Annotated in this window: 59 protein-coding genes (2 of these 59 only partly in view); 40 read left to right on the forward strand and 19 right to left on the reverse strand. The window is 64.2% G+C overall.

Going from position 1 to position 55,445, the window contains the following annotated elements; genetic code table 11:
• The 3 genes from LB524_RS08270 to LB524_RS08280 all read right to left on the reverse strand — a co-directional run.
• Positions 1–83, reverse strand: partial view of a glutathione S-transferase family protein gene (locus LB524_RS08270; protein ID WP_140615337.1) — the 5' end (the start) only. 622 nt of this gene lie to the left of the window's left edge; only the first 83 of its 705 coding nucleotides appear in the window; it begins with the start codon at positions 81–83; the stop codon falls past the left edge of the window.
• A gap of 183 nt (positions 84–266) precedes the next feature.
• Positions 267–1,475 carry a beta-ketoacyl-[acyl-carrier-protein] synthase family protein gene (locus LB524_RS08275; protein WP_015314513.1) on the reverse strand — a complete coding sequence of 403 codons (1,209 nt, stop codon included), beginning with the start codon at positions 1,473–1,475 and terminating at the stop codon, positions 267–269.
• Between the two features lie 4 nt (positions 1,476–1,479).
• Positions 1,480–1,734, reverse strand: a complete 255-nt coding sequence (locus tag LB524_RS08280) for an acyl carrier protein (RefSeq protein ID WP_015314512.1) — start codon at positions 1,732–1,734, stop codon at positions 1,480–1,482.
• A 202-nt stretch (positions 1,735–1,936) separates the two neighbouring features.
• Here LB524_RS08280 and LB524_RS08285 point away from each other — a divergent pair, with 202 nt between their 5' ends.
• Genes LB524_RS08285 through LB524_RS08305 form a run of 5 tightly spaced genes read left to right on the forward strand, consistent with a single transcriptional unit; the run spans position 1,937 to position 4,300 of the window.
• On the forward strand, positions 1,937–2,779 hold the full coding sequence (locus tag LB524_RS08285; protein WP_224525188.1) for an urease accessory protein UreD: 843 nt from the start codon (positions 1,937–1,939) through the stop codon (positions 2,777–2,779).
• A gap of 28 nt (positions 2,780–2,807) precedes the next feature.
• Positions 2,808–3,110 (forward strand): urease subunit gamma, encoded by a 303-nt coding sequence (locus tag LB524_RS08290; RefSeq protein ID WP_015314510.1) that lies wholly within the window; start codon positions 2,808–2,810, stop codon positions 3,108–3,110.
• Positions 3,111–3,120: 10 nt separating this feature from the next.
• A complete protein-coding gene (locus LB524_RS08295; protein WP_224525190.1) occupies positions 3,121–3,375 on the forward strand; it encodes a DUF1272 domain-containing protein in 255 nt (84 codons plus the stop codon).
• Between the two features lie 25 nt (positions 3,376–3,400).
• On the forward strand, positions 3,401–3,988 hold the full coding sequence (locus LB524_RS08300; RefSeq protein WP_224525192.1) for a HupE/UreJ family protein: 588 nt from the start codon (positions 3,401–3,403) through the stop codon (positions 3,986–3,988).
• 6 nt (positions 3,989–3,994) lie between these two features.
• The gene (locus tag LB524_RS08305) at positions 3,995–4,300 is read left to right on the forward strand and encodes an urease subunit beta (protein WP_015314507.1); all 306 of its coding nucleotides are present in this window, start codon (positions 3,995–3,997) and stop codon (positions 4,298–4,300) included.
• A 53-nt stretch (positions 4,301–4,353) separates the two neighbouring features.
• Here the strand turns inward: LB524_RS08305 and LB524_RS08310 are convergent, their stop codons facing one another.
• Positions 4,354–4,860: a hypothetical protein gene (locus tag LB524_RS08310; protein WP_140660195.1), complete on the reverse strand. Its 507-nt coding sequence runs from the start codon at positions 4,858–4,860 to the stop codon at positions 4,354–4,356.
• A 114-nt stretch (positions 4,861–4,974) separates the two neighbouring features.
• Complete coding sequence (locus LB524_RS08315; RefSeq protein ID WP_140615327.1) at positions 4,975–5,352, reverse strand: hypothetical protein; 378 nt, start codon at positions 5,350–5,352, stop codon at positions 4,975–4,977.
• 167 nt (positions 5,353–5,519) lie between these two features.
• Here LB524_RS08315 and ureC point away from each other — a divergent pair, with 167 nt between their 5' ends.
• The 9 genes from ureC (at position 5,520) to LB524_RS08360 (ending at position 12,427) form a co-directional block, all read left to right on the forward strand.
• On the forward strand, positions 5,520–7,232 hold the full coding sequence (ureC, locus tag LB524_RS08320; protein WP_140719289.1) for an urease subunit alpha: 1,713 nt from the start codon (positions 5,520–5,522) through the stop codon (positions 7,230–7,232).
• A gap of 158 nt (positions 7,233–7,390) precedes the next feature.
• Positions 7,391–7,879: a DUF29 domain-containing protein gene (locus tag LB524_RS08325; protein WP_140719287.1), complete on the forward strand. Its 489-nt coding sequence runs from the start codon at positions 7,391–7,393 to the stop codon at positions 7,877–7,879.
• A 55-nt stretch (positions 7,880–7,934) separates the two neighbouring features.
• Complete coding sequence (locus LB524_RS08330; protein WP_224525194.1) at positions 7,935–8,528, forward strand: hypothetical protein; 594 nt, start codon at positions 7,935–7,937, stop codon at positions 8,526–8,528.
• A 45-nt stretch (positions 8,529–8,573) separates the two neighbouring features.
• The gene (locus LB524_RS08335; protein WP_224525196.1) at positions 8,574–9,209 is read left to right on the forward strand and encodes a glutathione S-transferase family protein; all 636 of its coding nucleotides are present in this window, start codon (positions 8,574–8,576) and stop codon (positions 9,207–9,209) included.
• A gap of 70 nt (positions 9,210–9,279) precedes the next feature.
• Positions 9,280–9,840 (forward strand): urease accessory protein UreE, encoded by a 561-nt coding sequence (ureE, locus tag LB524_RS08340; RefSeq protein WP_224525209.1) that lies wholly within the window; start codon positions 9,280–9,282, stop codon positions 9,838–9,840.
• Positions 9,791–10,504, forward strand: coding sequence for an urease accessory protein UreF (locus tag LB524_RS08345; protein ID WP_411909903.1), 714 nt, complete (start codon positions 9,791–9,793; stop codon positions 10,502–10,504). The genes ureE and LB524_RS08345 overlap by 50 nt, the downstream gene beginning before the upstream one ends.
• The gene (locus tag LB524_RS08350; protein ID WP_140615316.1) at positions 10,501–10,941 is read left to right on the forward strand and encodes a DUF3995 domain-containing protein; all 441 of its coding nucleotides are present in this window, start codon (positions 10,501–10,503) and stop codon (positions 10,939–10,941) included. The genes LB524_RS08345 and LB524_RS08350 overlap by 4 nt, the downstream gene beginning before the upstream one ends.
• A complete protein-coding gene (gene ureG, locus LB524_RS08355) occupies positions 10,938–11,579 on the forward strand; it encodes an urease accessory protein UreG (protein ID WP_015314497.1) in 642 nt (213 codons plus the stop codon). The genes LB524_RS08350 and ureG overlap by 4 nt, the downstream gene beginning before the upstream one ends.
• A gap of 80 nt (positions 11,580–11,659) precedes the next feature.
• Complete coding sequence (locus tag LB524_RS08360; RefSeq protein WP_224525211.1) at positions 11,660–12,427, forward strand: class II aldolase and adducin N-terminal domain-containing protein; 768 nt, start codon at positions 11,660–11,662, stop codon at positions 12,425–12,427.
• 3 nt (positions 12,428–12,430) lie between these two features.
• Here LB524_RS08360 and LB524_RS08365 read toward each other — a convergent pair whose 3' ends face one another.
• A complete protein-coding gene (locus LB524_RS08365; RefSeq protein ID WP_015314495.1) occupies positions 12,431–13,063 on the reverse strand; it encodes an HAD family hydrolase in 633 nt (210 codons plus the stop codon).
• 242 nt (positions 13,064–13,305) lie between these two features.
• On the opposite strand from LB524_RS08365, the gene LB524_RS08370 reads away from it, so the two are divergent.
• Positions 13,306–14,265 carry a sugar-binding transcriptional regulator gene (locus LB524_RS08370; protein ID WP_140615310.1) on the forward strand — a complete coding sequence of 320 codons (960 nt, stop codon included), beginning with the start codon at positions 13,306–13,308 and terminating at the stop codon, positions 14,263–14,265.
• 25 nt (positions 14,266–14,290) lie between these two features.
• Here the strand turns inward: LB524_RS08370 and LB524_RS08375 are convergent, their stop codons facing one another.
• Positions 14,291–14,476, reverse strand: coding sequence for a hypothetical protein (locus LB524_RS08375; RefSeq protein ID WP_015314493.1), 186 nt, complete (start codon positions 14,474–14,476; stop codon positions 14,291–14,293).
• 110 nt (positions 14,477–14,586) lie between these two features.
• Here LB524_RS08375 and gcvA (LB524_RS08380) point away from each other — a divergent pair, with 110 nt between their 5' ends.
• From gcvA (LB524_RS08380) to LB524_RS08420, 9 genes are all read left to right on the forward strand, one after another.
• Positions 14,587–15,492, forward strand: coding sequence for a transcriptional regulator GcvA (gene gcvA, locus LB524_RS08380; protein ID WP_015314492.1), 906 nt, complete (start codon positions 14,587–14,589; stop codon positions 15,490–15,492).
• 236 nt (positions 15,493–15,728) lie between these two features.
• Positions 15,729–17,039, forward strand: coding sequence for an ABC transporter substrate-binding protein (locus LB524_RS08385; protein WP_015314491.1), 1,311 nt, complete (start codon positions 15,729–15,731; stop codon positions 17,037–17,039).
• A gap of 124 nt (positions 17,040–17,163) precedes the next feature.
• Positions 17,164–18,036, forward strand: coding sequence for a carbohydrate ABC transporter permease (locus tag LB524_RS08390; protein ID WP_015314490.1), 873 nt, complete (start codon positions 17,164–17,166; stop codon positions 18,034–18,036).
• A gap of 11 nt (positions 18,037–18,047) precedes the next feature.
• A complete protein-coding gene (locus tag LB524_RS08395) occupies positions 18,048–18,872 on the forward strand; it encodes a carbohydrate ABC transporter permease (protein WP_015314489.1) in 825 nt (274 codons plus the stop codon).
• 50 nt (positions 18,873–18,922) lie between these two features.
• Positions 18,923–19,927 (forward strand): ABC transporter ATP-binding protein, encoded by a 1,005-nt coding sequence (locus LB524_RS08400; RefSeq protein ID WP_015314488.1) that lies wholly within the window; start codon positions 18,923–18,925, stop codon positions 19,925–19,927.
• Between the two features lie 38 nt (positions 19,928–19,965).
• On the forward strand, positions 19,966–20,736 hold the full coding sequence (locus LB524_RS08405) for an L-iditol 2-dehydrogenase (protein WP_140660188.1): 771 nt from the start codon (positions 19,966–19,968) through the stop codon (positions 20,734–20,736).
• A 164-nt stretch (positions 20,737–20,900) separates the two neighbouring features.
• Entirely contained in the window at positions 20,901–22,379 is a 1,479-nt protein-coding gene (locus tag LB524_RS08410; protein ID WP_224525212.1) for a mannitol dehydrogenase family protein, read from the forward strand.
• Positions 22,380–22,394: 15 nt separating this feature from the next.
• The gene (locus tag LB524_RS08415) at positions 22,395–23,078 is read left to right on the forward strand and encodes an HAD family hydrolase (protein ID WP_015314485.1); all 684 of its coding nucleotides are present in this window, start codon (positions 22,395–22,397) and stop codon (positions 23,076–23,078) included.
• Complete coding sequence (locus LB524_RS08420) at positions 23,075–24,661, forward strand: FGGY-family carbohydrate kinase (RefSeq protein ID WP_224525213.1); 1,587 nt, start codon at positions 23,075–23,077, stop codon at positions 24,659–24,661. The genes LB524_RS08415 and LB524_RS08420 overlap by 4 nt, the downstream gene beginning before the upstream one ends.
• Before the next feature lie 11 nt (positions 24,662–24,672).
• On the opposite strand, the gene LB524_RS08425 is transcribed toward LB524_RS08420, so the two are convergent.
• The 6 genes from LB524_RS08425 to LB524_RS08450 form a co-directional block, all read right to left on the reverse strand.
• Positions 24,673–25,758 (reverse strand): ABC transporter ATP-binding protein, encoded by a 1,086-nt coding sequence (locus LB524_RS08425; RefSeq protein WP_224525214.1) that lies wholly within the window; start codon positions 25,756–25,758, stop codon positions 24,673–24,675.
• 2 nt (positions 25,759–25,760) lie between these two features.
• Entirely contained in the window at positions 25,761–26,807 is a 1,047-nt protein-coding gene (locus LB524_RS08430) for an NAD(P)-dependent alcohol dehydrogenase (RefSeq protein WP_141905989.1), read from the reverse strand.
• Between the two features lie 15 nt (positions 26,808–26,822).
• A complete protein-coding gene (locus tag LB524_RS08435; RefSeq protein ID WP_224525215.1) occupies positions 26,823–27,635 on the reverse strand; it encodes a carbohydrate ABC transporter permease in 813 nt (270 codons plus the stop codon).
• A complete protein-coding gene (locus LB524_RS08440) occupies positions 27,632–28,498 on the reverse strand; it encodes a carbohydrate ABC transporter permease (RefSeq protein ID WP_224525217.1) in 867 nt (288 codons plus the stop codon). The genes LB524_RS08435 and LB524_RS08440 overlap by 4 nt, the downstream gene beginning before the upstream one ends.
• A 118-nt stretch (positions 28,499–28,616) precedes the next feature.
• Positions 28,617–29,888 (reverse strand): ABC transporter substrate-binding protein, encoded by a 1,272-nt coding sequence (locus LB524_RS08445; RefSeq protein WP_224525220.1) that lies wholly within the window; start codon positions 29,886–29,888, stop codon positions 28,617–28,619.
• Between the two features lie 242 nt (positions 29,889–30,130).
• The gene (locus tag LB524_RS08450) at positions 30,131–31,048 is read right to left on the reverse strand and encodes an AraC family transcriptional regulator (RefSeq protein ID WP_015314478.1); all 918 of its coding nucleotides are present in this window, start codon (positions 31,046–31,048) and stop codon (positions 30,131–30,133) included.
• Positions 31,049–31,288: 240 nt separating this feature from the next.
• On the opposite strand from LB524_RS08450, the gene LB524_RS08455 reads away from it, so the two are divergent.
• Together LB524_RS08455 and LB524_RS08460 are read left to right on the forward strand one after the other, a co-directional pair.
• Positions 31,289–32,692 (forward strand): MATE family efflux transporter, encoded by a 1,404-nt coding sequence (locus tag LB524_RS08455; protein WP_224525221.1) that lies wholly within the window; start codon positions 31,289–31,291, stop codon positions 32,690–32,692.
• 174 nt (positions 32,693–32,866) lie between these two features.
• The gene (locus tag LB524_RS08460) at positions 32,867–33,784 is read left to right on the forward strand and encodes an NADP-dependent oxidoreductase (protein WP_140719260.1); all 918 of its coding nucleotides are present in this window, start codon (positions 32,867–32,869) and stop codon (positions 33,782–33,784) included.
• A 147-nt stretch (positions 33,785–33,931) separates the two neighbouring features.
• Here LB524_RS08460 and LB524_RS08465 read toward each other — a convergent pair whose 3' ends face one another.
• The 4 genes from LB524_RS08465 to speB all read right to left on the reverse strand — a co-directional run bounded on the left by LB524_RS08465 (position 33,932) and on the right by speB (position 37,171).
• Positions 33,932–34,579 (reverse strand): amino acid ABC transporter permease, encoded by a 648-nt coding sequence (locus LB524_RS08465; RefSeq protein ID WP_224525224.1) that lies wholly within the window; start codon positions 34,577–34,579, stop codon positions 33,932–33,934.
• Positions 34,576–35,232, reverse strand: coding sequence for an amino acid ABC transporter permease (locus LB524_RS08470; protein ID WP_015314474.1), 657 nt, complete (start codon positions 35,230–35,232; stop codon positions 34,576–34,578). Before LB524_RS08470 ends, LB524_RS08465 begins: the two co-directional genes overlap by 4 nt.
• 6 nt (positions 35,233–35,238) lie before the next feature.
• Positions 35,239–36,042 carry a transporter substrate-binding domain-containing protein gene (locus tag LB524_RS08475; protein WP_224525227.1) on the reverse strand — a complete coding sequence of 268 codons (804 nt, stop codon included), beginning with the start codon at positions 36,040–36,042 and terminating at the stop codon, positions 35,239–35,241.
• Between the two features lie 67 nt (positions 36,043–36,109).
• A complete protein-coding gene (gene speB, locus LB524_RS08480) occupies positions 36,110–37,171 on the reverse strand; it encodes an agmatinase (RefSeq protein WP_015314472.1) in 1,062 nt (353 codons plus the stop codon).
• A 210-nt stretch (positions 37,172–37,381) separates the two neighbouring features.
• Here speB and gcvA (LB524_RS08485) point away from each other — a divergent pair, with 210 nt between their 5' ends.
• From gcvA (LB524_RS08485) to LB524_RS08520, 8 genes are all read left to right on the forward strand, one after another.
• Positions 37,382–38,353 (forward strand): transcriptional regulator GcvA, encoded by a 972-nt coding sequence (gene gcvA, locus LB524_RS08485; protein ID WP_140719254.1) that lies wholly within the window; start codon positions 37,382–37,384, stop codon positions 38,351–38,353.
• A 118-nt stretch (positions 38,354–38,471) separates the two neighbouring features.
• Positions 38,472–39,776, forward strand: a complete 1,305-nt coding sequence (gene pncB, locus LB524_RS08490; RefSeq protein WP_140824217.1) for a nicotinate phosphoribosyltransferase — start codon at positions 38,472–38,474, stop codon at positions 39,774–39,776.
• A 50-nt stretch (positions 39,777–39,826) separates the two neighbouring features.
• Positions 39,827–41,224: a hypothetical protein gene (locus LB524_RS08495; protein ID WP_263486552.1), complete on the forward strand. Its 1,398-nt coding sequence runs from the start codon at positions 39,827–39,829 to the stop codon at positions 41,222–41,224.
• A gap of 158 nt (positions 41,225–41,382) precedes the next feature.
• Positions 41,383–42,687 (forward strand): ABC transporter substrate-binding protein, encoded by a 1,305-nt coding sequence (locus LB524_RS08500; RefSeq protein ID WP_224525234.1) that lies wholly within the window; start codon positions 41,383–41,385, stop codon positions 42,685–42,687.
• 217 nt (positions 42,688–42,904) lie between these two features.
• The gene (locus LB524_RS08505; RefSeq protein ID WP_224525236.1) at positions 42,905–43,786 is read left to right on the forward strand and encodes a branched-chain amino acid ABC transporter permease; all 882 of its coding nucleotides are present in this window, start codon (positions 42,905–42,907) and stop codon (positions 43,784–43,786) included.
• Positions 43,783–44,745 carry a branched-chain amino acid ABC transporter permease gene (locus LB524_RS08510; protein WP_224525238.1) on the forward strand — a complete coding sequence of 321 codons (963 nt, stop codon included), beginning with the start codon at positions 43,783–43,785 and terminating at the stop codon, positions 44,743–44,745. Before LB524_RS08505 ends, LB524_RS08510 begins: the two co-directional genes overlap by 4 nt.
• Positions 44,742–45,467 (forward strand): ABC transporter ATP-binding protein, encoded by a 726-nt coding sequence (locus tag LB524_RS08515; RefSeq protein WP_224525241.1) that lies wholly within the window; start codon positions 44,742–44,744, stop codon positions 45,465–45,467. The genes LB524_RS08510 and LB524_RS08515 overlap by 4 nt, the downstream gene beginning before the upstream one ends.
• Positions 45,464–46,186: an ABC transporter ATP-binding protein gene (locus LB524_RS08520; protein ID WP_224525244.1), complete on the forward strand. Its 723-nt coding sequence runs from the start codon at positions 45,464–45,466 to the stop codon at positions 46,184–46,186. Before LB524_RS08515 ends, LB524_RS08520 begins: the two co-directional genes overlap by 4 nt.
• On the opposite strand, the gene LB524_RS08525 is transcribed toward LB524_RS08520, so the two are convergent.
• Together LB524_RS08525 and pncA are read right to left on the reverse strand one after the other, a co-directional pair.
• On the reverse strand, positions 46,187–47,569 hold the full coding sequence (locus LB524_RS08525; protein WP_224525465.1) for a sodium:proton antiporter: 1,383 nt from the start codon (positions 47,567–47,569) through the stop codon (positions 46,187–46,189).
• Positions 47,570–47,635: 66 nt separating this feature from the next.
• On the reverse strand, positions 47,636–48,250 hold the full coding sequence (gene pncA / locus LB524_RS08530; protein WP_224525247.1) for a bifunctional nicotinamidase/pyrazinamidase: 615 nt from the start codon (positions 48,248–48,250) through the stop codon (positions 47,636–47,638).
• Between the two features lie 363 nt (positions 48,251–48,613).
• Here pncA and LB524_RS08535 point away from each other — a divergent pair, with 363 nt between their 5' ends.
• The 6 genes in view from LB524_RS08535 to LB524_RS08560 are tightly spaced (each overlapping or abutting the next) and all read left to right on the forward strand, a layout consistent with a single transcriptional unit that may run on beyond the window.
• Positions 48,614–49,468 (forward strand): FAD binding domain-containing protein, encoded by an 855-nt coding sequence (locus LB524_RS08535; RefSeq protein WP_224525250.1) that lies wholly within the window; start codon positions 48,614–48,616, stop codon positions 49,466–49,468.
• Positions 49,465–52,218, forward strand: a complete 2,754-nt coding sequence (locus tag LB524_RS08540) for a molybdopterin-dependent oxidoreductase (RefSeq protein WP_224525264.1) — start codon at positions 49,465–49,467, stop codon at positions 52,216–52,218. Before LB524_RS08535 ends, LB524_RS08540 begins: the two co-directional genes overlap by 4 nt.
• The gene (locus LB524_RS08545; RefSeq protein ID WP_224525266.1) at positions 52,215–53,753 is read left to right on the forward strand and encodes a 6-hydroxynicotinate reductase; all 1,539 of its coding nucleotides are present in this window, start codon (positions 52,215–52,217) and stop codon (positions 53,751–53,753) included. Before LB524_RS08540 ends, LB524_RS08545 begins: the two co-directional genes overlap by 4 nt.
• Positions 53,753–54,637 (forward strand): UPF0280 family protein, encoded by an 885-nt coding sequence (locus LB524_RS08550; protein WP_224525269.1) that lies wholly within the window; start codon positions 53,753–53,755, stop codon positions 54,635–54,637. The genes LB524_RS08545 and LB524_RS08550 overlap by 1 nt, the downstream gene beginning before the upstream one ends.
• Entirely contained in the window at positions 54,630–55,214 is a 585-nt protein-coding gene (locus LB524_RS08555; RefSeq protein ID WP_015314457.1) for an amino acid synthesis family protein, read from the forward strand. The genes LB524_RS08550 and LB524_RS08555 overlap by 8 nt, the downstream gene beginning before the upstream one ends.
• A protein-coding gene (locus LB524_RS08560) for a MarR family winged helix-turn-helix transcriptional regulator (RefSeq protein ID WP_015314456.1) crosses the window boundary here: on the forward strand, positions 55,211–55,445 show its 5' portion. The gene runs 227 nt beyond the window's last position; the window shows 235 of its 462 coding nt (coding positions 1–235); the start codon lies at positions 55,211–55,213; the stop codon falls past the right edge of the window. Before LB524_RS08555 ends, LB524_RS08560 begins: the two co-directional genes overlap by 4 nt.

The following is a 55,445-nucleotide window of genomic DNA, read 5'->3' on the forward strand; positions in this document are numbered from 1 at the left end:
GTCGTTGCCGAATAGAGCTGGATCTGGTCCGGATGCTTGGCCGGCCAGCGGCTTGCGATCGGAAAGGCGGACAGGTCGGCCATCGGGAACTCCTGATCGGGGGGATGCGCACCAAGCGGTGCGATATTGGCGGGTCGGCCAAGAATTAGGGCTGCGGCGAGGCCGGATCAATATGGCGGCGCCGCTTTCACCCCGCACGGGCAGTCACCCAACTCGCACCGCGCGAACGGTGGGGACCGGCCCGGGCAGGTGGCAAACGCCCGGGGTCAGATTGCCTTGAAGGCCAGCACCGCGTTGGTGCCGCCAAAGGCAAAGCCATTGCTGATGGCGGCGCGCACCTTGCGCTCGCGCGCGACATTCGGCGTGACGTCGAGATCGCAGTCGGGATCGGCCTCGCGGTAATTCGCCGTTGGCGGCACAACGCCTTCGCGGATCGCCATGACGCAGGCGATCATCTCCAGCCCGCCCGAGGCGCCGAGGCAATGCGCGTGCATCGACTTGGTCGAGGAGACGGATAGCGCGCGCGCATGGTCGCCGAAGACGCGCTTGATCGCGAGAGTTTCGATCTGGTCGTTGGCCTTGGTGCCGGTGCCGTGCGCGTTAAGGTAGTCGATGTCTTCGGGATTGAGCCCGGCATCCGCCAGGCAGAAGCGCATCGCCGCTTCCGGCCCCTCGACGGTCGGCGCGACGATATCGGAGGCATCGGCCGAAAGGCCGGCGCCGGCGATTTCAGCCAAAATGGTGGCGCCGCGCGCCATCGCATGGTCGTAGCTTTCCAGAACCGCCATGCCGGCGCCTTCGCCCAGCACCAGCCCTTGGCGGTCGGCCGAGAACGGCCTGCATGTGTCGGGCGAAAGCACACGCAGCGCCTCCCAGCCCTTCAGCACGCCCCACACCAGCGGCGCATCGGTGCCCCCGGCCACCATCACGTCGGCGCGCCCGAGCCTGATCTGGTCGACCGCCGATGCGATGGCATGATTGGCAGACGAACAGGCCGAAGTGACGCCGAACACCGGTCCGCGCAAACCCAGATGCATGCTGACCTGACCGGCGGCGGCGCCCGGCATCACTCTTGGAACGGTGAAGATACCGGCGCGATTCTTGCCCTCGAGCAGGATGGCGCGATAATTCTCCTCGACGGTCTCGAAGCCGCAGACGCCAACACCGACAATGGTTCCCATCCGATAGGTGTTGTCCGCATGCGGGACCAATCCGGACTGCCGCATGGCTTCTTTCGCCGCTAGCACCGCCAGCAGGCTGAAGCGATCCATCGACACCAGTTGCTTGCGCTCGATGCCGTGATCCGGCAGGGCTTTGATCTCGCAGCCGGTCTTGACCTTCAGGTCGTGCAGGAAGGGGTTGTCGATCGGGCCAATCGCCGACCGGCCGGCCCGCATCTCGGCCCAGATTGCCTGCGCATCGGTGCCCAATCCGCACAGTCCACCGATGCCGGTAATGACGACGCGCTTCAGCATTCGGTCAGGCTTTTTTCGCGATCAGCGCGCGAACGGCCTCGACCATGTCGCCGACGTTCTTCAGGTTGCTCCAGGCGTCGACCGTGTTCATCTCGATCTCGATGCCATATTGCTCCTCGAGGTCGAAGATGATCTCGGTCAGCTCCAGCGAATGGATGCCGAGCGCCGTCAATTCGGTTGTGGTGGTGATTTCCTCGCCGCCCGGCTCGGCATGGGCCTTGATCTTCTCGATGATGTCCGCTGCCAGCTGGTCAGCCATTCGGTTTCTTCCCCACTGTGTCGTTTCCCGACGCCAACTGAACGGCGCCTTCTTGTCCTCGATATCAGGCCGCGATCTTCGCCTTATCCCTCCGCCAAGCGTCGCCTGACCGTACCAAGGTGGTTCCCTCTATAGAAACGGAAACGCCATCAAGCAACAAGCTATATGTCGACAAAAGCGCCACAGTGCTTAACCTGACGGCGTGGATACGATCGAAAATACGAAGTTTTCAGGTCAGCTGGCCCAGCGCGCGGCGGGCAAGGCGCGGCTAGGTTGCGCCAGCATTGACGGCCGCACGCGGCTGCGGCGCCTCTATCAGGACGGCTCCGCCAAGATAAGGCTGCCGTATGTTTCGGCCGGCCCGCTGGAGGCCGTCCTGATCAACACCGCCGGCGGGCTGACCGGCGGCGACCGCCTCGGCTGGGATGTCGATGTCGGCCCGCATGCCAGCGCGGGGATAACGACCCAGGCCTGCGAAAAAGTCTATCGCGCCGCATCGGACCATGCCGAAGTCCGGGTCAGGCTGACCGTCGGAGAGAACGGCAGCATCGCCTGGCTGCCGCAGGAAACCATCGTCTTCGATCGCGCCGCGTTTGTCCGTACGTTGGACGTCGAGCTTGCCGCGGGGGCCGAGGCGCTGGTGCTGGAAGCGGCCGTCTTCGGCCGCCTGGCCATGGGCGAACGTGCCACACAGGGCACTTTTCGCGACCGCTGGCGTATCCGCAGGGAAGGAACCCTCATCCACGCCGAGGATTTCCGCATCGGACCTGATATCGCCGACATCATGGCCCGTCCGGCGATAGCAAATGACGCGATCGCCGTGGCTACGCTGCTGCTGGTGTCGCCGCGCGCGGAAGCCCTGCTCGACCAGGCCAGGGAGATCATTGGCGACCGGGGTGGCGCCAGCGTCTGGACCGTGAAGACATCTGGCAAGCTTCTTGCGAGGCTTTACGCCGAGGACGGCTACCAGCTGCGCCAGCGGCTGGTCCCGCTCGTCGGATTGCTCAACGGAAAAGCGGGGCTGCCCAAATTATGGTCATTGTGACTGTGTCCGCATCACTTCAGGAAGACGCATGAACCTGACGCCAAGGGAAAAGGACAAGCTGCTGATCGCCATGGCGGCGATCGTGGCGCGCAAGCGGCTGGAGCGCGGCGTCAAGCTCAATCATCCAGAAGCGATCGCGCTGATCACCGATTTCGTCGTCGAGGGCGCCCGCGATGGCCGCCCGGTGGCCGAGCTGATGGAGGCCGGCGCCCATGTCGTCAGCCGCGCGCAGGTGATGGAAGGCATTGCCGAGATGATCCATGACGTACAGGTGGAAGCGACCTTTCCCGACGGCACCAAGCTGGTGACCGTGCACGAACCGATCCGGTGAGGAGAGAGACATGCTTGAACTGCGCCCGAACTGTGAATGCTGTGACAAGGACCTGCCGCCGGAAGCGACGGATGCGCGGATCTGCACCTTCGAGTGCACCTTTTGCGCCGGCTGCGTCGAAAGCGTGCTTGGCGGCGTCTGCCCAAATTGCGGCGGCAATTTTACGGCCCGGCCGATCCGCCCCGCCGCGATGCAGAAGAAACATCCGGCTTCGACCAAACGCGTGCTCAAGGCCGAGGGCTGTGGCCCCCGCAAGGCCGCGTGACACCGCAAAACGAAAGGCAAGTAAAATGATCCCTGTCAAACGCCTGTGCCTCTCGGCGATCCTGCTCGTGGCGGCGGCCATGCCTGCCTACGCCCATGTCGGCACCGGCACGACCTCCTCCGCCATGGCCGGCTTCACGCATCCGCTGTCGGGCCTCGACCACATGACGGTGATGCTCGCCGTCGGTCTGTGGGCAGCCCTCAAGGGCGGCAAGGCGATCTGGGTCTGGCCGGCGGCGTTCGTCGGCGTCATGCTCGGTGGCGCGGCCCTGGGCACGGCCCATGTGCCGCTGCCCTTCGTCGAGCCGGGTATACTGGCCTCCGTCGTGGCGCTCGGCCTGCTGGTGGCGCTGGCCGTCGATCTGCCTGTTTCGGCCGGTGTCGCCATCATCGGCCTGTTCGCGCTGTTGCACGGCCATGCCCATGGCACGGAAGTGCCGGAAAATGCCGGCGGCCTCGAATATATGGCCGGTTTTGCCGTCGCCACCGTGCTGCTCCATGCGATCGGCATCGCCGTCGGGCTTGGCCTCGGCATGAGGTCCCGCGGCGTGGCCCGCGTCATGGGCGCCGCCTGCGCGGCGATCGGCATCGGCCTCGCCTTCGGCGTCGTGTGAGGACCCATGATCCCAGGCGAAATCATCCCCGTTCAAGGCGACATCGAGCTCAACAAGGGTCTGCCGACCGTCATCCTGAAAGTGGCCAACAGTGGGGACCGACCGGTCCAGGTCGGCAGCCACTATCATTTCTACGAAACCAATGAGGCGCTGAAATTCGATCGTGAACGGGCGCGCGGCATGCGCCTCGACATCGCCGCCGGCACCGCAACGCGCTTCGAGCCGGGGCAGGAACGGGACGTCACGCTGGTGCCGCTTGGCGGCAAGCGTGAAATCCATGGCTTCCAGCAGAAGGTGATGGGCAAGCTGTGAGGGCTTCTTATGCGTGGCCGGCAAGGCCAGCGCGCGCAAGCGCTGCGTGGGGCTCAGCCCGAGGGCTTGGCGGCCGCATAGATGACGATCTTTCCCGGATCGTCGAACTCCACGGCGAGAACGTCCTGTGCAAGGACGCGCCGCGAATCGAGGGCATTGAAAAGCAGGGCGTTGGCCTCGATCTCCTTGCGCAGCTCAGTGACATCGTCCTGATGCTGCCGAACCTTGTTCTCGATGGCCGGCGGCGGGCCGCCTTCGCTGCGCGCCGCGTCGGTGAGGAACACGATATCGACCTTGTCGAGCTTGGACGTCTTGCGCACCGTGCTGATGTTTTCGCGCGTGCGGTCGATCGCCGAACTGACTTTTCCGATTTCAGCGGTCGTCTTGGCCTCTTCCTGGTTAACTTGCGATCCGACGATGCGGTCGACGGTCTCGGGACTTTCCAGGCCCTGCGCGTTGAGCGCCGCCCGCGGGACACTCGCCGCCAGAAACGCAGCCGCGGCAATGACATGCAACCATCGCGCATGGCATCGGGGATCGGGCAGGGTGGTGAGGGTCATCGTTCGCTTTCGCAGTTCGCTTCAAGGCCTTTGAAACGAAACGTCCCCAGCCCTGTCACGGTTCCCTCTCCGGTTCGGTGGGCGGACCGGATACCGGCCCGCCGCGCCGGTTCGTCAGCTGGCTTTCTTGGTGATCAGGGTCAGCGCGCCGTTCGGCTCCATGCTGGCCGCGACCACCTGGGCCGACGTCATGCCCTTGGCCTGGAGGGCGGATTTCACCTTGGGGGTGGCATCGATCGAACTGCGCAATTTCTGCAGGCCGGCATCGCCACGCTGGGCAATGACCTGGTTGACCTGCGTCTGGGTGTCCTTCGGCAACTCGCTGATGTCGATCACGTTGACGCTCTGGATCGCCGGCGCGGCCTGCTGACCGCCGGGCGCGGCTGGAGCCGGCGTAGTCGGGGCGGGCTGTTGCGCGGGCTGCTGCTGGGCGCTGGCGGCACCCGCCAGCATCAGGCTGGCGGCGGCTGCAAGAATTATCGCTTTGCGCATGGATTTTCCTTCCATCGATTTGGCAAACGGTCGTTTTGGGGTGACCCTTCCACCTCAACCGCCAAATGGGTCCGGAAGGTGTCGCCCAGCGGGTCATTGCGTGACCATTGGAGGGCGGCAATGTGCAGCCCGGCTTCACCAACACCGCATTTCGGGAGCAACCGCTGATGGCCAGACTAACGCGTGCCGCCTACGCCCAGATGTATGGCCCGACGGTCGGCGACAAGGTGCGGCTTGCCGACACCGAACTCTTCATCGAGGTCGAGAAGGATTTCACCATCCATGGCGAGGAGGTGAAATTCGGCGGCGGCAAGGTCATTCGCGACGGCATGGGTCAGAGCCAGGTTTCCCGTGCCCAAGGTGCGGTCGACACCGTCATCACCAATGCGCTGGTGATCGATGCCAGCGCCGGCATTTTCAAGGCCGATATAGGTTTAAGGGATGGCCGCATCGCGGCCATCGGCAAGGCCGGCAATCCGGACACGCAGGACGGCGTCACCATCATCATCGGCCCCGGCACGGAAATCATCGCCGGCGAGGGCAAGATCCTGACCCCGGGCGGCTTCGACGCGCATATCCACTTCATCTGCCCGCAGCAGATCGAGGAAGCGCTTATGTCGGGCATCACCACCATGCTCGGCGGCGGGACCGGTCCGGCGCATGGCACGCTGGCAACGACCTGCACACCGGGGCCGTGGCACATGGCACGCATGATCCAGTCCTTCGACGCCTTCCCGATGAATATCGGCCTGTCGGGCAAGGGCAATGCCTCGCTGCCGGCCGCGCTCGAGGAGATGGTGCTGGGCGGCGCCTGCTCGCTCAAGCTGCACGAGGACTGGGGCACGACGCCGGCGGCGATCGACTGCTGCCTGTCTGTGGCCGACGATTACGACGTGCAGGTGATGATCCACACCGACACGCTCAACGAGAGCGGCTTTGTCGAGAACACGGTGGCGGCGATCAAGGGCCGCACCATCCATGCCTTCCACACCGAGGGCGCCGGTGGCGGCCATGCGCCTGATATCATCAAGGTCTGCGGCCTGCCCAACGTCATCCCGTCCTCGACAAACCCGACGCGGCCCTACACAGTCAACACGCTCGCCGAGCATCTCGACATGCTGATGGTCTGCCACCATCTGTCGCCGTCGATCCCCGAGGACATCGCCTTTGCCGAAAGCCGCATCCGCAAGGAGACCATCGCGGCCGAGGACATCCTGCACGACATCGGCGCCTTCTCGATCATCTCGTCGGACAGCCAGGCCATGGGCCGCGTCGGCGAGGTGGCGATCCGCACCTGGCAGACGGCCGACAAGATGAAGCGCCAGCGCGGGTCATTGCCGCAGGAGACGGGCGACAACGACAATTTCCGCGTCCGCCGCTACATCGCCAAATACACCATCAATCCGGCCGTCGCGCACGGCCTGTCGAAGGACATCGGCTCGATCGAGGTCGGCAAACGCGCCGATCTCGTGCTGTGGAACCCGGCCTTCTTCGGCGTCAAGCCGGACATGGTGCTGATCGGCGGCATGATAGCGGCCGCCCCGATGGGCGACCCCAACGCGTCGATCCCGACGCCGCAGCCGATGCACTACCGGCCGATGTTCGGCGCCTATGGCAAAGCCCGCACCAGTTCGTCGGTGACCTTCGTTTCGAAGGCCGCGCTCGAGTCCGGTTTGCACGGCCGGCTCGGCGTCGACAAGCAGTTCGTCGCCGTCGAAAACACGCGCGCCGGCATCGGCAAGCACTCGATGGTGCTCAACGACGCCACGCCGCATATCGAGGTCGATCCGGAAACCTACGAAGTTCGCGCCGATGGCGAACTCTTGACCTGCGAACCAGCGACCGTGCTGCCGATGGCGCAAAGGTACTTTCTGTTTTGAGACGTTCCGCTGAAATTCATGAATGGGCAATGAACTGCCATGAAAGCGCATGCGCTTCGTCAACTGCGGCAGCGGAATGTTGCGCCATGGGTTCGGATAACGGTCTACCTTTTCCGTCTGGCTTGGAAATTACGTGCTTTGAGAGCAATATCACTTAAATGAACAAGATTTTTCGAAAACAGCAATTGACGCCCTATGAGGCCGATTATGCTCAGTGGTGCGCCGAGCAAGGCGCGCTGTTGCGCGAAGGTCGCCTCTCAGACCTCGATCGCGATAACCTGGCGGAGGAGATCGAGAGCTTGGGGCGGAGCGACAAAAGAGAAATTGCGAGTAGACTTGGCACCTTGCTCCTGCATTTGCTCAAATGGGAATTTCAGCCCGAAAGGCGCAAAACTGGATGGTTGCTGACCATCCGCGAGCAGCGATTTCAGATCGAAGATCTGCTCGATGAAAGCCCTAGCTTGAAAGCCTATCCGGGACAGCGGCTCGGACGAGAATTCAAAATAGCGAGATTGAAGGCGGCGGACGAGACCGGCCTGAGGGAGGGCAATTTCCCCGCGGACTGTCCGTATTCGATCAGGGAAATTCTCGACCATGACTATTTTCCCGGCACGCCGTGGTCATCGGATCAGCTTATTCGCGAATAGCACCACGTGGTCCGCTAGAGCTTTTTCATAGCATCGAGAGCATTATCAGCTACCTATGGACCAGCAAATAGCCTCCGCCCACGACATTTTCCCGCATATTCGCATCGTCATGGGCATGGTGATCGGGCTTGGCGTCGCGCGCCTGCTGTCGGGGGTGGCGCGCATTGTGCAGCATCCCGGCCAATACCGTCTCTACCCCGTGCATCTGGCCTGGGTCGCCTCGGTGCTGTTGATGCTGGTGCATTTCTGGTGGTGGGAGTTCGGCCTCTACACCATCGAAACCTGGACCTTCGGCAAGTACCTGTTCATCATTTTCTACGCGATCACCCTGTTCCTGCTCTGCGCGCTGCTGTTTCCGGATTCGATGCTGGACTACACCAGCTACGAGGATTTCTTCTATTCGCGCCGCGCCTGGTTCTTCGGCCTGCTGGCGGCGACCTACCTGCTCGACGTGGTCGACACTTTGCTGAAGGGGCCTGAGCATTTCGCCCGCTTCGGCAGCGAGTATCTGTTCCGCACGCCGATCTTCGTTGTGCTGTGCGTCGTCGCGATCCTGGTGCGCGACCGCCGGTTCCACATCGCCTTCGTCGCGGCGGCGCTGATCTACCAGATATCGTTCATCCTGCGGCTCTTCGACACGATCGTATGACGGCCGCGGATGCACTAGGCTGCTCGGGAAAGGCAGGGTTCAACGATGTACAAGGCCGTCGGATCGCGCGGATCCCGGGTCGGTCGCGTCCTCTGGATGCTGGAGGAACTCGGCCAGCCCTATGAGTTCGTCGAGGTCAAGCTGCGCTCGCCCGAAGCCTATGCGCTCAATCCCTCGGGCAAGGTGCCGATCCTCATAGACGGTGAATTGACGGTGACGGATTCGGCGGCGATCTGCGTCTATCTCGCCGACAAGCACGCCGATAAAGGCATGGGCGCCAATCCCGGTCTCGCAGGCCGCGCCGAAATGGATTCCTGGATGCATTTTGCCCAGAGCGAGTTCGAGGCGCCGCTGTGGAACAAATTGCGCCACCGTTTCCTCCTGCCCAGGGAAGTGCGGGTCGATGTCGGTCCTGCCGCGGCCTTTGACTTCGCCACGGAGGTCAAGGCGCTGGAGCGCCGGCTCGGCGACAAGCCGTTCGCGCTCGGCGACCGGTTTTCCGCCGTCGACGTGCTGCTCGGCGACATGGGCGGCTGGGCGCGTGCCGGCCGTTTCCCGATCGACTCCGAGCGCGTCAATAGCTATTTCGATCGCCTTCTGGCGCGGCCGGCCCGGACCCGGGCGCAAGCCAATGCATCGGCCCGAAAATCGGAATCGATTTTCGGAAAGCACGATCCATAGATTCAAACATGTTAGAGCATCCTTTGCGCGTCCAAGGGGACGCGCGGCGCTCTGATGGAGGTTCCATGAAATGAAGCTCAACCTCAACACCGACTTCACCAAATTCCCGCGCGCCGTCTCCGTATTGCCCGCCGGCACGGCCGCAACCACCGCGCCGTCCGGCCGTGCCGTTCTCGCCCATGACGAGCGGCATCTGCGCCGCCGCGCCATCGAACTTGCCGACGGCGGCAAGGTGCTGGTCGACCTGCCCGAGCCTGTCGCTCTGAACGATGGCGACCGGCTGGTGCTGGAGGATGGCGGCCATATCGAGATCATCGCGGCGCCCGAAGAGGTCTATGACATCCGCGCCCGCGACGCCGTGCATCTCGCCGAACTCGCCTGGCATATCGGCAACCGCCATCTCGCCGCAGGCATCGAGGCGCACCGTATCCTCATCCTGCGCGACCACGTCATCAAGGCGATGCTGGAGGGGCTAGGCGCCACGGTGCACGACGCCTCCGAGCCGTTCAAACCGGTGCGCGGCGCCTATTCCGGCGGGCATGATCACGGCCACGCGCATGGCCACAGCCATAGCGAAGCGCATGCGCACAGCCACGCGCATTCGCACGATCACCACCATGATCATGACTGACCAGCCGTCCGGCATCGCCCTGCTACGGCTGATGGCGTGGCTGTCGCCGGCCTTTCCGGTCGGCGGCTTTGCCTACAGCCATGGCCTCGAGCGCGCGGTGCAAGATGGGCTGGTGACCAATGCCGCCGGCCTTGCCGGCTGGCTGGAGGCGCTGGTCGAGATGGGCTCGGGCTGGAACGATGCCGTGCTGTTCGCCGAAAGCTGGCGCCGCGCCCGTGAAGGTGGCGATCTGGCCGAGGTTGTCGCACTGGCCGAGGCACTGGCCGGCTCGCGCGAACGCCACGCCGAGACCATGCTGCAAGGCGCGGCCTTCCTCAAAGCAGCCGCCGCCTGGCCCACTGCCGTGCTGGAGCGCTTGCCGGCCGATTGCGCCTACTGCGTCGCCGTCGGAGCTGTGGCCGGCGGCAATGGCATTGCGCTGCACGACGCGCTGTCCGCCTTCGCGCAAGCCTTCTTCTCCAACCTCGTCCAGGCCGCGATCCGGCTCGGCATGATCGGCCAGAACGAGGCGACGACGCTGCTCGCGGGTTTCGAGCCGCTGGCGCTCTCGACCGCTGCCCGCGCGTCCCGCTCGACATTGGACGACCTCGGCGGCTGCGCCTTCGTCTCCGACGTCATGGCCATGAAGCACGAAACCCAGTATTCGCGATTGTTCCGCTCATGATCCTCCTCGCCTTCGTCCTCTCCTTCGTCCTGCTGCTGATCACGGCACTGCATGTCTATTGGGGCATAGGCGGCGTCTGGCCGGGCAGGGACGCGGCGTCCTGCGCCCACGCTGTCGTCGGCTTTCGCGGCGTCAACGAAATGCCGACGCCGTTCGCCAGTTTCGCCGTTGCCGCCTGCCTCGGCCTGGCAACGCTGTGGCCGCTGGCGCTCATCGGTTTCTTTGCCTCGCCGTTTCCCAAGCAGGGCCTCGCGGCTACCGCGATGCTGATCGGACTGGTGTTCCTGGGGCGCGGCATTGCCGGTTTCACGCCCTGGTGGCGCCGGCTGGCGCCGCAACAGCCTTTCGCTCGGCTCGATTCCAGTTTCTATTCGCCGCTCTGCCTGTTGATCGGGCTCGGCTTCGCAGTCCTTGCCATCACGGAGTTTCCGACATGACACAACCCAACGGCCCCCTTCGTATCGGCATTGGCGGCCCCGTGGGTTCCGGCAAGACGACGCTCACCGAAAAACTCTGCAAGGCGCTGCGCGACGAGTTCTCCATCGCCGTCGTCACCAACGACATCTACACCAGGGAGGACGCCATGATGCTGGCCCGGCTGCAGGCGCTGCCGGAGGACCGCATCGTCGGCGTCGAGACCGGCGGCTGCCCGCACACCGCCATCCGTGAGGATGCCTCGATCAATCTGCAGGCGATCGCCGAGCTCAACCGCAAATTTCCCGACCTCGACATCATCTTCATCGAATCCGGTGGCGACAACCTTGCCGCCACCTTCTCGCCGGACCTTGCGGATCTCACGCTGTACGTCATCTCGGTCTGCCAGGGCGAAGAAATCCCGCGCAAAGGCGGCCCGGCGATCACGCGGTCCGATTTCCTGGTCATCAACAAAAGCGATCTTGCGCCCTATGTGAACGTCAATCTCGACGTCATGGAGAGCGACGCCGGCCGCATGCGCGGCAAGCGGCCGTTCGGCTTCACCGATCTTTCGCGCGGCAAGGGCCTGCGGGAGGTAATCGATTTCATCATCGAGCACGGCGGACTGCGAACCGTTGGCGCCGCAAGCACCGCGGCATAACTGGCCTTCTGCACCAAGCGAAAGCGGTTGCGGGCACCAGCGGCGCGCGGCATTCTGGGCCAAACCGGAGGATATTTTCGATGAGCATCGCCCGCCTGCAGAAGGAAACGCTCACCAACCTGCCCTTCTACGAAGAGCGCGTCGATCTCGCCTGCGCCTTCCGCTGGACGGCGCGGCTCAACATGCATGAGGCGGTGGCCAACCATTTCTCGCTGGCGGTCAACGACGACGGCACCAAGTTCCTGATGAACCCGAACCAGGTGCATTTCTCGCGCATCAAGGCCAGCGACCTGATCGAGATCGACGCCAACGACCCCGAGACGCTTTCCGGGCCGAATGCACCCGACCCCACGGCATGGGGCCTGCACGGCGCCGTCCATCGCAACGTGCCGCACGCGCGCTGCGTCATGCACGTCCATTCGATCCACGCCACCGTGCTGGCCTCGCTTGCCGACTCGACGCTGCCGCCGATCGACCAGAATTCGGCGATGTTCTTCAACCGTCACGTCGTCGACGCCCATTATGGCGGACTGGCCTTCGAGGAAGAGGGCGAGCGCTGCTCGCAGCTTCTCGCCGACCCCAAGGTCAAGGTGATGGTGATGGGCAACCATGGCGTGCTGGTCATCGGCGACACCGTCGCCGACGCCTTCAACCGCATGTTCTATTTCGAGCGTGCCGCCGAGACCTACATCAAGGCCCTGTGGACGGGCCGGCCGCTGCGCACCCTGTCCGACGCGATCGCCGAGAAGGCGGGGAGCGAGATGGACAACTATCCCGGCCAGGCCGAACGTCATCTCGCCGAGTTGAAGGCGATCCTCGACGAGCAGGAGCCGGTGTACCGGAACTGAACGCTACAGTCCGAGCTGAGCCCGCAATTCCCCGGCGCTGTTGATGACAATGGCGCCGGGCGGTCCTTCCATCGGCTTTTCAGGCCAGAAGATCGTCTTCATTCCCGCCGCCAAGCCCGCCATGGCGCCCGGCCAGCTGTCGTCGACCGCGACGGCGTGCGCGGGATCGACGTCTGCCAGATAGGCGGCGCGAAGGAAAGGCTCCGCGTGCGGCTTGCCTTCCCGCACATCGTTGCGGCTGATCGTCTTCATGCCGGGGTAGGTCAGCCCGACCATATGCAGATTGGCGTCGACGATCATCCGATCCGAGTTTGAGACCACCGCCTGCTGCACGCCGAGCGCGCGCAACTCCTTGAAGATCTCGATGGCGCCTGGGCGCGGCTTCAGCCCCTCGACCAGCGGCAGGTAATGCTCATATTTGTGAACGATCCATTCGTCGAAGGGCAGTTGCAGCCCGAACTCGTCGCGCATCATTTCGTAGACCGGCCAGGCGGCGACGCCGAGCACGCGTTCGTGCAGATCGGCCGGCGGCGTGAGGCCGGCATTGCGCATCGCTGCGATGAGGGCTGCCTCATGCAGCGGTTCGCTGTCGACCAGCGTCCCGTCCATGTCCCAAAAAACCGCCTTCGGTGTCATGCAGCGCTCCTTTTTTCGATCCCTTAAAGGGTTTGCGCCGCGAGATAAACCTTTGGCGGTCATGGAACATGCCTTCAGATGGGGAAACGGACCCGCGACGCTTTCTCCGATAGGATGTTTGCGGAGAGATCACCGCTGCTTCGGCGCAAGCATTTGCTCTTGAGATTGACAATTGCGCAGGCGGTCATTCCCTGCGAAACTGATACGACCGCCTGATGATCGGCGGTTTCGGGAGGCAGGACGTGAATACCCGGCAGGATGGCGGCAGCAACAGGCTGGACGACGCGGCGCGCGCCGGCTGGCTCTACTATGTTGCCGGCAACACACAGGACCAGATCGCCGCCACGCTCGGCATATCGAGGCAGACGGCGCAGCGTCTGGTGTCGCTGGCGGTGTCGGAAGGCCTGATCAAGGTCCGCGTCGATCATCCGATCGCCAACTGCCTGGATCTCGCCGCGCGGCTGAAATCGCGCTTTGCGCTCGACCTGGTCGAGGTGGTGCCGAGCGATCCCAATTCATCTTCCACCACCATCGGCATCGCCGAAGCGGCGGCCGCCGAGATCGAGCGGCGGCTGCGGTCGCCGACGCCGATCGTCATGGGCATCGGCACCGGACGGACGCTGAAGGCGGCGATCGAACAATTACCACCGATGGAATGCCCGCAGCACAAGGTGGTGTCCTTGACCGGCAACATCTCGCCGGACGGGTCCGCTGCCTTCTACAACGTCATCTTCACCATGGCGGACAGGGTCAAGGCGCGGTCCTTCCCGATGCCGCTGCCGGTCATCGCCTCTTCGCCGCAGGAGCGCGAGATGCTGCTCAACCAGCCGATGATCCAGCCGACACTGGTGCTTGCGGCGGAGGCCGACGTCACCTTCATCGGTATCGGCGACCTCGGCCCGAAGGCGCCGCTCTACGAGGATGGCTTCATTTCCGAAAGCGAACTGAAAGCCTTGCAGAAGGCCGGCGGCGTCGCTGAAATCGTTGGCTGGGTGTTCGATCGCGAGGGCCGCATGATCGACGGCATCACCAATGACCGGGTGTCGTCGGCGGCGCTGCCGTCGCGCGAGAAGTCGCTGGTGATCGCGCTCGCCATGGGCGAGCGCAAGCTGCCCGGCATCCTGGCGGCGGTCAACCGACGGCTGGTCAACGGGCTCATCACTGACGAGCGGACGGCGGCCGCCCTGCTGGCCAGTATCTGACGGCTTCGCGATAAAGCCAGCAAGGCTATTGGTGCCGGCCGAAAGGGTCGTTGCCATCGAGGAAACCGAGGTCGCGCTGCAGATGCGGCGACAGGTCCCTGACGTCGAGATGCGCCCTTTTTCGGGTCGCGAACCAGCCGAATCCGTCCGCAAGCCACGAAATCCAGCGATGATCGGGGGCGGGAGTGCATTTTTGCTGCGCCATGGTCATGATCGTCAACCTTCGTTATCCTGAACCCGAATGACGGGTTGAGGATGAATGTCGGCCTTGCCGGCCGCTTTTGCCAATCGAACGTCGATAACGATCCATAAGGAGGCTTTATGCCTGATCTCAGCGCGCCGCAGGTTTCGCAGCTGCCGCCGTTACAGGCGATCCGGGTGTTCGAGGCGGTGGCGCGGCATCTTTCCTTCACCAAGGCCGCCGGCGAACTCGCCATGACGCAAGCGGCGGTCAGCTATCAGATCAAGGTGCTGGAGGAGCGCGTCGGCGCTCCGCTGTTCCTGCGCCGGCCGCGGCAGATCGAACTGACCGAAGCCGGCCAGCGCCTGGCGCCGGCGGTCAGCGAGGCCTTTGCCATTCTTAGCCAGGCCTATGCCGCCGCGCGCGGCGGGGCGGACGGGTTGTTGTGCGTCACCACGGTGCTGACTTTTGCCTCGAACTGGCTGGCGCACCATCTGGGCGCATTCCAGATCGCGCATCCCTCGCTTGCCGTGCGGCTCGACACGTCGAGCCGGCTGACGGATTTCGCCCGCGAGGATGTCGACCTCGCCATTCGTTCGGGCGGCGGCAAATGGCCGGGGCTGGAAGCCCACAAGCTGCTCGATGCCGATTTCACGCCCATGCTGAGCCCGAAGCTCGCTGCGAGCATCGGCGGCATCAACGAACCGGCCGACCTGCTCAAGCTGCCGATCCTCGATCCCAGCGATATCTGGTGGACGCAATGGTTCGAGGCCGCCGGCGTGCACAGCCACGACCTTGCCAGGCGGCCCGGCAGCAGCATGGGCGCGCAGGCCTATGAAGCCAACGCGGCCATATCGGGCCATGGCGTGGCGATCCTGACCCGGGCGCTGTTCAAGGCCGAACTCGCCGACGGCCGGCTGATCCAGCCATTCGACCTGGTCGGCGACGACGGGCACGCCTACTGGCTGGTCTACCCCGAGGCGCGCCGCAACGTGCCCAAGATCCGCGCCTTCCGCGACTGGCTGCTGGCCGAGATCGCCTGCTGACCGGCATATAAGCCGACGTCGGACCGGGGCAACAAACGACATCCCGTTCGAGAGGCTTTGGCCCCGCCGCCTGGACTCCAGACGGCGGCAATCCGAGCCCTGTCGCCGAACCTCCGCCCCATTTGCCGGCCGTGTGCTGCGCTGCAGCATCGAATCCGGCTTGACATAATTAAGACTAAGTGAGTAATTGCTCACAACCAAGGCAAATGCTCAACTTGGTTTATGGGAGGAATTTGATGAAACTTCGCACGCTCACCCTGGGCTTGTTGTCGGCCAGCACGCTTGCGTTCGCCGCACACGCCGAATCCATCACCATCGCCACCGTCAACAATGGCGATATGGTCCGCATGCAGAAGCTGACCGACGACTTCACCAAGGCTAACCCGGACATCCAGCTCAACTGGGTCACGCTCGAAGAGAACGTGCTGCGCGAGCGCGTCACCACCGACATCGCCACCAAGGGTGGCCAGTATGACGTGATGACCATCGGCACCTACGAGGTTCCGATCTGGGCCAAGCAGAGCTGGCTCCTGCCGCTCGACAAGCTCGGCGACGACTATGACGCCAAGGACATCATCCCGGCCATCGCCGGCGGCCTTTCGGTCGATGGCAAGCTCTATGCCGCGCCCTTCTACGGCGAGAGCTCCTTCGTCATGTACCGCAAGGACCTGATGGAGAAGGCTGGGCTGAAAATGCCCGACGCCCCGACCTGGGATTTCATCAAGCAGGCGGCCGACAAGATGACCGACCGCGCCAATGGCGTGAACGGCGTCTGCCTGCGCGGCAAGGCCGGCTGGGGCGAGAACATGGCTTTCCTGACCGCCATGTCGAACTCCTTCGGCGCCCGCTGGTTCGACGAGAACTGGAAGCCGCAGTTCGACCAGCCGGAATGGAAGAAGACGCTGCAGTTCTATGTCGACCTGATGAAGGCCGACGGTCCCGAGGGCGCCTCGTCCAACGGCTTCAACGAGAACCTGGCGCTCTTCCAGCAGGGCAAGTGCGGCATGTGGATCGACGCCACCGTCGCCGCCTCCTTCGTCTCCGACCCGAAGAACTCCACCGTCGCCGACAAGGTCGGCTATGCCCTGGCGCCGGATAATGGCTTGGGCAAGCGGGGCAACTGGCTGTGGGCGTGGTCGCTGGCGATCCCGGCCGGCACGCAGAAGGCCGACGCCGCCGAGAAGTTCGTGTCCTGGGCGACCAGCAAGCACTATGCCGAGCTCGTCGCGTCGAAGGAAGGCTGGGCAAACGTGCCTCCGGGCACGCGTTCCTCGCTCTACGCCAATCCCGAGTACCAGAAGGCGGCTCCGTTCGCCAAGATGACCCTGGACTCCATCAATGCCGCCGACCCGACGCATCCGACCGTCAAGCCGGTGCCTTATGTCGGCGTGCAGTTTGTCGCCATCCCTGAATTCCAGGGCCTTGGCACCACCGTCGGCCAGCTCTTCTCGGCGGCTCTTGCCGGCCAGTCGAGCGTCGACGATGCGCTGAAGCAGGCCCAGGACGCCTCCACCGCGGCGATGACCGAGGGCGGCTACATCAAGTAAGGCTCCTCCCGGTGCCGAACGCCGGTCACCTCCTCGACCGGCACCGGCCGCCCGAAACCCAGTTCGGGCGGCCGCCTTTCCAGAGCCTGTGAAAATTCAGCCTGATCCTTGAAGGGTGACCGTCATGGCTACTCAGCAGACCCGTTCGCTTGCCCGATTCATGATGGCGCCTTCCGTGGTGCTGCTGTTCGTCTGGATGATCGTGCCGCTGGTCATCACGATCTGGTTCTCCTTCCAGCAGTACAATCCGCTCAACCCGATGCGCGACGGGTTCGTCGGCTTATCCAATTACGCGCTGTTCTATTCCAATCCGGCCTTCCTGCAGTCGATCCTCAACACGCTTGTCCTGGTGGTCAGCGTGCTGCTGATCACGGTGATCGGCGGCATCCTGCTGGCGCTGCTCATCGATCAGCCGATGTGGGGACAAGGGATCGTGCGCATCCTCGTCATTTCGCCGTTCTTCGTCATGCCGCCGGTGGCCGCATTGGTGTGGAAGAACATGATCATGCACCCGCAATATGGCGTGTTCGCCGACATAGCGCGCTTCTTCGGGGCACAGCCGATCGACTGGTTCGGCCAGCATCCGATGACGGCGATTATCATCATCGTCGCCTGGCAATGGCTGCCATTCGCGACATTGATCCTCCTGACCGCGCTGCAGTCGCTCGACGGCGAGCAGAAGGAAGCCGCCGAGATGGACGGGGCCGGCTTCATCAGCCGCTTCATCTATCTGACGCTGCCGCACATGTCGCGGGCGATTACCGTGGTCATCCTGATCCAGACGATCTTCCTGCTCTCGGTCTATGCCGAGATCCTGGTCACCACCAATGGCGGCCCTGGTTACGCCTCCACCAACCTGCCCTTCCTCGTCTACCAGAAGGCGTTGCTGGAATTCAAAATCGGCCAGGCATCCGCGGGCGGTGTGATCGCCGTCATTCTCGCCAACATCGTCGCCTTCTTCGCCATGCGCGCCGTCGGCAAGAACCTGGACAAGTAAGGGAGGATACGATGGCACGCTCAGTCACCACCCAGCACAAGACAATCGCGACAATTGCCGCCTGGACCGTCGCGCTGCTGATCTTCTTTCCGATCCTCTATACGATCATCACCTCGTTCAAGTCGGAACAGGAGGCAATCCAGGGCTTCAACCTGATCCCGTCCGGGACTTTCGAGAGCTATGCCGAGGTCCAGGCGCAGAGCGGTTACTTCAAGTTCTTCCTGAACTCGGTGCTGCTTTCTGTCGGCTCGACCATCCTGGCGCTGTTGGTCGCCATTCCGGCGGCATGGTCGATGGCGTTTTCGCCGACCAAGCGGACCAAGGACATATTAATGTGGATGCTGTCCACCAAGATGATGCCGGCGGTCGCCGTGCTGTTCCCGATCTATCTGATCTTCCGCAATCTCGGCCTGCTCGACTCGCGCATCGGCCTGATGATCATGCTGATGCTGATCAACCTGCCGATCGTGGTGTGGATGCTCTACACCTACTTCCGCGAAATCCCGGGCGAAATCCTGGAAGCCTCGCGTATGGACGGCGCATCCTTGTGGGGTGAAATCTGGTACGTGCTGACGCCGATGGCGGTGCCCGGCATCGCCTCGACGATGCTGCTCAACATCATCCTGGCCTGGAACGAGGCGTTCTGGACGATCCGGCTGACCACCACGGAAGCCGCACCGCTCACCGCCTTCATCAGCTCCTTCTCCAGCCCGCAAGGCCTGTTCTGGGCCAAGCTTTCGGCCGCCTCGACCCTGGCCATCGCGCCGATCCTGATCATGGGCTGGTTCAGCCAGAAGCAGCTGGTGCGCGGCCTGACATTTGGCGCGGTGAAGTGACGGAAATTGCCTGAAGCAATCGGCGAAAAACAGCCCTCGGGGAGGAAACCATGGGAAACATCACGCTCAAGAACGTCTCCAAGTCCTTTGGTTCGACGTCCATCATCCCCGGCCTCGACCTGGTGATCGAAAACGGCGAGTTCGTCGTCTTCGTCGGCCCGTCGGGTTGCGGCAAGTCCACGCTGCTCAGGCTGATCGCTGGCCTTGAGGACACCAGCGGCGGCACCATCAACATCGATGGCCGCGACGTCACCGGCGAGGCGCCGGCCAAGCGCAAGCTTGCCATGGTGTTCCAGTCCTACGCGCTCTACCCGCATATGACGGTGGCCAAGAACATCGCTTTCCCGCTGAAGATGGCGGGCGAGGACCAGGCGACCATCGACAGGAAGGTGAAGGACGCGGCGCGCGTGCTCAACCTTACCAACTACCTCGAACGCCGCCCCGGCCAGCTCTCCGGCGGCCAGCGCCAGCGCGTCGCCATCGGCCGCGCCATTGTGCGCCAGCCCTCGGCCTTCCTGTTCGACGAACCGCTGTCCAACCTCGACGCGGCACTGCGCGGCACCATGCGGCTGGAGATCAGCGAACTGCACCACCAGCTGAAAACCACGATGATCTACGTCACCCACGATCAGGTCGAGGCGATGACCATGGCTGACAAGATCGTCGTGCTCAACGCCGGCAATATCGAGCAGGTTGGCTCGCCGATGGAACTCTACAAGACGCCGAAGAACCTGTTCGTCGCCGGCTTCATCGGCTCGCCCAAGATGAACCTGATCGAAGGCGCGCCGGCTGGCAAATACACCGCCAAGACCATCGGCATCCGGCCCGAACATATGCAGATATCGACCACGGCGGGCGACTGGAAGGCGACGGTCGGCGTGGCCGAGCATCTGGGCTCCGACACGTTCCTGCACGTTCAAGCCGACGGCGTCGGGCCGCTGACGGTGCGCGCCGACGGCGAACTGGCGGTCCGCCATGGCGACACGATCTATCTCACCCCTGACAAGGCCAAGCTGCATCGCTTCGGCGCTGACGGCAAGGCGATGGCCCAGTGAGGGTGGGCCAGTGAGGATGGGCCGGTGAGGATGGGACAGTGAGGCTGCAAGGCAAATCGGCGCTGGTCACGGGATCGGCGCGAGGCATCGGCAGGGCTTTCGCCGAAGCCTATGTGCGCGAGGGCGCCACTGTCGCGATCGCCGATATCAACCTTGAAGCAGCGCAGAAGACGGCCGCCGCGATCGGCGACAACGCCTATGCCGTGAAACTCGACGTCACCGACCAGGCATCCATCGATGCGGCGGTGAAGGCGGTGGAGGACAAGGCGGGCGGTCTCGACATCCTGATCAACAACGCCGCTTTGTTCGACCTGGCCCCGATCGTGGAGATATCTCGGGCGAGCTATGAAAAGCTTTTCTCCGTCAATGTCGCGGGCACGCTGTTCATGCTGCAGGCAGCCGCCCGGTCGATGATCGCGCGGGGCAAGGGCGGCAGGATCATCAACATGGCAAGCCAGGCCGGGCGTCGCGGCGAGCCGCTGGTCGCGGTCTATTGCGCCACCAAGGCCGCGGTCATCTCGCTGACCCAGTCGGCAGGGCTCGATCTGATCAAGCACCGCATCAACGTCAACGGCATCGCGCCCGGCGTCGTCGACAGCGACATGTGGGACGAAGTCGATGCCTTGTTCGCCAAATACGAGAACCGGCCGAAGGGCGAGAAAAAGCGGCTGGTCGGCGAAGGCGTGCCTTACGGCCGCATGGGCAAGCCGGAAGACCTCGCCGGCATGGCCGTGTTCCTCGCCAGTGACGAGGCCGAATACATCGTCGCCCAGACCTACAATGTCGATGGCGGCCAATGGATGAGTTGAAAAGAACGATTTGAGGGGGACGGCGCCTCTTTCTTTCCTCCGGAGAAGGTGCCGCGGGGGCGGGTGAGGGGCCGCATGCTGGAACACCAGGTGCGGCCCCTCATCCTCGCCCTCCCGAAGGAGGCGAAACAGTCGGGCGGCAAATCGGCCAAAGGGTAAAGCAGATGACCGTGAAACTTTCTTCCTCGAGCCTCGTCAGGCTTCCGCCCAAGGTCGCAGGTCCGAACTATGACCGCTCGGCGCTGAAAGCCGGCATCGTGCATTTTGGTGTCGGCAATTTTCACCGCTCGCACCAGGCCGTCTATCTCGACGACCTGTTCGGTCAGGGCATCGGTCATGATTGGGCGCTTGTCGGCGCCGGCGTGTTCGATGGCGAGAAGATCGGCCGCGGCAAGCTTGAAGAGCAGGATTGGCTGACCACAGTGGTCGAGCAGGACGAGGGCCATATGAGCGCCCGCGTCACCGGTGCGATGATCGATTTCCTGATGCCGGGCGATGCCGCCGCCATCATCGATCGGCTGGCCGATCCGGCGATCAGGATCGTTTCGCTGACCATCACCGAAGGCGGCTATTTCATCGACCCGGCCTCCGGCGTCTTCAACCCGACCCATCCCGACATCGTCGCCGACGCGCAGCCGGGCGCCACACCGAAGACTGTGTTCGGCATTATCCTGGCCGGGCTGGGGCGACGCCGCGAGGATGGTATCGTGCCGTTCACCGTGATGTCCTGCGACAACATTCCCCACAACGGCCATGTCACGTCGGATGGTGTTATCGGCCTTGCCCGCCTGATCGACGAGGATCTGGCGAGCTGGGTCAGCGAGACGGTCGCCTTCCCGAACGCCATGGTCGACCGCATCACGCCGGCCACCAGCGACCGCGAGCGCAAGATCCTCGCCGACGATTTTGGCATCGAGGACAACTGGCCGGTGTTCTGCGAGCCGTTCCGGCAATGGGTGCTGGAAGACCATTTCACCGATGGCCGCCCGGCGCTGGAAAAGGTCGGCGTGCAGTTCGTCAAGGACGTCGCCCCTTATGAACTGATGAAGATCCGCATCCTCAATGGCGGCCACGCCACCATCGCCTATCCGGCCGGGCTGATGGACATCCACTTCGTGCATGAAGCGATGCAGGAGCCGCTGGTGCGCGGATTCCTCGACAAGCTCGAGCACGACGAGATCATCCCGACGGTGCCGCCGGTGCCGGACACGGTGCTGGAAGACTATTACCAGCTCATCGAGAAGCGCTTCTCCAATCCCAAGATCGGCGACACGGTGCGCCGGCTCTGCCTCGACGGGTCCAATCGCCAGCCGAAATTCATCATCCCGACCATCGCCGACCGGCTGAAGGCCGGCAAAGGCGTTGCCGGACTGGCGCTGGAATCGGCCCTTTGGTGCCGCTACTGCTTCGGCACGACGGACAGCGGCGCCGTCATCGAGCCCAACGACCCGAGCTGGGACCGGCTGAAGGCAACGGCAAAGGCGGCAAAGGACGCGCCCGCCGCGTGGCTTGCGATGGACGATATCTATGGCGACGTCGGCCGCGCCGCCGCCTTCGTCGAGGCCTTCGCCCACGTGCTCAACGTGCTCTGGGCCAATGGCACGCGCGCCACGCTGACGCGCTACCTCGCCGGCAAGCTCTGAGAGCCAGCCGGCATCATGACGCCTGAACTGGTCATCTTCGACTGCGACGGCGTGCTGGTCGATAGCGAGGCGCTCTCCGTCTCGGCGCTGCTCGGCATGATCGAACTCGCCGGCGGCAGTCTCGGCGAGGACGCTGCCTACGAGCATTTCCTCGGCAAGAGCATGAAAAGCGTGCGCGAGATCCTCAGCCGCGACTTCGGCCTGGAGATCACCGACCAGCATCTCACCGCCATGCGCGTCGACCTCATGCGAAAGTTTCGCGAGGAGCTGATGCCGATCCCCGGCGTCAAGGAGATGCTGCCGAAGCTCGGCCTGCCGTACTGCGTTGCCTCTTCCGGCACGCTGGAACGCATCCGGTACGCGCTCGACGTCACCGGTCTGCTGACGCTGATGGAGCCGCATCTGTTCAGCGCGGCCATGGTTGCCAAGGGAAAGCCGGCGCCCGACCTTTTCCTCCACGCCGCCGCCACCATGCGAGCCCATCCGCGCAGATGTCTCGTCATCGAGGACAGCCCGGCCGGTGTTGCCGCCGCACGCGCGGCAGGCATGCGCGTCCTTGCCTTTACCGGTGGCGCGCACGCTGGCAATCCGGCATTGAAAGCGCGGCTTGCGTCGACCGAACCGGACTTTATATTCGCTGACATGCTGCAATTGCCCGATCTGATTGCAGGCCTGGGAGCGAGAGTTAGAGCATCTTGACGAAACAGTTTGTCTGCGCGGTCGACGTCGGCACCGGGAGCGCTCGCGCGGGCATTCTCGACGCCAGTGGCACCTTGCTCGGCCGTGCCGAGCGGCCGATCGCCATGAACCAGCCGAAGCCGGATCATGCCGAGCACGATTCGCGCGATATCTGGTCCGCCGTCTGCACCGCCGTGCGTGCCGCGCGGGAAAAGGCCGGCGTCGCCGCCGGGGATATCGCCGGCATCTCCTTCGATGCCACCTGTTCTCTGGTCGTGCGGGACAGGCAAGGCGGCCAGCTCAGTGTGTCGACCACCAGCGACAAGCGCTGGGACACCATTGTCTGGCTCGATCACCGCGCCATCGCCGAAGCCGACGAATGCACGGCGAGCGGCCACGAGGTGCTGAATTATATCGGCGGCGTCATGTCGCCCGAGATGGCGACGCCGAAGCTGATGTGGCTGAAGCGTAATCTACCGAAGACATGGAATGAAGCCGGCTACCTGTTCGACTTGGCCGATTTCCTGACCTGGCAGGCAACGGGCTCGCTGGCCCGCTCGCAATGCACGCTGACAGCGAAATGGACCTATCTGGCGCACCAGGACACCGCATGGCAGCGCGATTTCTTCGAACTCGTCCGCCTCGACGATCTTTTTGACCATGGCAATCTGCCCGAAAAGGCAAGCCCGGTCGGCGCCGATATCGGTCCGTTGACAGCGCAGGCAGCGGCGGAACTCGGCCTGACCGAAAACTGCCGCGTCGGCGCAGGCGTCATCGATGCCTATGCCGGGGCGCTTGGCGTGCTCGGCGGCTTTGCCGGCGACGACCAGAATATCGGCCGCCATCTGGCGCTGATCGCCGGCACGTCCTCCTGCGTCATGGCGATGTCGCCCGACCCGCAGCCTTTCGCCGGCGTCTGGGGCCCTTACTACGGCGCCGCGCTGCCGAAGCTGTGGCTATCGGAAGGCGGCCAGTCGGCGACCGGGGCGCTGCTCGACCACATCATCCGCTGGCACGGCGCCGGCGGCGAGCCGAACGCGGCCATGCATGCCAGGATTGCCGGGCGCGTCGCCGAACTGCGCGCCGCCGAGGGCGAGAACCTTGCCGCGCGGCTGCATGTGCTGCCGGATTTCCACGGCAACCGCTCGCCGCTGGCCGACCCGCACGCCGTCGGCGTCGTCAGCGGTTTGACGCTGGATTCGTCGTTCGACAGCCTGTGCAAGCTCTACTGGCGCACCGCCGTCGGCATCGCGCTCGGCGTGCGCCATGTGCTGGAGGCGCTGAATGAGAACGGCTACCTGATCGACACGCTGCACGTCACCGGCGGCCACACCAAGAACCCGCTCTTGATGGAGCTCTATGCCGACGCCACCGGCTGTACGGTGGTCGAGCCGCTGGCCGACGAGGCGGTGCTGCTCGGCACCGGCATGGTGGCGGCGACCGCCGCCGGGCTGTTCCCCGATCTCAACGCCGCCTGCCTTGCCATGCAGCAGGGCGGCAAGGCACGCGCCGCCAACCCGGCGGCCGGCGCCCGCTTCGATCGCGACTACCGCATTTTCCTGGAAATGCACCGGCAGCGGCAGGTGCTCGACGCCATCCGGTAGGTTTTGGCGCTCTACTGCTTGCGCAGGGACGCGCCCGATGTCGCGTCGAACAGGTGGATCGCTTCCTCCTCGAACGTATAGCGGACGGGCGCATGCAGCACCGGGCATTCGCGTGCCGGAACCAGTGCGCTGATCTCCTTGCCGCCGGAGCCGAAGGTCACCAGCGCGTCATTGCCATGGAATTCGATGAGATCGGCGGTGCCTTGCAATATGCCGGCGGCGCCGGCGCCGGCCGTCTTCAGGTCCGGCGGGCGGATGCCCAGCACGGCGCGATCGCCCGGCTGGACATGAAAACCCGCCCCGTCCATCGAAAGCACCGTTCCGGCGCCGGTCAGCGTCCAGCCGTTGCCGGCTCGGGCGACCGTCACATCGACAAAATTCATGTTCGGCGTGCCGATGAAGCCGGCCACGAAAATATTGCCCGGCCGCCGGTAGATTTCCGCCGGCGAGCCGATCTGCTCGATGACGCCGTCCTTGAGCAGCACGATTCGGTCGGCGAGCGTCATCGCCTCCAGCTGGTCATGGGTGACATAGACGGTGGTGGTCTTCAACGACTGGTGCAGCCGCGCGATCTCGACGCGCATATGGTTGCGCAATTTGGCGTCGAGATTGGACAACGGCTCGTCGAACAGGAACACCTTGGGCGTCTTGATCATGGCCCGGGCGATCGCCACGCGCTGCTGCTGGCCGCCGGAAAGTTCGGCCGGTTTGCGGCCGAGATAGGGGTCGAGCCCCAGCGTCCCCGACACCGCTTCGACCCGCTTGCGGATCTCGGCCGCCGGTACCTTCTGGCGCCGCAGCCCGAAGGCGATGTTGTCGAAGATCGTCATGTGCGGATAGAGCGCGTAGTTCTGGAACACCATGGCGATGCCGCGATCCCCCGGATCGAGGTCGTTGACCACCTTGCCGCCGATCGAGACCTCGCCGCCGCTGATGTCCTCCAACCCCGCCAGCATCCTGAGCAAGGTCGACTTGCCGCAGCCGGACGGGCCTAGGAACACGACGAATTCGTGCTCTTCGATGCTGAGGTTGAGATCGCGGATGACCGTGGTGGCGCCATAGGCCTTGTCGACATGGGAGCAAACGATCGCGGACATGGTCAGCCCTTTTCGCCTGTAAGCAGGATCTGCAGCTTCACGTCCTGCGGGTTGCCTTCGGCGGCCCGTTCGAACGCCTTGATGCTGTCGGCGAAATCATAGGTGCCGGTGATCAGCGGCTTGAGGTCGACCTTGCCGGAGGCGATGAGCTGCAGGGCGCGGTCGAAAATGTTGGCATAGCGGAACACCGTCTCGATGCGCACTTCCTTCGAGATCGCCGCCGGTACGTTGAGGGCCACCGGCTCCACCGGCAGCCCGACCAGCACCACCGCGCCACCTGGCCGCACGACATCGAACAGGTCGGCGAAGGCCTTGGGGCTCCCGCTCGCCTCGAAGACGATGTCGGCGCCCCAATTGTCGGTCGCGGCCGCGACGGCGTCGACCAGCGACTGTTCGCCGATATTGACCGGCACGATGCCGGCATATTGCGCTGCGATCTTCAGCTTGGGCGCGGAAAAGTCGGAAATCAGCACTTTCGAACAGCCGCCGGCAAGGGCGGCAAGCGCGATCATGATGCCGATGGGGCCGCAGCCGACGACGACGGCGACATCGCCTGGAACGATGCGGGCACGGCTCGCCGCCTGCATGCCGATGGCGAAGGGCTCGACCATGGCGCCCTCGGCGAAGGAGACATTGTCGGGCAGCCTGTAGGTGAAAGCCGCCGGGTGCACGGCAAAGGGAGCAAGAATGCCGTGCACCGGCGGCGTCGCCCAGAAAGTGACGTCCGGGTCGACATTGTAGATCCCGAGTTTTGTCGCGCGCGACGACAGGTTCGGCACGCCGGGCTCCATGCAGACGCGGTCGCCGACCTTCAGGCTCCTGACATTGGCGCCGACCTCGACGATTGTGCCGGCGGCTTCGTGGCCGAGCACCATCGGCGCCCGCACGACATAGCTGCCGATGGCGCCATGCGTATAATAGTGCACGTCGCTGCCGCAGACGCCGACCGTGTGGATGGCGATCCTGACGTCGTCGGGTCCGACATCGAGCGGCAACGCGATCTCGCGCAGCGACAGTTCGCCTTTTTTCTCAAGTACCAAAGCCCGCATCGGTTCGTCCTCACTTCAAGTCTTTTTTTGCCGGAAAACGGAATTCAGGAAACCGCTGAGAACGCCGAGGAAAAGCAGCGGCGGCAGCGACAGGAGCACGACCGAGGCGTTCAAAATCCCCCACGGCACGTTCATGCCTTGCTGGGAGAGTTCGGAGGCGACGATCGGCAAGGTCTTGGCATTGGAACTCGACAGCATCAGCGCGATCAGGAACTCGTTCCAGACCAGCACGAAGCTGAAGGCAATCGCGCCGATCAGCGAACGGGCAGCCACGGGCAGCGCGATCCGCCAGAACACCGCGTAAGCGCCGTACCCGTCAACGAAGGCGGCTTCCTCGATTTCCTTCGGCACGGCCTGGAAGGCTGGAATGGCCAGCCACATAATCACCGAGATGGTGAGCAGGGAATAGGTGACGATCAAAGCCGGCAAAGTGTCGTAGAGGCCGAGCTGCAGCCAGATCACCATCAGCGGGATCGCCACCGCCACCGGCGGCAGGAAACGCAGCGACAGCACGAAGAACTGGATATCGCCGGCCCAGCGGTTGGGATAGCGCGCCACCGCGTAGGCCGCGGGCAGGCCAAGCACGATGCCGATCAGCACGGCCGAGCCGCAGGCGATGACCGAATTGTAGAGGCCGGTGATGACGCTGTCGCGGCCAAGGATATAGCTGATGTTGGCAAGCGTCGGCGTGAACACGAGGCGCGGAACGCGGGTGATGATGTCGACGCTGTTCTTCAGCGAATTGAGCGCCGTCCACAGCAGCGGGAACACGGCCAGAAATCCGGCGAAGGCCAGGACGGCCTTGGCGATGATGCGGCCGGGCCTCATGCCTGCACCCGCTTCCACAGCATGGTGAAGGTGATGACGGTGGCGATCATCATCAGCACGGCCATCGCCGAGGCGTAGGAGACCTTGCCGGACTCGATGAAGCCTTGCGAGAAGGCGTACATGTCGAGCGTTTCGGTTGCCACGCCGGGGCCGCCGCGGGTCATCACGTAGATCAGGTCGAAGGAGCGCAGCGACTCGATCATCTTGACGAACATCAGGCTGATCAGCGGCGCCTTCAGCATAGGCAAGGTGACGTAGGCGTGGATCTGCCAGCGCCGGGCGTGGTCGAGCCGGGCCGCCTCGATCGGCTGCGGCGGCAACGTCTCCAGCAGCTTCAGCACGATGACGGCGAAGAACAGGCCCCATTGCCAGACGTCGACCGAAGCCACAGCGAACAGCGCCGTCGCGGGCTTGGACAGCGGATCGAAGATCAGCCCGCCGGTGAGCAGCCGGTAGGGGTAGGTGCCGATGCCGTAGAGCGGATGATAGGCGAACTTCCAGACGAAGGCGGCCGAGACGCGCGGCAGCAGCACCGGGATGATGAACAGCAGGCAGTAGAGATTGCGCAGGCGCGGCGAAGCGACCTCGAACATCAAGACGCCCAGCCCAATGGCCACGGCCATGGTCGCGACGACGGTGACCACCTCCCACTTCACCGACACCCAAACGGCATTGAGGAAGCGGCGGTCGGAGAACAGATCAAAGAAGTTCGAGAACCAGACCCAGGAATAGACCGTCGAGCTCAGCTCGCGGTTCTGCAGGGCGATGATGATCGCGTAGAGCGTCGGCACCATCGACAGGATCAGCAGAATGACCAGCGTCGGCACGACAAAGGTGACCGGCAGGGATGAACGTCGAGGCATTGGTCTCAGGCCTTGCTGTGTCTCTGATATCTGGACATGACGGGCAGGCCCTCCTGCGACGCACAGGTTCCGGCGGTCCCGAGACTGCCGCGAACCGCGCGCCGCAAGAGGGAGGGACCTACTTCTTCACCAGCTCATTGGCATAGGCCTCGAGCTCGTTGAGGCTGCCCTTGACGTCGGTGCGCGTACCGGCAATCAATTCCTCGAGGATGATGCCCCAGCGGTCGCCGAGATCCGGCCAGCGTGGATCCTGCCAGAAGTTCACCGCCGTCACCTTGCCTGTTTCGGCAAGCGCCTGGCCGAGATCGGCGCCGTAGATATCGGCGAACTCCTTGCTGGACAGGATGCTGGTGCGGTTCAGCTCACCGAACTGATGGGCGTCGAGCCGGCGCTTCTCGTTTTCCTTCGACGTCGCCCAGGCGATGAACAGGCCGGCGCATTTCTTCGAAGCGTCGTCGGCATTGGCTTTTGTCGCGATGGCGAGGCCATGACCGTAACCGCCGCCGGGAAGTGGCGAGGGCGGCGGCAGGAAGCCGATCTTGCCGACCACTTGCGAGGTTTTCGGATCGACCGCCATGCCCGAAAGCGGCGTCGATTCGACGAGGATCGCGACCTGGCCCGACAGGAAGGCGCCGGTCGATTCGTCCCAGCTGCCGGTCTGCGTGCCGGGTGCCGAATCCTTGAACAGCTTCAGATAGGTCTCGGTCGCCTTGACCGCGGCCTCGGAATTGAAGGCCGGCTTGTCGCCATCGAACCACTTGCCGCCATAGGCCTTGAAGAACGGCATCCAGCGCCAGACATTGGCGCCCGAGCCGCGTGCGCCGCGCAACGCGATGCCATACATGCCCTTGTCGGCATTGGTCAGCTTCGGCACGTCGGCGATCAGCTCGTCCAGCGTCTTGGGCGGCTGGATGCCGGCGGCCTCCAGCACGTCCTTGCGGTAGACCATCAGGTCGCCGCCGCCGGTCAGCGGCGCGAACCAGACCTTGCCGTCATAGGTGGCGACCTTCTGGCGGCCCGGGTCGAAGTCGGCATAGTCGTAGTCAGCCGGATAAAAATCGGTGAGCGGCACGATCCACTTCGACGAGGCGAAAAGCGCCACATTCGCTTCATCGACATAGTAGACGTTGTAGTTGCCGACTGTGGACGCGTCCGCGCGCGACTTGGCGCGGCGATCGTTCTCGTTGAGATAATCGATCTTGAAGCTCGCGCCGGAGAGCTTCTCGAACTCGGCCTTTGAGTCCTCCAGAAGCGTCAGGCCGTCGCGTGGCTGCGCCAGCACCTTGACCGGTGCCGAACAGACCGGCGCCTGCGCCAGGGCTAGGGTTGAAACGGTAGCGGAAAGCACGAAAACTGCGCCAAGGCTGGCAGCGAGCCGAACTGGTCTCATGATCTTTTTCTCCTCCAGGAATACGTCGCAGGAAACGCAGGTCCTCGGGTTGCGCGATCCTCACCGTCGCCCGAACGACATGCCACCCATCGCCAAAATGCGCAGTTGCGAGGGGTCAAGCTAGAAGCCCCGTTGCAGCAGACCTGTACTTTTATGCATTGTGCAGCGCAAAAAACGGCACCCACATAGGGGACGCGTCACACGAGTATCGATCTGGTCCAAAATGGTGATTCAGGATGCGCTTATGCGCGCATCGCCAGACGCTGCCGCGACAGCTTGCGATAGGATGACGGCGTCATCTTGTGCTTGCGCAGGAAGGCGCGGTTGAAGTTGGATATGTTCATGTAGCCGACCTGGAAACAGATGTCGGTGATCGGCACATCGGTGTCAGCCAGCAGCTTGCACGCCTGCCACAGCCTGAGCTTGGCAAGATGGTCGCTGAAGGAATTGCCGGTGTTCTTCTGGAAGAACCGCGAGAAGGTGCTTTCGCTCATGCCGGCCAGCTCGGCCACGTCAGGCAGCTTCAGATCCTCCGCGAAATGCTGGAACAGATAGGTCAGCGTGCGCTGGATGATGTCGAGCGAGGCGGCATCGAGAACCGGCTGGAAGTTCGGTGATGACAACAGCTCATACTCATCGGTCCGGGCCAGCAGGTCGACCAGTTCGAGGAACAGGCAGAACCGGGCCAGCCCATGCACCGTACCCATCCGCTCCATCAGCGCGGCGCCTTCAAGCGCGGTCCCGCCGTGGAAGACCATGCCGCGCAGCGACCGTTCCAGGAACGGCTCCAGTTCGCGCAATTCCGGCAGCATGTCAGCCGATCCTCGCAGCCGCTCGGCATCGAATTGCAGCACGATGTCGCGACCCTCGATCAATTCGCCTGGCTGCACCGCGGTGACCCAGTCATGCGGCAGGCCACCACCGACGATGGTGAGGTAGCCCGGCCCGAACTCGCCAATATGGTCGCCGACCAGGACCACGCCGGAGGATTTCCGCAGCAGGTGGATCTCGTATTCCGGATGGAAGTTCCAGACGTTGCGCTCCCAGGGATAGTCGTCCAGCCGCCACAGGAAACTGTCGCTCGCCTCGGTGACGATATGCTCGAAGGAAGGCGCCGTGCGCGGGATCGCCGCCGTGTTCTTTCTGCGTCTGAACGCCATCCTGCCTCCCATATTCGCCCGCCGCCGACGTTTTAATCCGGAGCAGCCCGGGCCGGCAAGGGAACGAGGCGACGCCTCCCGGCAATGGCGCTGGCTCAATCTGTTCTCGCGCCCCTCCCTTGCCTTCATGTCGCATTTCGTTCAAGAGACGGCGCAAACGCGCGAAACCGAAGGTTTTGCCGTTTGCAATGCGGCTTCCGGCTCTTTGCCGACGCGCCGCAACCTTGAAAGAGCAGGACAATGTCCGCGATCGAAGCCGGCGCTCGCGCGCCGGAAAATCTTTGGCGTCAGGAAATCAGGGCGACGCTGGCGCTGGCCTGGCCGATGGTGCTGACCAATCTCGGCCAGACGGCGATGACCGCCACTGACGTCATGATGATGGGCCGCCTCGGCGCGGACACGCTGGCCAGCGGCGCGCTCGGCGCCAACCTGTATTTCATGCCGCTGATCTTCGGCCTCGGCCTGATGCTGGCGACCTCGCCGATGATCGCCACCGAGCTTGGCCGCCGCCGCTATTCCGTACGTGACCTGCGCCGCACCGTGCGCCAGGGCCTGTGGTTGGCGATCCTGATCTCGGTCCCGATCTGGCTCGTGCTGTGGCACGGCGAGGCCATCCTGCTGGCCATGGGCCAGGAGCCGGCGCTGGCGCGCCAGGCCGGCATTTACCTGCGCTGGCTGGAGTGGGCGGTGCTGCCCTTCTACGGCTACATCGTGCTGCGCTCGTTCATCTCGGCGCTGGAGCGGCCGGGCTGGGCGCTGGTCATCGTCTTCGTCGCCGTGGCCTTCAACGTGTTCGCCAACTGGGTGTTCATGTTCGGCAATCTCGGTGTTCCGGCCATGGGCATCGCCGGCTCGGGCCTTGCGACCTCGCTGTCCTCAACGCTGATGTTCGCCGGCATGGCTGTCGTGGTGATGTGGGAGAAAAAATTCCGGCGCTATCACCTGTTCGGCCGCTTCTGGCGATCCGACTGGCCGCGCTTCAAGGGCCTGCTGCGGCTCGGCCTGCCGATCGCCGGCATCCTTGCCTTCGAGGTGACGATCTTCAATGCCGCCGCCCTGCTGATGGGCCTGATCGACGCGGATTCGCTGGCCGCGCACGCCATCGCCATCCAGATCGCCTCGATTTCCTTCATGGTGCCGCTCGGCCTCAACCAGGCGGTGACGGTGCGGGTCGGGCTCGCCCACGGCGCCGGCAATCCCGAAGGTGTGTCGCGTGCCGGCTGGACCGCCTTCGTCATCGGCGTTTCCTTCATGGCGCTGATGGGGCTGGTGATGGTGCTTTGGCCGCATCTCCTGATCAGCGCCTTCATCGACCTTGGCAATCCAGCCAATGCCAGGGTGATCGCGCTAGCCGTTTCGTTCCTGGTTTTCGCCGCCCTGTTCCAGGTCTTCGACGGCGCGCAGGCGGTGGCTGCCGGCATGCTGCGCGGCCTGCACGACACCAAGGTCCCGATGATCTACGCCGCGATCGGCTATTGGGGTGTCGGCCTGCCGCTCGGCGTGCTGCTCGCCTTCCATTTCGGCTTCCACGGCGTCGGCATCTGGATCGGCCTGTCTTCGGGGCTGGCCGTGGTGGCAGCGCTGCTTCTGGCCCGCTGGCTGCGCCGCGACCGCATCGTGCCGTCAGGCGCGTTCGGACATTGAACCCGATGGCCGGTTGCCAGCCTTCCGGCATGTCCTAACATTGCCGCCCATTAAAACGACGCCTTCAGATCGGACCACGGACGCCCGCTAAGAGAAGGCCCTGGCATAAGATATTGAACGGTTCCCAAGCGGCAAACGTTTCCACCAAGAGACAAATGACCGAGGAGAATTATCATGAAGGCAATTGTGGTGACGGACCAGGCTGCGGGAACGGCCGGGATGAAGCTGGTGGAGCGGCCTGAGCCGCAGCCAGCGATAAACGATGTCGTCGTTCAGGTTCATGCTTCGGGATTCGTCCCGACCGAGCTGGCATGGCCCTCGACCTGGACCGACCGCCGCGGCCTTGACCGAACACCGTCGATCCTTGGGCACGAGCTGGCCGGAATTGTCGTCGCACTCGGCTACGGCACAACGGGACTGTCGGTAGGGCAGAGAGTATTCGGCTTCGCCGACTGGCATCGCGACGGCACGCTCGCGGAGTATGTAGCCACGGAAGCACGCAACCTCGCGCCGCTGCCGGGCGACGTCGACTTCACGGTGGGCGCAAGCCTGCCGATCTCGGGTCTCACCGCGTGGCAGGGACTTTTCCAGCATGGCCGCCTTCAGGCGGGGCAGAGCGTCCTCGCGCACGGTGCGGCCGGCGCGGTCGGGTCGATGGTGACGCAACTTGCACGAGAGGCGGGCGCCTACGTCATCGGCACCGGACGCGCCGCCGACCGTCAGACGGTGCTCGACTTTGGCGCGAATGAGTTCGTCGACCTCGAGAACGACGCCCTCGAAGACGTGGGCGAAGTCGCTCTCGTGTTCGATGTGATCGGCGGGGAAATCGGGAAGCGGTCCGCCGGCCTGATTCGAGCCGGAGGAACACTGGTGTCCGTCGTCGGATCGACAGAGGCGCGGCCTGCCGACGGCCTGGCGGTCGACTTCGTTGTCGAGTCCGATCGTGCCCAACTGAGCGAGATCGTCCAGCGGGTGCGGGACGGACGACTGCGGACGAACATCGGCAACGTTTCGACCCTCAACGATGCCGTCGCCGCCTTCAACCCTACCGGGCGACGCACTGGGAAGACGATCATCCGCGTTCGTCCGTGAGGATTTGGAAATGGCGAGGGGCAAGGGTCCTCGTCGGTCGAAAGCTGAGCATCCAGCAGATCAAATGACCTTCAAGAGGCGTTCGAACGCTAGGCACCGGGAGTTTGCGGCCGCCGTCGATGTTGGCCAGCGCAACATGCTCTCGGCTCATCGAGCCGCCGCTCGTTGTTCGAGCCGTCGCGCATACTGCGTCAGCGGAAAGCATAGGGCGAAGAAGATCAGCGCCACCAGCCCATAGACCTTGAACGGTTCGAAGGTGGCGTTGTTGATGGCGTTTGAGGTTCGCACCAGCTCCTCGAAGCCGATGATCGAGGTCAGCGCGGTCGACTTGATCAGCTGCACCAGGAAACCGACCGTCGGCGCGCGGGTGATCGCGAACGCCTGCGGCAGGATGATCAGCCTGAGCTCCTGCAGATAGTGCAGGCCGAGGCTGGCGCCGGCATCCCATTGGCCCAATGGCAGCGCATCGACGCCAGAGCGCCAGATTTCGGCCAGATAGGCGCTGGCGAAGAAGGTGAGGCCGAGCACCGCCGCCGTCCACGGCTCGATGCGCAGGCCAAGCATCGGCAGGCCGAAGAACATGAGGAACAGCTGCATCAAGAGCGGCGTCCCCTGGAACAAGGCGATGTAACCGGAGGCGAAGCGTCGGCTCCATTTATTCTTGGCGATCCTCAGGAACAGCACCGCCATTCCGACCAGCGCGCCGCCGACGAAGGCGGCCAGCGACAAAAGCACCGTCCAGCGCGCGGCAAGCAGAAGGTTGCGCACGATGTCCCAGAGGGTGAATTCGATCATGACACGCCAGCTCCGAGCGCGCGGCGGCCGCCTGCAACCAGCAGCCGCCGCAAGGCCATCGACATCAAGAGATAGACCAGCGTGACGACGAAATACGTCTCGAAAGAACGGAAAGTGCGCGCCTGCAGCATGTCGGCCTCATAGGTGAGCTCGCGCACCGCGATCTGCGACACCACGGCTGATTCCAGCATCATGATGACGATCTGGCTGGTCAGCGCGGGATAGATGATCTTGAGCGCCTGCGGCAGCACGATCTTGATGAACACCTGGCGCGGCCTCAGCCCAAGCGCCAGGGCCGCTTCCGTCTGCCCGTGCGGCACCGCGTCAAGGCCGGCGCCGACGATCTCGATCGTGTAGGCGGCCATGTTGAGCGTCATCGCCAGCATGGCGGCCAGGATCGGATCGAGCCTGATGCCGAGGCTAGGCAGGCCGAAGAAGATGAAGAACAGCTGCACCAGGAACGGCGTGTTGCGCATCACCTCGACATACCAGCCGATGGCCCGGCGCAGCAGCGCGGGGCCGCTTCGCCGCCCGGCGGCACCGAGGATGCTGAGCAGCGTGCCCGCAAGCGTGGTGACGGCGATCAAAAGGATCGTCGTCGCCGCGCCGTGCGCGATGTCGGCCACGGCACCTGGAAGCCAGCCGAAGGCCACGGCAACTCAATCCTTGAGGTTGTCGGGATTGAGCGGCGTCTTCAGCCAGGCCTTCGAGCTTTCGTCAAGCTTGCCGTCGACCAGCATCTTGGCAATGGCGTCGTTGACCGCCTTCTTGAGGGCATCCTCATGCTTGTTGAGGCCGATATGCGAAGGCGAGGTCAGAAGCTGAAACTTCTGCTCCGGCTTCAGCGCATCCTGCTTGGCCAGCACCTGCGCGCCGACATCGTTGCCGACGACCATCAACTGGGTCTGGCCTGAGATGAAGGCCTGGATCACTGAATTGTAGTTGTCGAAACGCTTGATGTCCGCCGAGGCCGGTGCTGCTTCGGTGAGCGAGGTGTCTTCCAGCGTGCCGCGATTGACGGCGATCGACTTGCCGCCGAGATCTTCCTTGCCTTTGACTGGCATTGCCGCCGGACCGATCACCGCGATGTAATAGGGCGCGTAGGCAGCGGCGAAGTCGATGACCTGCTCGCGCTCTTTCGAGTAGCCGACGCTCATCAGGATGTCGACGCGATGGTCGTTCAAATAGGGGATGCGGTTCTGGCCGGTGACGGCAACGGTGTTGAGCTTCACCTTGAGCGTGTCGGCGATGTACTGCGCCACATCCATGTCATAGCCCTTGAGGCTCATGTCGGCACTGGCCGAGGAGAAGGGCGGGAAGTCGGCGAAGACGCCGACATTGATGGTGCCGGCCTTGGTGATGTCGGCCAGCGCGTCGGCATTGGCGGCTTGCGTGGCGAAGCCGGCTAACCCCAGGAGCAGCACGGCGGCGATGGATGATTTGAGGTGGATTGTCATTGTCATTCCCCTTCTGGACGCTTTGATTGTTTGGGTCGGCCGCCGGCTCCAGTGCGGCGGCCGCCTTTCTCTGTCAGGCCCCCTTGCCTGATACTGCCGGGCTGAACACCATCAGGCTCAGGATCTCGAACAGCACCTGCGCGCCGGCGTGCGCCGTGTTGGTGGTGGCGTCATATTGCGGCGCCACCTCGACGACATCGCCACCGACAATGTTGAGACCCTTGAGGCCGCGCAGCAGTTCGAGCACTTCGCGCGTCGTCAGCCCGCCGACTTCCGGCGTGCCGGTGCCCGGTGCGAAGGCGGGATCGACGCTGTCGATGTCGAAGGACACATAGGTCGGGCCGTCACCGACTATTCTGCGCGCCTTCTCGATGATGGCGGGAATGCCGAGACCGGTCACTTCCTCGGCATGGACCACGGTCATCCCGGACTCGTAGGTGAATTCCCACAAATATTCGGCCGAGCCGCGGATGCCGATCTGGATGGTGCGCGTCGGATCGAGCACGCCGTCCAGCACCGCGTTGCGGAACGGGCCCCCATGGTGGAATTTGGTCAGGTCGAACAGGCCGCTGGTGTCGCAATGGGCGTCGATGTGGATCAGGCCGACCGGCGCCTTCTTGCCGACCGCCTTCAGGATCGGGTGGGTGATCGAGTGGTCGCCGCCGACCGACAACGGGATGACCCCGGCGTCGACGATCTGGTTGATGCGCCGCTCGATATCCTCATGGCTGGTCTCCAGCCGGTAGCGGCTCTGGAACGGAACGTCGCCGATGTCGGCGACCCTGAGTTCATGCGTCGGCGCGCATTCCAGCACATGATTGTAGGGGCCGATGCGCTCGATCGCTCGCAAGGCGCGCGGCCCGAAGCGCGAGCCCGGCCGGTTGGTGACGCCGAGATCCATCGGCACGCCTGTTATCGCCACCTGCAGGTCGCCGAAGTCCGGATTGTCCGCTGCAATTTCGCGGTAGGGCGCGGTGAGGAAAGTCGGGATGCCGGAATAGGGCGCCAGCCGCGTGCCGCTCTTGGAAAAGATCTTGTCGGCGACCTTGCGGAATTTCGGGTCGAACATCTCGCCGCCATGGCTCTCGCCATATTTGCGACGCAGCGCATCGAGCTTGCCGCGATCATATCCCATATCCGCTTCTCCTCGGCTGATGCAGTGGTGCCGGCGGTGATTTCGGGCGAACCGACCGTCATCCGGCCGGGCCGTTGTCCCGCTGGCAGTCTGCAGATTTCACGTCTTGATGTTGCTCCGGATCAAAGTGTCCGGCAGCCGCTTTGAAAAAGCAATTGATATTGTTAGGGTGTTTCCTGTGAGAAAACCTCACAGTAAAGCCGAGCATCCATGGCCAAGCGCCTGCCACCACTCAACCCGCTGCGCGCCTTCGAGGCCACGGCCCGCCATGCCTCGCTGACCAAGGCGGCGAACGAACTGAATGTCACGCACGGCGCCGTCAGCCACCAGATCAAGGCGCTGGAGCAATCGCTTGGCGTCAAGCTGTTCGAGCGCGTCGGCCAGCGGGTCAAGCTGACCCCGCATGGCGCCGAACTTTTGCCGGCGGTATCGGTCGCCTTCGACGGCATCGCCGCCGCCACCCAACGGCTGACGCGGCCGGCAAGCAGCGGCGCGCTGTCGGTGTCCTGCGTGCCTGCGTTGCTGCTCTTGTGGATGACGCCGAGGCTGGGCAGCTTCACCGCGCAATATCCCGACATCCAGCTGAAGCTCATTCCCTCCAACGATCCCAGGGATATCCGGGCGCCGCATATCGATGTCTGCGTGCATTATGGCGATGGCAGCTGGGCCGATTGCTGGATGCGCAAATGGTCGGGCCTGGAGCTGTTCCCGGTGGTCAGCCCGACGCTGATCAACAACCGGCCGATCCGCAATGTTCGCGACCTCGCCGACCATGTCTTGCTGCATGGCGACGATGGCCGCGAGTGGCACACCTGGCTGGCCGCCGCCGACGCGCTGGACCTGGAGCGCGGCCGTCGCCATCATCTCGGCGATGCACGCATGACGGCGGAAGCCGCCGTCCATGGCCATGGCGTGGCGCTGGGCGACTCGGTGACGGCAAGCGCCCTGCTGGCCAGGGGCATGCTGGTCGCGCCGTTCAGTCTGTCAGTGCCGGCGGTCGACGATTTCTATGTCGTTTGCCGCAACGAAATGCGGGGGACGCCGATCGTGCAGGTGTTCATCGACTGGCTGTTTGCCGAGAAGGCCGGGGATGACGGCCGCGCCGACGCCCCGGTTGCGGGCCGCCTCGTCACCCGCCGCAAACGTCCCGCGCTCAAGGTGATGGGCGGCAAACCCACATAGCCGCATGCAGGGCTTTCTTTTTGTCGGGCCAGCCTGAAAGCGGGCAGCGTTTTTGCCAATTCGATGCTATGAGGCCTGTCGCGATTGTGGGTGGCAGGCAGCGAAGGCGGCAGCAAGCATGGCAAAGACCGATATTGCGCGGCGTGTCTATAACCACACCTGGAAGCTCGACCCGATCGTGCGCAGCCTGCTCGACACCGACTTCTACAAGCTTTTGATGCTGCAGATGATCTGGGGCATGTACCCCAAGGTCGACACCACCTTCTCGCTGATCAATCGGACGACTTCGGTCCGCCTCGCCGACGAGATCGATGAAGGCGAGCTGCGCGAACAGCTCGACCATGCCCGCACCTTGCGCTTCTCCAAGAAGGAAATGATCTGGCTGGCCGGCAACAATTTCTACGGCCGCAAGCAGATTTTCGAGCCGGAATTCCTCGCCTGGCTGGAAGGCTTCCGGCTGCCCGACTATGAGCTTTCCAAGCGTGACGGCCAGTACGAGCTCTCTTTCTCCGGCCCCTGGATGTACACCACGCTTTGGGAGATCCCCGCGCTCGCCATCATCAATGAATTGCGTTCGCGTGCCGCTCTGCGATCGTTCGGGCCTTTTACGCTCGACGTGCTCTATGCCCGCGCCAAGGCCAAGATGTGGGCCAAGACCGAACGGCTGAAGGCGCTGCCCGGCATCCGCATCTCGGATTTCGGTACCCGCCGGCGCCATTCCTTCCTGTGGCAGCGCTGGTGCGTCGAAGCGCTCAAGGAAGGCATCGGCGAAGCTTTCACCGGCACCTCCAACGTGCTGCTGGCCATGGACAATGATCTCGAAGCGCTGGGCACCAACGCGCATGAACTGCCGATGGTGTTCGCGGCCCTCGCCAATTCGGAAAAAGAGCTGAAGCAGACCCCCTACAAGGTGTTGCAGGACTGGCAGCGCTACTATGGCGGCAATCTCTTGATCGTGCTGCCCGATGCTTTCGGCACCGCCTCGTTCCTGCGCGACGCGCCGGACTGGGTCGCCGACTGGACCGGCTTCCGCCCCGACAGCGCGCCGCCGATCGAAGGTGGCGAAAAAATCATCGACTGGTGGCGCGAGAAGGGCAAGGACCCCAAGCAGAAGCTGCTGATCTTCTCCGACGGGCTCGAGGTCGAGACCATCGAGGAGACGTACCGCCACTTCAAGGGCAAGGTGCGCATGTCCTTCGGCTGGGGCACCAACCTGACCAACGACTTCGAAGGCTGCGCGCCGACGCAAACCAACAGCCTCGACGCCATATCGCTGGTCTGCAAGGTCACCGAGGCCAATGGAAGGCCGGCGGTCAAGCTCTCCGACAACCCGGCCAAGGCGACCGGCGATCTCAAGGAGATCGAGCGGTATCTGAGGATTTTTGGGCAGAAGGATCGCGTGGAGCAACTGGTCAAGGTTTGAGGGTGGTCGGGCTCTTGAACAGTTCGAGTTCCGCAGTGGAACGCCTCGGTCTGCCGTTTGCCTTGTGGTTCTCGGCCTTGTGGCTCGTCTCCCCCACTCTCGCCTTCGCCCACGCCTCCGACCGCGGCCACGTCCTGCTCCTTCCTACCGGCTATTATCTCGCCGGCGGCGCTTTCGCCGTGGCCGCCAGTTTCCTTGTCTTGGCATTGCTGCCGTCCGACACCCTCGACCGTTTCTGGCGCCGACGCCTGCCGCTATTCGCCTTCGGCGACAACGTCCGCGCCGCCATCAGCCTGGCATCCTTTGCCGGGTTTGCAATTCTCCTCGCCGCCGGCTTCATCGGCAGCCGCGACCCGCTCTCCAACCCGCTGCCACTGGTGGTGTGGACGCTGCTATGGGCCGGCCTGACACTGCTGCAAGGCGTGTTCGGCGATCTCTGGTCGTGGCTCAACCCCTGGTACGGCCCGTGGCGGCTGCTATCGCGGCTGACCGGCGGAAGCGATGACGGCGTCAGGCAACTTCCGCAATGGCTCGGCTGCTGGCCGGCTGTCATGCTGTTTTTTGCCTTCGCCTGGTTCGAACTCGTCTATCCCGCTCCTGACGATCCGGCGCGGCTGGCCTTCGCCGCCGGCCTCTACTGGCTGTTCACCCTGCTGGCCATGCTGGTGTTCGGCTACGACAGATGGGGTCGAAGCGGTGAATTCCTCGGCATCTTCTTTTCGGTGGTGGCGCGCTTCGCGCCGATCGAGCGCGGCGACAAAGGCCGACTTGCGCTGTGCTGGCCGGGCGCCAAACTGCTCCGGGCCCAGCCGCTGCCCGCCAGCGGCATCGCCTTCCTGCTGCTCGCTTTGTCCTCGGTCTCCTTCGACGGCCTGTCGAAGACCTTCTCCTGGCTCGGCCTGTTCGGCATCAATCCGCTCGAATTTCCGGGCCGCACGGCCGTGATCGGCAGCGGCACGCTTGGGCTCGTTATGACCTTCGTGCTGCTCGCGGCGGTGTTCCTGCTTGCCGTCGTCCTCGGCCAGTGTCTTGCCCGCGGCGGCCAGCCTTTCGCCCAGGCAGCCGGCATGCTGGTGTGGTCGATCGTGCCGATCGCGCTCGCCTACCATGTCGCGCATTATCTGACGGCGCTGCTGGTCGACGGCCAATATGCGCTGGCCTCCCTGTCCGATCCCTTCGCGCTTGGCTGGAACCTGTTCGGCACCGCCGACATGCAGGTCGAGGCCGGCATCGTCGCCGGTGCGGCATCGGCATGGTGGCTGTGGAATGTCCAGGCGGGCGCCATCATCCTTGGCCATGTGCTCGCTGTCCTCGTCGCGCACGGCTTTGCCTGGCGCCTGCATCCCCAGCCTGCCCGCGCCGCGCTCAGTCAGTTTCCGCTCACCGTGTTGATGATCGCTTACACCATTTTCGGTCTCTGGCTGCTTGCCACGCCGACAGTCGGATGAGACAAGCCATCTACTGTGAGCCATGCCCCGACGGAAAGCTCGCTTGCCAGGCCAAGCCTTTGGTGATTTAGTTTGTACACATGCAATTTTGCATCCTCTTGCCGAGGATGTTCGAGCCGCCTTATCGTTGGTCAAAACACAAAAACAGGGGAACGAACGTGACTGACAAGAACGGATTTTTCGATCTCTCCAAAACCGCACTCACCCGCCGTACCACGCTGAAGGGCCTCGCCGCCAGCGCTGGCCTCGCCATGGCGCCCGGCTTCGTCCGCTACTCCCAGGCACAGAGTTCGGCGCCGATCAAGATCGGCTTCCAGTCGCACCGCACCGGCATTGGCGCCGCCTATGGCCGCTGGTACGAGAAGACGACCGCCGCCGCGATCAAGGCGATCAATGCCGCCGGCGGCATCAATGGCCGCCAGGTCGAGGTGATCATCGAGGATGATGGCACCGATCCCGGCCGGGGCGCCGAAGTGGTCGGCAAGTTCGCCACCCAGCACAAGACCGACATCGTCTTCGGTACGCTGTTCTCGCATGTCGTGATCGGATCGGCGCCTGCCGCCGGCGAAAACAAGATGCCCTACTTCGTCGTCAGCGAAGGTCACCATGTCGCCTCGACCAAGCTCAACCGCTATGTCTTCCAGCCCGGTATCACCGACGTGAAGAGCCAGATCCAGTCGATGGCGCCATGGATCGCGGCCAATGCCGGCAAGAAGGTGACGCAGATATTCCCCGATTTCGCCTTCGGCTACGACCATCGCGACTACCTGCCGCCGGCGCTGAAGGCGCAAGGCGCCGAGGTGATCGCGCAGATCGCCATTCCACCGACGGAATCGTCCTTCACCAAATACTTCCCGCAAATCCCGCCCGAAACCGAGGTGATCTACCACGTCATGGTCGGCCCGGCGGTGCTCACCTTCGTCAAGGAACTCGGCGAGTTCTACGGTTCCAACCGGCCGCAACTCTTCGGCTTCATCGATTCGCTGGAAGCCGTGGACATCAACAGCCCCGGCCTCGAATTCCTCGACGGCAGCCATTTCTGGGAAGGCTCGCCGCGCTACGCCCAGCCCGACGACACCGAAGCGCAGAAGGCCTATCGGGCCGCTGTCGGCATCGACGACAATGGCGCCGCCGTCGGCGACGCCAAGGATGTCTCCACCGCCGCGCACATGTTCGGCTGCTGGGAAACGCTCTACGTCGTCAAGAAGGCGATGGAAGACGCCGGCTACAAGGGGCCGGAAGACCGCGCCAAGCTGGTCGAGGCGACCGAGGCGCTGAAGGAATTCGCCGAAGGCCCGGAGCATCCGCAGGGGCCAAAAACCTTCAATGGCAAGATCCACCAGTGCTTTGGCATCCAGAACATCTCCAAGGTCGAGGGCGGCAAGCTGAAAGTCGTGCACAAGACCAAGATCGAGGATGGCCTTTACGAGGCCGAAGGGGATTACACGACGCAGGCGCTGTGAACTTGGCCATCTAGCAAGCGTGAGCGCCAAGGCACCCCCCTCTGGCCTGCCGGCCATCTCCCCCGCAAGGGGGGAGATCGGCAGTTCGTATGGCAGCGCCCATCTGCCCGCGTTGATGATTGGCGAAACCAGCGAGGACATCCAATCTCCCCCCTTGCGGGGGAGATGCCCGGCAGGGCAGAGGGGGGTGCCTCGCGCATCCGTTGGTGCATAACAAATGCACTTCGGACCCCACCTTCTCCTCGCAACCCTTGAAGGCCTCGTCACCTCGGCCGTGCTGGCGTTGACGGCCCTGGGCTTGTCGCTGGTGTTCGGCGTCATGCGTGTCGTCAACGTCGCCCATGGCGAGTTCTTCATGCTGGGCGCCGTGCTTGCCTGGGCGATCACATCGGCAATTGGCGGCCATCCGGCTCTTGGCTTCCTGGCGGCGCTGGTGATCGCGCCGCTGATCGTCGGCGCCATCGCGCTGGTCGCCGAACGGCTGGTGCTGAGCCGGCTCAACTACAATCCGGAAGCCACCATCGTCGCCACCATCGGCATGCTCTACATCATCCAGCAGCTGGCGCTGACCTTCTATGGCCCCGAAGCGCGGCCCGTGGAGCCGCCGTTCAGCTATCGCATCCTTCTGCCGTGGTTCGGCTATTCCGGCTACAAGCTGTCGATCATCGCCGCATCCGCTCTTCTGCTGATCGCGACATGGCTGGTGCTGACGCGCACCACGATCGGCCTCGTCATGCGTGCCACGCAGTATGACAGCGAGACGGCGCAGGCCTTCGGCATCCCGGTCGGCCGCGTCTATGGCGGCGTCTTCGCGCTCGGCGCCATGCTGGCGGCCATCGCTGCGGTGCTGATCGTGCCCATCAGCCAGGCGCACTACCTGATGGGTCAGGATCCGCTGCTCTTGTCTTTCATCGTCGTCATCATCGGCGGCCTCGGCTCGTTGCGCGGCACGGTCGTCGCCGCCGTGCTGATCGGCCTCTCCGATGGCATCATCTCGATGTTCTTCTCGCCGACGCTGGCCAAGATCATCGCCACGCTGCTGGTCGCCATGGTGCTGGTGTTCCGGCCGCAAGGCCTGTTCGGGACGACATCGCGATGAGCGAAGCTTCGCCGGCAAAGGCCTATGCGCTGCATCTCGGCGTGATTGCCATGCTCTTCATGCTGAGCTTCCTCTTGCCGGGCTATTATCACGGCCTGCTCGCCCGCATCATGGTGCTGGCGGTCTTCGCCATGGGCTACAACATGCTGTTCGGCTATGTCGGCCTGCTCAGCCTCGGCCACGCGATGTTCTTTGGCGCCGGGCTTTACGGCGCCGGCCTTGCCGTCATCCAGCTCGGCTGGAGCGTGCCGCTGGCGTTCCTCGCCGGCATTGCCTGCGGCGCGGCGTTGGCGCTGGTGATCGGCCTCCTGGCGCTGCGCACCACGGGCGTGGCCTTCATGATCGTCACCATGATGTTCGCGCAGGTGTTTTATCTGGCCATCCTCTATTTCGCGACCTGGACCGGCGGCGATCAGGGTCAGGTCGTGCCGCAGCCGGCACGTGTTCTCAATCTCGGCGCCACCTCGCTCGATCTCACCAACCCGACCGTACGCTACATGACGGCGCTCGGCTTGTTTTCGCTCGTGCTGCTGATCACGCTTGCCGTCGTCCGGTCCAGATACGGTCGCGTGCTGATCGCGATCCGGGAGAATGAGGAACGCACGAAGATGCTGGGCTACGACACCTTCTCCAACAAGCTTGCCGCCATTATCGTCTCCGGCACGATCTGCGCGGCGTCCGGCGCCGCCTACGCGCTGCTGTTCGGCTATGTCGGGTCGAGTTTCGCCTCGGTACAGTATTCGATCCTGCCGCTGCTGTGGGTGCTGCTCGGCGGTGCGGCCACAACGCTTGGACCACTGATCGGCACGCTGTTCATGTACTATGTCATCGACGTCACCAGCGGCTACACGTCGGCCTACCTGCTCATCGTCGGCATGGCACTCATTCTGCTGGTGCTGTTTTTCCCGAAAGGCATTCTCGGCACCATCCGCCAGCGCTGGCTCGGATGGCTGCCATGACGCCGCTGCTGACCACCAAGGGCCTGTCGCGCAGCTTCGGCGGCCTGCATGCGGTCGACAATGTCGATTTCACCCTGATGCCGGGCGAGATCCGCGCCGTCATCGGCCCCAACGGGGCGGGCAAGACAACCTTCGTCAGTCTGATCAGCGGCCGCATCCAGCCGTCTTCGGGAGCGATCGTCTTCGACGGTGCCGACATCACCGGCCTGCCGACCTATGCCAGGGTCCGCCGGGGCATCGCCTACACCTTCCAGATCACCAGCGTTTTTGCCAACCTCAGCGTCTATGACAATGTCGCGCTGCCGGTGCAGCTCACGCTCAGCGATCGCCGCTCGAAGGGCGAGCTGCGTGCCGGCGTCATCTCTGCGCTTGAACGTACAGGGCTGGCCGACCGCGCCCATATGCCGGCCGGGCAATTGTCGTACGGCCATCAACGATTGCTCGAAGTGGCGATGGGCCTGGCGCTGAAACCGCGCCTGCTGATCCTCGACGAGCCGACGCAAGGTCTGGCCGACAGCGAGATCGACAATTTCATCGAACTCGTGCGCAACATCGCCAAGAACGCCACCGTGCTGCTGATCGAGCACAACATGCCGGTCGTGATGCAGCTTGCCGATCGCATCACCGTCTTCAACGCCGGCAGGATCCTGGCCGAGGGCACGCCCGAGGCGATCCGCGAGAACGCTGCGGTTCAGGATGCCTATCTGGGAACGGCGCCATGATGGAGGCGAGCACGGTCGAAGCGCTGACGATTTCCGGGCTCGATTGCTTCTATGGCGCGGTCCAGGTGCTCTATGGGCTCGACCTGGTGCTGAACAAGGGCGAGGTGCTGTGCCTGTTCGGGCGCAACGGCGCCGGCAAGACGACGACGCTGAAGGCGATCATGGGCCTGGTTCTCGCGCGTGCCGGCTCGATCAGGCTCGCAGGGCAGGAATTGACCGGCCTGCCGGCGCATGAAGTGCCGAAGGCCGGTGTCGCCTACGTGCCGCAGGGCAGGCGGCTGTTCGCCGAGATGACGGTGGCCGAAAACATCGAGATCGGACTGATGGCGCGCGGCAAGGGCAAGGCGACGCGCGAGAACGTTCTCGACCTCTTCCCGCTGCTGCGCCAGCGGCTACGGCAGCGCTCGGGCACCTTGTCCGGCGGCGAGCAGCAGATGCTGGCCATGGCGCGCGCGCTTTGCCTTGAGCCGCAGGTGCTTTTGCTCGACGAACCGACCGAAGGGTTGATGCCATCGATGATCGCCAGGATTCGCGAGACGGTGTCGAAGCTGCGCGAGATGGATGTCTCCACCATCCTGGTCGAACAGCGGGTCGATGCCGTGCTGTCGGTCGCCGATCGTGTCTGCTTCATCGAAAACGGCCGCAACCGCGAGACGGTCGATGTCGAGGCCCTGCGCGTCGACCCCTCGGCGGTCCGGCGCTATGTCGGCGTGGGTTGATCAACCGAAAAACAGAAAACCCGCGACCAAGAAGGTCGGGACCAGCACCAGCCCGGACCACAGCATATACCCAAAGAAGCCCGGCATCTTGACGCCGCGATGTCTGGCAATCGCATAGACCATGAAGTTGGGTGCGTTGCCGATATAGGTGTTGGCGCCCATGAACACGGCGCCGGCCGAGATCGCGGCAAGCGTCGAGGCGAACTCCGTCATCAGGTGGCGGGGATCGCCGCCCGCCAGCTCAAAAAACACCAGATAGGTCGGTGCATTGTCGAGGAAGGACGACAATGCACCGGTCAGCCAGAAATAGGCGAGGTCGTTGGGCGTGCCTTGCGCCGAGGTGACGAGCGCGACCAGCGGCGCCAGCGCACCGTTGTGGCCGGCCCTCAAAATGGCGACGACCGGGACGATGCAGATGAAGATGCCGGCGAACAGTTTGGCCACTTCCGCGATCGGACCCCAGTTGAAGCCGTTCGCTTCTCGGTGGCTCTTGTAGGAGAGCGGAAGCGATAGCAGGGCCAGCGCGAGGATGATCGCGTCGCGGACCAGGTTCTGCAGTTCGAGACCGACGCCGAACACGGAAAAACTCACGCCCGGCTTCCACGCCGCCGACAGCAGGATGGCGCCGATCACGCCGGCCAGCAGCGGGAGGTTGGCCAGGCCGCGCAGGCGCACCGTCGTATCGGGTGTCGGATCCTTGATCTTCGGTGCGCCGGCCTCGCGCCGGTGCAGGATGAGGTCGATCGCCAGGAACGCCGCCAGCACGACGACGCCAACGAACAGCGTCTCCCGGTAGAGGTTGGTGGTCGTCCAGAAGAAATCGACGCCGCGCAGGAAGCCGACGAACAGCGGGGGGTCGCCGAGCGGCGTCAGCGAACCGCCAATGTTGGACACCAGGAAAATGAAGAAGATGACGACATGGGCATTGAAAGGCCTGTTGTCGTTGGCGCGCAGGATCGGCCTGATCAGGATCATCGAGGCGCCCGTCGTTCCGATCACAGAGGCCAGCAGCGCCCCGACGATCAGCAGCCCGGCATTGACCAGCGGTGTGCCGTGGATGTTGCCGGCAAGCAGGATGCCGCCTGAAATCGTGTAGAGCGCAAACAGCAGGACAATGAACGACATGTATTCCGTCAGCAGCGCGTGCAGCACTGCCTCGGTTGCCGCGGGAGCACCGAAGGCAATCGCGAGCGGCACGATAACCAGCGCCGCCCACAAGGCCGCGATCTTGCCGTAGTGGTGTTCCCAGACATGGTGGAACAGCAGCGGACCGGTCGCTATCGACAACAGCAGCCCGGCAAATGGCAGGGCCCACCACAGCGACATCGCGCCGCCAGGCAGGCCGTGCTCTTCGGCCGCGAAGGCCTGTGCTGGAAACTGCATCGCGACGATGATCGCGCCGCCCGCCCCGGTCGCTATCGGCAAGTATCCCCTTCTACCCCCCACGAGTCAGCCCGAAGTGTGATCTTCGAGCGTCACGCCGGCATCGCGCATCTTCGCCAGCATTGTCTCGAGGGATCCGTTGAGATCGATGCCACGGCAGGCATCGAGCCTGACCGTGGTTCTAAACCCTTGTTTGACCGCATCCAGCGCCGAGAAGGCGACGCAGAAATCGGTCGCCAGGCCGACCAGGGTCAGTGTGTCGATGCCGCGCTCCCGCAGATAGCCGGCGAGCCCCGTGGGCGTCGCGTGATCATTCTCGAAGAAGGCGGAATAGCTGTCGATGGCGGAGCGAAAGCCTTTGCGGATGAGGAGTTCGGCCTTGGTCCAGGCAAGTCCGGAATGGAAATCCGAGCCGAGACTGCCCTGGATGCAATGGTCCGGCCACAGCGTCTGCGGACCATAGGGCATCTCGATCGTCGAATAGGACTGCGACCCCGGATGGCTGGAGGCGAAGCTGGAATGGCCGGCGGGGTGCCAGTCCTGTGTCAGCACGACATGGTCTGTTCGCCGGATCATGTCATTGACCAGCGGCACGATCTCGTCGCCGCCGGCAACGGCCAGCGCGCCGCCCGGGCAAAAGTCGTTCTGCAGGTCGATGACAACGAGCGCTTCGTCAGCCATGGGCTTCCTTCCTGTCAGGCTGGGGTCGGGCTCCGAACGAGGCACCCGGCGAAAGAAAAAGCCGCTGGCGCGACTGGAGGAGAAACTTGACCAGATGGCGGCCCGCGTCAACCTCCAGCGGCATAACAAATGCGTGGCGATGCCAGCCGGACGGATGCCGGCGCAAACTCTGGCTTTGACAATTTCCGCCGTCTTGATATCATTTGCATACGAATGAATTTACCGGTCGGAGCCGGTAAAGACTTTCCTTGGGCAAGCGCCTCGGGAGGGCCAGTTTCGGGCAAAGCCCATTTTATCGGGAAGCCCCACCTTATCGGGAAGCCCCACCTTATTGGGAAGGCCCACCTTATTGGGAAGGAAAGCGTGATCCGTTACGCGAAACCCACCACGGTCGACGAAGCGCTCGCGCTGCTTGGCGGGGGCGCTTGGCGTATCCTTGCCGGCGGTACGGATTTCTATCCGGCGCAGGGCAGCAAACCGTTTCGTGACAATGTCCTCGACATCAACGGCCTGACAGCGCTGCGCGGTATCGCCGAGACCGGCAGCCACTGGATCATCGGCGCGCGCACGACATGGACCGACATCATCCGCCATCCGTTGCCGCCGGCCTTTGATGCGCTGAAACAGGCCGCGCGGGAAGTGGGTTCACCACAAATCCAGAACGTCGCCTCGGTCGCCGGCAATCTCTGCAACGCCTCGCCGGCCGCCGACGGTGTGCCGGGGCTGCTGGTCCTTGATGCCGAGGTCGAGCTGCGCTCGGCGACGGCGACGCGCCATCTGCCCTTGTCGGCGTTCATCCTCGGCAGCCGCCGTACGGCCTTGCGGCCTGGCGAGATGCTGACGGCCATCCACGTGCCGAAACCCGCCGGCACATCGGCCTTCGTCAAGCTCGGGGCGCGGCGCTATCTCGTTATTTCCATTGCCATGGTGGCGGTGCGTCTGGTTGCCGAGAATGGCACTGTCGCGCAGGCGGCCGTCGCCGTCGGCTCGTGTTCCGCCGTAGCGAGGCGGCTTGCCGGTGTCGAGGCGGCGCTGCTCGGGCTTCCCCTGGACGCCGGGCTTGTTGCCGCGGTCCGGTCGGCGCCGATGGCTGAGCTGCAGCCGATCGCCGATGTGCGTGGCAGCGCCGAATACAGGCTCGACGCGGTGCGCGAGATCGTTGCGCGCGCCGCCCTTGAGGCCGCGGGCAAGCTCACGGACGACAAGGTGGCCGCATGAGCATGGAACGCGCCGATATCGCCTTCGCGGTCAATGGCGCCGCCGTCTCGGTCAACGTGCCACCGCTGCGCCGGCTGTCCTCGGTGCTGCGTGACGAATTGCGGCTGACCGGCACAAAGGTCGGCTGCGACGCCGGCGACTGCGGCGCCTGCACGGTGCTGGTCGACGGCGACCCCGTCTGCGCCTGCCTGATGTCGGCGGCCTCCGCTTCCGGCACTATGGTGACGACGGTCGAGGGCCTCGCCAATGGGCGCCTGTCGGCGCTGCAAGCCTCGTTCCTGGCGCATGGCGCCGCGCAGTGCGGCATCTGCACGCCGGCGCTGCTGGTCGCGGCTTCAGCGCTGCTGGACACGAAACCCAGGCCGACCGAGACCGAGGTGCAGGATGCGTTGGGCGGCATCCTCTGCCGCTGCACCGGCTACCGCAAGATCATCACCGCGGTGATGGAGGCTTCCCTCCAGGCCGCGAGCCTGGACTTCCGTCTGCCTCGGTCCGGCCAGGCCATCGGCGCGTCGCCGGTCAGGCTCGACGGTGTGCCAAAGGTGACCGGTGCCGAGAAATTCGGCGGCGATTCCTTTCCGGCCGATGCGCTTGCGGTGCTGGTGATCCGCTCGCCGCATCATCATGCCGGCTTCGCCTTCGGCGACATCGATGGCTGGGCAAGCAGCCATCCCGGTATCACGGGCGTTTTCACGGCAGCCGATATCCCGGGAAAAAACTGTTTCGGCGTTATCGGCCCGTTCGCCGACCAGCCGGCGTTGGCCGAGGGCTTTGCCCGGCTTCGCGGCGAGGCTGTCGCGCTGGTCGCCGGCGAACGCGAGGCGATCCTCGATCTCGATCTGTCGGATTTCCCTGTCCGCTGGATCGAACTGCCGCATGTTCTCCAGCCCGGCGATGCGCAGGCCGAAGGTGCGGCGTTGATCCATGAAAACCGCCCGGCCAATTTGCTGACCAAGGGCTTCGTCGAACGCGGCGATCCCGAGTCGGCACTTGCCGATGCGGCGTTCACCGCGAGCGATGCGATCGACACCTCCTATGTCGAGCATGCCTATATCGAGCCGGAAGCCGGCTATGCATATCTCGACGGCGACACGCTCGTCGTCGTCGCCTGTACGCAGGCGCCTTACATGGATCGTGACGACACGGCGAAAGTGCTCGGCCTTGCCGTCGACAAAGTGCGCATTGTACCGACCGCGACCGGCGGTGGCTTTGGCTCCAAGCTCGACGTTTCCCTGCAGCCGCTGATCGGCCTTGTCGCGCTGAAGACCGGGCGGCCCGCGGCCCTCGCCTACACCCGCAACGAATCCATGATGTCGACCACCAAGCGCCATCCGGCGCGGATGAAGGCCTCCGTCGGCGCGGATGCCGAGGGCCATGTCACCGGTATGATCTTCGAAGGCGATTTCAACACCGGCGCCTATGCGAGCTGGGGGCCGACGGTCGCCAACCGCGTGCCGGTGCATGCCTCCGGTCCTTATTTCACGCCGAATTACCGCGCCGAGGGCCGCGCCATCCACACAAATGGGCCGATTGCCGGCGCCTTCCGTGGCTTCGGTGTGCCGCAGGCGACGATCATGCAAGAGACGCTCTATGACGAGCTCGCCGGCAAACTCGGTATCGATCGGCTCGATTTCCGGCTGAAGAACTGCCTTCGGAACGGATCCGAAACGGTTACCGGCCAGGTCCTGGAGTCCGGAGTTGGCATCGCCGAATGCCTCGAAGCGTTGCGACCGCATTGGGCGCGGGCGACAGCCGATGCCGACGCTTTCAACAGCGCCAACCTGGACAGAAAACGCGGCGTCGGCGTCGCTTCGTGCTGGTATGGCTGCGGCAACACCTCGCTGCCCAATCCGTCGACCATCCGGGTCGGCATCGCGGCTGACGGCGCGGTCATCCTGCACCAGGGCGCGGTCGATATCGGTCAAGGGTCCAACACCGTCATCACGCAGATCTGCGCCGACGCGCTCGGCCTGCCGCTGGAAAAATTCCGGCTGAAGAGCGCCGATACGGCGATCAGTCCCGATGCTGGCAAGACCTCGGCCTCGCGCCAGACCTTCGTCACCGGCAAGGCGGCCGAGAAGGCAGGACGCGCCCTGCGCGAAAAGATCCTGCGCTTTGCCAATGTCTCGGACAAGGCTTCGCTTGAACTGGATGGCCCGGCGATCGTCATCCGCGAAGGCGAGGCGACACGAAGCATCGATGTTGCCGCGCTCGACGTGGATGCGCACGGTTTCGTCTTCCACGCCGAGGAGACATACGACCCGCCGACGCTGCCGCTCGATGCCAAGGGCCAGGGCAAACCCTATGCGGTCTATGGCTATGGCGCGCAGATCGCCGAACTTGAGGTCGACCTCAGGCTCGGCACGGTCACGCTGATCAGGATCATCGCCGCGCATGACGTCGGCAAGGCGATCAACCCGCTGCTGGTCGAGGGCCAGATCGAGGGCGGTATCGCGCAAGGCATCGGCATGGCGCTGATGGAAGAATACATCCCCGGCCGCACCGAGAATTTGCATGACTATCTCATCCCGACCATCGGCGACGTGCCGCCGATCGAGACCATCCTTGTCGAGGTGCCCGATCCCGAAGGGCCGTTCGGCGCCAAGGGCCTGGGCGAGCACGTGCTGATCCCCACGGCGCCGGCGATCCTCAATGCCATTCGTCACGCCACCGGCGTGCTGGTCACCAAAGTGCCGGCAACGCCAAGCCGCATCCTGGCGGCCATCCGCGAGAAGGAGGCACGCGCATGAGCGAGCTTGCCGAGCGTTTCGAAACCCATGATCCCGGCGAGAAGCTGGTGGCGGAAAAGATCCGCTGCGACGCCTGTCCCGTCATGTGCTACATCGCTGACGGACGCACCGGCGCCTGCGACCGCTATGGCAATATCGCGGGCCGCATCGTGCGCATGGACCCGCTGACCATCCTCGACCATGCGGCCGAGACCGGGGCCGCCATGGTGCCCTTTGTCGCCGAGGGCGAGCAGTGGGATGGCGAACTCATCAACACCGGCCGCTTCGTCACGGCAATCGGCGCCGGCACAACCTATCCCGACTACAAGCCCGCTCCCTTCATCGTCAGCCAGGAAGTGGAAGGCGTCGATCTCGTCACTGTGGTGACCGAAGGCATCTTCTCCTATTGCGGCGTCAAGGTGAAGATCGATACCGACCGTCATATCGGACCCGAAACAGCTGTTGTGCGGGCTGAGGGCGAAGCCATCGGCCATGTCACGACGGGAGAATATGGCTCGCAGATGCTGTCGCTGGGCGGCGTGCATCATCTGACCGGCGGCTCCAAGGCGGAAGGCCGCGCCACCTGCGACGCGCTGCTCAACCTGTGCAACCGCAAACCGGTGGAACTCACCATCGACGGCGGCGCAACGGTCATTGTCGAAGCCGGCAAACCGCCCGTCATCGACGGCAAGCAGGAACATCGCATGCGCGTCGGCTGCGGTTCGGCCACCATCGGCATGTTCGCCACGCAATGGCGCGGGCTGGTCGACGAGGTGGTGGTGGTCGACGACCACATTACCGGCGTCGTTTCCGAACACCAGGCCGGCAAGGTGCTGGGCTGGCAGGATACCGGTATCAAGATCGTCGGCCGCCGCTCGACGCCGGGCCGCTATTTCAAGGTCTCCGAGCCCGGCCTCGGCTGGGGTGGCACCAGCATTTCAGATCCGCTGTCGATCCTCGGCGAATGGAACGCCAAGAAGGGCGCGCGGCCGGGCCTGTCGCTGCTGATGGTTTCGACCACCGGCGAGCAGTTCGCCTATTACGAGCTCGACGACGACTTGAAACCGGTCGAAAAACCGTTTCCGGAGCGGCTGCAAAAATCGGTCAACCTGATCGAGGACAATTGCGAGCCGGCTTTGTGCACCGTGCTGTTCATCGGCGGCGCCGGCGGGTCGCTGCGTGCCGGCGTCACTGAAAACCCGGTCAATCTCACCCGTTCCGTGCAGGGCCTGAAAACCTATGTGACGGTCGGCGGCGCGCCGGTCTACGTCTGGCCGGGCGGCGGCATCACGCTGATGGTCGATGTCACCAGGGTTCCGCCAGGCGCCTTCGGCTATGTGCCGACGCCGGCGCTCGTGGCGCCGATCGAGTTCACGCTCCGCCGCGACGACTATGTCAGGCTTGGCGGCTACGAGACCGAAATCCGCAGCGTCGCGGATATTGTCGCCAAGGGCGGCGAGTACCTCAATCCCCGGCGCGGCACGGGTGCCCCGGCCAGCAATCCATGGCCGCCGCTGGTGCAGTTGCGCCGCGCGGGCTCGGATGGGGCCGGCTGATGGAAGGCCCGCAAGCGCATTGGCTGCAGGACGGCAAGCGGCTGCATCTCAACCATGGGCCGATCGACCTGATCGTCGAGGCCTTTGGCGAGGCTGACGAGTGTCGCGCCGCCTATGCCCAAGCCGTCGCGCGCTTCCAGACGATCCTGATCGAGTTGGTCGAGGAGCTTCCCGAACTGCGCCTCCCGGCATTTTTCTTGGCGCCGCGAACCTTCGCCGGCCCGACGGCGCGCCGCATGGAAGCAGCCGTCATGCCCCTGGCGGAATGCTTCATCACGCCGATGGCCGCCGTCGCCGGATCGGTAGCCGACGAAATGCTTGCCGCGCTGCTTGCCGGCCGCAAGCTGGACCGCGCCTATGTCAACAATGGCGGCGACAGTGCCCTCCATCTCGACAAGGCCACGTCGATTGACTTGGCGGTCGCCGGCACCGGCAACGGCATGGCCGACCGGATCACGATCCGCGCGCAAGATGGGGTGCGTGGTGTCGCAACCAGCGGCTGGCGTGGCCGCTCCTTCTCGCTTGGCATTGCCGATGCCGTCACCGTGCTCGCGCGCACCGGCGCCGAGGCAGATGCGGCGGCGACGCTTATCGCCAACGCCGTCGACCTGCCCGGCAATCCTGCCATCAGGCGCACTCCCGCAAGCGACCTGTCGCCCGACAGCGATCTTGGCGCACGGCTGGTGACACAAGGCGTCGGCACGCTCGCCTCTGGCGAGGTGGCGCGGGCGCTGGACAATGGCCTCGCCGTCGCCGAAGATTTTCGCCGGCGCGGCCTGATTGCCGCATCGGCGCTGTTTCTCGGCGGGGAGGCCCGCATCAGTGGCTCCGTTGCACTCGGCCCGCCCAACAAGCATGAACCGGAGGAAGTTGCCCATGCCTGAGTTTCCGATCCGCAAGATCGCGGTGCTGAGCGAAGAGATTTTTCACGACGGTGGACCTGTCACTGACGTGCCGCGCCGGCGTGCCGCCGCCATGGCGGTGGTCAAGAACCCTTTCGCCGGGCGCTATGTCGAGGAGCTGCAGAGCGCCATGGACGATCTGAAGCCGCTCGGCCTGCTTCTTGCCGACCGGCTGATCGCGGCGCTCGGCGGCGACGTGAAACAGATCGACGGCTACGGCAAGGGCGCCATTGTCGGCAGCGCAGGCGAGCTGGAACACGGCGCGTTGTGGCATGTACCCGGCGGTTACGCGATGCGCGAGCGGCTGGGCGATGCCAAGGCGATCGTGCCCTCGGCCAAAAAGGTCGGCGCCTTCGGATCAAAGCTCGACGTACCGCTCGGCCACATCAACGCCGCCTATGTGCGCAGCCATTTCGACGCCATGGAGGTCGGCATCAGCGACGGCCCGCGTCCTGACGAGATACTGTTCTGCCTCGCCATGACCTGTGGCCCGCGCATCCACAACCGCATGGGTGGCCTCGCTGCGGATGACATAAAAGCCTGGGACGGGCTGCGGTGAGCGGCGAGGACAACCTGCTCAAGCTGGTCGAGACCGAAGAGGCCGACGATCACGACTACCTCCTGCAGGAACAGGTCGGCTTCATCCTGCGCAAGGCGCACCAGCGCCATGTCTCGATCTTCGCCGCCCGTATCGCCGATCTGACGCCGCCGCAATTCGCCGCACTGGCCAAGCTGCGCGATGTCGGCGAGACCTCGCAGAACCAGCTTGGCACGTTGATCGCCATGGATG

Origin of the sequence: Mesorhizobium sp. ESP6-5, assembly GCF_020164695.1 — a bacterium.
GTDB lineage: Bacteria > Pseudomonadota > Alphaproteobacteria > Rhizobiales > Rhizobiaceae > Mesorhizobium > Mesorhizobium australicum.

Excerpts from the sequence above, each read along its gene's own strand:
- LB524_RS08275 (WP_015314513.1), bottom strand. The coding sequence starts at position 1,475 with ATGCTGAAGCGCGTCGTCATTACCGGCATCGGTGGACTGTGCGGATTG.
- LB524_RS08280 (WP_015314512.1), bottom strand. The coding sequence starts at position 1,734 with ATGGCTGACCAGCTGGCAGCGGACATCATCGAGAAGATCAAGGCCCAT.
- LB524_RS08290 (WP_015314510.1), top strand. The coding sequence starts at position 2,808 with ATGAACCTGACGCCAAGGGAAAAGGACAAGCTGCTGATCGCCATGGCG.
- LB524_RS08295 (WP_224525190.1), top strand. The coding sequence starts at position 3,121 with ATGCTTGAACTGCGCCCGAACTGTGAATGCTGTGACAAGGACCTGCCG.
- LB524_RS08300 (WP_224525192.1), top strand. The coding sequence starts at position 3,401 with ATGATCCCTGTCAAACGCCTGTGCCTCTCGGCGATCCTGCTCGTGGCG.
- LB524_RS08305 (WP_015314507.1), top strand. The coding sequence starts at position 3,995 with ATGATCCCAGGCGAAATCATCCCCGTTCAAGGCGACATCGAGCTCAAC.
- LB524_RS08310 (WP_140660195.1), bottom strand. The coding sequence starts at position 4,860 with ATGACCCTCACCACCCTGCCCGATCCCCGATGCCATGCGCGATGGTTG.
- LB524_RS08315 (WP_140615327.1), bottom strand. The coding sequence starts at position 5,352 with ATGCGCAAAGCGATAATTCTTGCAGCCGCCGCCAGCCTGATGCTGGCG.
- ureC (WP_140719289.1), top strand. The coding sequence starts at position 5,520 with ATGGCCAGACTAACGCGTGCCGCCTACGCCCAGATGTATGGCCCGACG.
- LB524_RS08325 (WP_140719287.1), top strand. The coding sequence starts at position 7,391 with ATGAACAAGATTTTTCGAAAACAGCAATTGACGCCCTATGAGGCCGAT.
- LB524_RS08330 (WP_224525194.1), top strand. The coding sequence starts at position 7,935 with ATGGACCAGCAAATAGCCTCCGCCCACGACATTTTCCCGCATATTCGC.
- LB524_RS08335 (WP_224525196.1), top strand. The coding sequence starts at position 8,574 with ATGTACAAGGCCGTCGGATCGCGCGGATCCCGGGTCGGTCGCGTCCTC.
- ureE (WP_224525209.1), top strand. The coding sequence starts at position 9,280 with ATGAAGCTCAACCTCAACACCGACTTCACCAAATTCCCGCGCGCCGTC.
- LB524_RS08345 (WP_411909903.1), top strand. The coding sequence starts at position 9,791 with ATGCGCACAGCCACGCGCATTCGCACGATCACCACCATGATCATGACT.
- LB524_RS08350 (WP_140615316.1), top strand. The coding sequence starts at position 10,501 with ATGATCCTCCTCGCCTTCGTCCTCTCCTTCGTCCTGCTGCTGATCACG.
- ureG (WP_015314497.1), top strand. The coding sequence starts at position 10,938 with ATGACACAACCCAACGGCCCCCTTCGTATCGGCATTGGCGGCCCCGTG.
- LB524_RS08360 (WP_224525211.1), top strand. The coding sequence starts at position 11,660 with ATGAGCATCGCCCGCCTGCAGAAGGAAACGCTCACCAACCTGCCCTTC.
- LB524_RS08365 (WP_015314495.1), bottom strand. The coding sequence starts at position 13,063 with ATGACACCGAAGGCGGTTTTTTGGGACATGGACGGGACGCTGGTCGAC.
- LB524_RS08375 (WP_015314493.1), bottom strand. The coding sequence starts at position 14,476 with ATGACCATGGCGCAGCAAAAATGCACTCCCGCCCCCGATCATCGCTGG.
- gcvA (WP_015314492.1), top strand. The coding sequence starts at position 14,587 with ATGCCTGATCTCAGCGCGCCGCAGGTTTCGCAGCTGCCGCCGTTACAG.
- LB524_RS08385 (WP_015314491.1), top strand. The coding sequence starts at position 15,729 with ATGAAACTTCGCACGCTCACCCTGGGCTTGTTGTCGGCCAGCACGCTT.
- LB524_RS08390 (WP_015314490.1), top strand. The coding sequence starts at position 17,164 with ATGGCTACTCAGCAGACCCGTTCGCTTGCCCGATTCATGATGGCGCCT.
- LB524_RS08395 (WP_015314489.1), top strand. The coding sequence starts at position 18,048 with ATGGCACGCTCAGTCACCACCCAGCACAAGACAATCGCGACAATTGCC.
- LB524_RS08400 (WP_015314488.1), top strand. The coding sequence starts at position 18,923 with ATGGGAAACATCACGCTCAAGAACGTCTCCAAGTCCTTTGGTTCGACG.
- LB524_RS08410 (WP_224525212.1), top strand. The coding sequence starts at position 20,901 with ATGACCGTGAAACTTTCTTCCTCGAGCCTCGTCAGGCTTCCGCCCAAG.
- LB524_RS08415 (WP_015314485.1), top strand. The coding sequence starts at position 22,395 with ATGACGCCTGAACTGGTCATCTTCGACTGCGACGGCGTGCTGGTCGAT.
- LB524_RS08425 (WP_224525214.1), bottom strand. The coding sequence starts at position 25,758 with ATGTCCGCGATCGTTTGCTCCCATGTCGACAAGGCCTATGGCGCCACC.
- LB524_RS08430 (WP_141905989.1), bottom strand. The coding sequence starts at position 26,807 with ATGCGGGCTTTGGTACTTGAGAAAAAAGGCGAACTGTCGCTGCGCGAG.
- LB524_RS08435 (WP_224525215.1), bottom strand. The coding sequence starts at position 27,635 with ATGAGGCCCGGCCGCATCATCGCCAAGGCCGTCCTGGCCTTCGCCGGA.
- LB524_RS08440 (WP_224525217.1), bottom strand. The coding sequence starts at position 28,498 with ATGCCTCGACGTTCATCCCTGCCGGTCACCTTTGTCGTGCCGACGCTG.
- LB524_RS08445 (WP_224525220.1), bottom strand. The coding sequence starts at position 29,888 with ATGAGACCAGTTCGGCTCGCTGCCAGCCTTGGCGCAGTTTTCGTGCTT.
- LB524_RS08450 (WP_015314478.1), bottom strand. The coding sequence starts at position 31,048 with ATGGCGTTCAGACGCAGAAAGAACACGGCGGCGATCCCGCGCACGGCG.
- LB524_RS08455 (WP_224525221.1), top strand. The coding sequence starts at position 31,289 with ATGTCCGCGATCGAAGCCGGCGCTCGCGCGCCGGAAAATCTTTGGCGT.
- LB524_RS08460 (WP_140719260.1), top strand. The coding sequence starts at position 32,867 with ATGAAGGCAATTGTGGTGACGGACCAGGCTGCGGGAACGGCCGGGATG.
- LB524_RS08465 (WP_224525224.1), bottom strand. The coding sequence starts at position 34,579 with ATGATCGAATTCACCCTCTGGGACATCGTGCGCAACCTTCTGCTTGCC.
- LB524_RS08475 (WP_224525227.1), bottom strand. The coding sequence starts at position 36,042 with ATGACAATGACAATCCACCTCAAATCATCCATCGCCGCCGTGCTGCTC.
- speB (WP_015314472.1), bottom strand. The coding sequence starts at position 37,171 with ATGGGATATGATCGCGGCAAGCTCGATGCGCTGCGTCGCAAATATGGC.
- gcvA (WP_140719254.1), top strand. The coding sequence starts at position 37,382 with ATGGCCAAGCGCCTGCCACCACTCAACCCGCTGCGCGCCTTCGAGGCC.
- pncB (WP_140824217.1), top strand. The coding sequence starts at position 38,472 with ATGGCAAAGACCGATATTGCGCGGCGTGTCTATAACCACACCTGGAAG.
- LB524_RS08505 (WP_224525236.1), top strand. The coding sequence starts at position 42,905 with ATGCACTTCGGACCCCACCTTCTCCTCGCAACCCTTGAAGGCCTCGTC.
- LB524_RS08510 (WP_224525238.1), top strand. The coding sequence starts at position 43,783 with ATGAGCGAAGCTTCGCCGGCAAAGGCCTATGCGCTGCATCTCGGCGTG.
- LB524_RS08515 (WP_224525241.1), top strand. The coding sequence starts at position 44,742 with ATGACGCCGCTGCTGACCACCAAGGGCCTGTCGCGCAGCTTCGGCGGC.
- LB524_RS08520 (WP_224525244.1), top strand. The coding sequence starts at position 45,464 with ATGATGGAGGCGAGCACGGTCGAAGCGCTGACGATTTCCGGGCTCGAT.
- LB524_RS08525 (WP_224525465.1), bottom strand. The coding sequence starts at position 47,569 with ATGCAGTTTCCAGCACAGGCCTTCGCGGCCGAAGAGCACGGCCTGCCT.
- pncA (WP_224525247.1), bottom strand. The coding sequence starts at position 48,250 with ATGGCTGACGAAGCGCTCGTTGTCATCGACCTGCAGAACGACTTTTGC.
- LB524_RS08540 (WP_224525264.1), top strand. The coding sequence starts at position 49,465 with ATGAGCATGGAACGCGCCGATATCGCCTTCGCGGTCAATGGCGCCGCC.
- LB524_RS08545 (WP_224525266.1), top strand. The coding sequence starts at position 52,215 with ATGAGCGAGCTTGCCGAGCGTTTCGAAACCCATGATCCCGGCGAGAAG.
- LB524_RS08550 (WP_224525269.1), top strand. The coding sequence starts at position 53,753 with ATGGAAGGCCCGCAAGCGCATTGGCTGCAGGACGGCAAGCGGCTGCAT.
- LB524_RS08555 (WP_015314457.1), top strand. The coding sequence starts at position 54,630 with ATGCCTGAGTTTCCGATCCGCAAGATCGCGGTGCTGAGCGAAGAGATT.